The following is a 48,798-nucleotide window of genomic DNA, read 5'->3' as shown; positions in this document are numbered from 1 at the left end:
GACCCGGCGTTCAACCCTGAAGTGCGGGCAACCGCCCGGCGGGGCAACTCTGGCTTGAATGTGGCAGGGTAACGATGATTTTCCTGCAAGTTTCCTTTATTCGGGCGAAAGCTCTCCGCATTGTTGGTGTGACTGGCAAGGGATAGTGGAGGAGTGCGCGTGCAGACTTTCATTCAGAGCGGTCACCAGGTCTTCTCGTCCCACACCCTTGGCGTCCGGGTCATGCTCCTGACCGACCAGGCCGAAAGCCCGACCGCCCGGAGGCTTGCCGGTTACGGCAGCCAGGTCGACATGGTGGACGACCTCGACGATGCCGTGGCGGCGATCCTCAACGACCGCTTCGGCTATGATCTCTTCGTGATGGATTGCGACGGGTTCGGCGGCATTGCCGGGGCCGAACAGGCGATCTCGGCGCTGATCGCCGGGGATGCGAAGATGCGGGTGATGCTGGTCAGCCAGGAGTTCGACGTGCCCGTCTATCCCCTCGGGCGCCGCACGGCGGTCTGCCTGCCCGGCGATGTCACGGATGCCAGCTTCCGGATCGGCTTCGATCACGTCCTGCGCGACCGCGCCGCGGTGACCATGAACTGACGGATGCCGGGGGCGGCGCGCCGCCCCCGGCCGGCCGGCTTACGCCAGCGCGAGGTTCGTTGCGGATTCGCGTCCGTCACGGCCGGCTTCGATGTCGAAGGTGACCGGCTGGCCATCCTTCAGGCTGCGCAGCCCCGCGCGCTCCAGCGCGGTGATGTGCACGAACACGTCCTTCTTGCCGCCTTCCGGGGCGATGAAGCCGTAACCCTTGGTTTCATTGAACCATTTCACGGTGCCCTTGGCCATCGTGAAGTCTCCTGTCTAGTCTGCCCGCCCGCGGGATGCGGCGGCTTGGCCCCGTCAGCTTGAAGTCGATTGCTGTGGCCGATGGTCGGAGACAGTGGTCGAAAAGATAACGTCGCAGGCCGAAGATAGGCGAAACGGCCTTCGATTCCAAGCGGTAAACTTCGGAAAACCTTGCCGAACGCCCGATGTCGCACAATGATATCAACGGCTTGAAAACCGTCGCGCCTGTCTTGCCGCGCGCTGCATGCGAAAGCTCTTTTCGGCTTGCCCTTTTCGAAATACTCCCGCCGGAGGCATCCGCCGTCGGACGGGGGCGCAGGGACGGGAAATATGATCTTCACGGTGGCAATCGATGGGCCGGCAGCTGCCGGCAAGGGCACCATCAGCCGTGCCATTGCGGATCGCTTCGGGTTCCGGCACCTTGACACGGGCCTCCTCTACCGCGCGGTGGGCGCCCTGGGCGGCGATCCGGTTGCCGCCGCGCGCGCCCTGCGCCCCGAGGACCTTGCCCGCGACGACCTGCGCACGCTTCAGGCCGGGCAGGCCGCGAGCCGGGTCGCCGCGATCCCCGAGGTGCGCGCCGCGCTCCTCGACTTCCAGCGCCGCTTTGCGCGGGGTGAGGGCGGCGCGGTCCTCGACGGGCGCGACATCGGCACGGTGATCTGCCCCGAGGCCGAGGTGAAGCTTTACGTCACCGCCAGCCCCGAGGTGCGCGCGCATCGCCGCTGGCTCGAGGTCGGGGGCGACGAAGCCCGCGTGCTCGCCGAAGTGCGAGAGCGCGATGCCCGCGACATGGGCCGGGCGGATGCTCCATTGAAACCCGCGCCGGATGCCGTCCTGATCGACACCAGCGCGATGGGGATCGACGAGGCGGTGGCCGCGGCCTGCGCCGTCGTGGCGGACCGGCTGCCGCAGCGCTGAAGCCGCCGCGCCTTGCAGCCGCGGGGGCGATGCGGCAGTCTGGCGCCGAAGGGCACAGGCAGGAGGATCGTTGCGTGGCGTTTGCCGGGCTCAAGGCCATGCTGGCGGGGGCCCTGCGCGACCGCGTGGCGGCCGTCCTGGCCTGGGTGGTGGCCAGCATCCTGCTCGCGACGGCCTGGGTGCTGACCGTCATCGCCGCGGTCACCTGGCTGGCGCCGCGCCTCGGCCCGATCGGCGCCCTGCTGGCGGTTGCGGGCGGTCTGGCCGTTCTGGCCCTCCTGGTCGTCTGGCTCGCCGGGGCGCAGAACCGTCGCTCGGCCGACCTGCGGGCGACGACCCGGGCGCTCTGGGCGGCGACGGCAGTCAGTGCGGCCAGCGCGATCCTGCGCGGCGAGCCTCAGGCGAAGGGCGACCCGCACGCGAACGGCCAGGACCCGGGCGGCAGGCATCGCTCGGCCCTGCTGATCGCCGGGGGGCTGGCGCTCTTGCTCCTCGCGTTTCTCTTCCCGTCCGGGCGGAGCGGCGGCGACGATCCGCCGGCCCCCGGGCCGGATGACGCCGCCTGAGGCGCCGGGGCAGGCTTTCCCTTGCCCCGGCGCGGATTTCCAACTATAGCGCGCGCATCCCGAATGGACGTCCCGCCGCCGGTTTGCCGGACGGCAGGGTTTTTTCGTTCGGGGCCAAGACCGGCGGAGCCAACCGCATGGCCAGTGAAACACGAGAAAAGGAAACTGAACACATATGTGCGCTAAAGCATCCATGGAAGACTTCGAAGCCCTCTTGAAGGAAAGCTTCGAGATCGACACCCCCGAAGAGGGCACTGTCGTCAAGGGCAAGGTCATCGCCATCGAGGCGGGCCAGGCCATCATCGATGTCGGCTACAAGATGGAAGGCCGCATCGACCTGAAGGAATTCGCAAATCCCGGCGAGGCCCCGAACATCAACGTGGGCGACACCGTGGAAGTCTATCTGGACCGCGTGGAAAATGCCCGCGGCGAAGCCCAGATCAGCCGTGAAAAGGCCCGCCGCGAGGAAGCCTGGGACCGTCTTGAAAAGGCCTATGCCGCCGAGCAGCGCGTCGATGGCGCGATCTTCGGTCGCGTCAAGGGCGGCTTCACGGTCGACCTCGGTGGCGCCGTGGCGTTCCTGCCCGGTTCGCAGGTTGACGTCCGTCCGGTGCGCGATGCCGGCCCGCTGATGGGCATGAAGCAGCCGTTCCAGATCCTGAAGATGGACCGTCGCCGCGGCAACATCGTCGTCTCGCGCCGCGCGATCCTGGAAGAGTCTCGCGCCGAACAGCGCGCCGAAGTCATCGGCAACCTGACCGAAGGTCAAGTGGTCGACGGCGTGGTCAAGAACATCACCGAATACGGTGCCTTCGTTGACCTTGGCGGTGTGGACGGCCTGCTGCACGTCACCGACATGGCCTGGCGCCGCGTCAACCACCCGTCGGAAATCCTGTCGATCGGCGAGACCGTCAAGGTTCAGGTCATCAAGATCAACAAGGAAACCCACCGCATTTCGCTGGGCATGAAGCAACTCCAGTCCGACCCGTGGGATACCGTCGAGAAGATGTATCCCATCGGTTCGGTCCACAAGGGCCGCGTCACCAACATCACCGACTACGGCGCCTTCGTGGAGCTGGAAGCGGGGGTCGAGGGGCTGGTCCACGTCAGCGAGATGTCCTGGACCAAGAAGAACGTGCACCCCGGCAAGATCGTCTCGACCTCGCAAGAGGTTGACGTCATGGTTCTGGAAATCGACAGCGCCAAGCGTCGTGTTTCGCTTGGTCTGAAGCAGACCCAGCGTAACCCGTGGGAAGTCTTTGCCGAGAACCACCCGATCGGGTCGGCCATCGAGGGCGAAGTCAAGAACATCACCGAATTCGGTCTGTTCGTCGGGCTCGAGAACGACATCGACGGGATGGTGCACCTGTCCGACCTCAGCTGGGACCAGCGTGGCGAGGAAGCGATCCAGAACTACCGCAAGGGCGACGTGGTCAAGGCCGCGGTCACCGAGGTGGATGTCGAGAAGGAGCGCATCTCGCTCTCGATCAAGGCGCTGGGCGACGACACCTTCAGCGATGCGGTTGACGGCGTGAAGCGTGGTGCGGTCATCACCGTGACCGTTTCGGCCATCGAGGATGGCGGGATCGAGGTCGAATACAACGGCCAGAAGTCCTTCATCCGCCGGTCCGACCTGGCGCGCGACCGCGCCGACCAGCGCCCCGAGCGCTTCCAGGTGGGCGACCACGTCGACGTCCGTGTGACCAACATCGACCCGAAGACCCGCAAGCTGGGCCTGTCGATCAAGGCGCGCGAGATCGCCGAGGAGAAAGAGGCCGTCGAGCAGTACGGATCGTCCGATTCGGGCGCCTCGCTGGGCGACATCCTGGGCGCGGCCCTGAAGGACCGCACCTGACATCGTCGGCTGAACCTGCGATTGAATGCAAAGGCCCCGTCACAAGCGGGGCCTTTTCCTTTGCGCCAAGTCCCCGTTTTCATTTGCCCGGAGGCAAATCCTGCCGCTATAGTCCCGCGAGAACAACAGCGTGGCGGCCGACTGCCATCGGCCAGACCACAGGGGGGACTACGGATGATCCGTTCGGAACTGATCCAGAAGATCGCGGATGAGAACCCGCATTTGACCCAGCGGCATGTCGAGCGGATCGTGAACACGGTCTTCGAAGAGATCATCGAGGCGCTGGCCAAGGGCGACCGGGTGGAACTGCGCGGCTTCGGCGCCTTCTCGGTCAAGGCCCGCGACGCGCGGGTCGGTCGCAACCCCCGCACGGGCGAGGCGGTGAAGGTCGAGGACAAGAAGGTCCCCTTCTTCAAGACCGGCAAGCTGCTGCGCGACCGGCTTAACGGCAAGTAGCCGGCCCCGTGCCTTGCGCCCGGGGCGGTTAGGGCCGATAGTGACAGCGGAACCCCTGGGACGCGCTTCGCATGATCCGCTATCTTCGACTGATCTTCCTGGGCCTTCTGGGTCTTGGCCTTCTGACCGTCGCGCTGGCGAACCGGACAGCGGTGCCGGTGCGCCTGCTGCCGCCTGATCTGGCGGCGCTGACCGGGTTGACCTGGGGGATGGAACTGCCGTTGTTCCTGGTCATCTTTGCGGCGATCATCGCGGGGGTGCTGATCGGCTTCGTCTGGGAATGGTTCCGCGAACACGGCCACCGCGCAACCGCCAGCCAGAAGGCGCGCGAGGTGGCACGGTTGGAGCGGGAACTGGCCGTCCTGAAGGATGCTACCTCGGTCCCGCCGAAGGACGAGGTGCTGGCGCTCTTGGAAAAGCGCTAATGCGGGATGTCCGCGTCAAGATCTGCGGGTTGAAGTCGCCCGCCGATGTCGCTGCGACGGCCGCGGCCGGTGCGGCCTATGCGGGCTTCAACTTCTTCCCCAGGTCGCCGCGTCATGTCACGCCCGAACAGGCCCGGGCTCTGGCCTTGGTCGCGCCGGACGGGCTGTGCAAGGTTGCGCTGGTGGTCGATGCCGACGACGCGACGCTGGATGCGATCGTGGCCGAGGTCCCGCTCGACATGCTGCAACTCCACGGTCACGAGACGCCCGCGCGGGTGGCCGAGGTGAAGGCCCGCTACGGCCTGCCGGTGATGAAGGTGATCGGTGTGGCCGAGGAAGCCGACTTCGCGGGGCTTCTGGACTTCCAGCTGGTCGCCGATCAGATCCTGGTGGATGCCAAGGCGCCCAAGGGGGCAGTCCTGCCGGGGGGCAACGGGCTGACCTTCGACTGGCGGCTTCTGGTCGGACGCACGTGGTTGAAGCCCTGGATGCTGGCGGGCGGTTTGACGCCGGAAAACGTCGGGCAGGCCATCCAGCGCACGGGAGCGCGACAGGTCGATGTGGCCTCGGGCGTGGAAAGCGCGCCGGGGGTGAAGGATGCCGCGCGGATCGCCGCATTCGTCGAGGCAGCCCAGGGCGTGAAGGGCGGCGTGCCGATCCTGCGCTGAAATCGCACCGGAGTTTTCGAAAACTCCGGCTTTTCCCGATCATGCATTGGCGCTACATCCCTCAGGGAACAACGGGGGTGCAGCATGGCCGAGGACGGGTTGAACAGCTTCATGACGGGACCGGACGAGGCGGGCCGCTTCGGCCTCTTCGGAGGGCGCTTCGTCAGCGAGACGCTGATGCCGCTGATCCTGGAACTGGAAGAGCGTTACAACCACGCAAAGACGGACCCGAGTTTCTGGGCCGAGATGGACGACCTCTGGAAGCATTATGTCGGCCGGCCCTCACCCCTGTATTTCGCGCCCCGGCTGACCGAACATCTGGGCGGCGCCAAGGTCTACATGAAGCGCGACGAGCTGAACCATACCGGCGCGCACAAGATCAATAACGTGCTGGGCCAGATCATCCTGGCCCGCCGCATGGGCAAGACCCGGATCATCGCCGAGACAGGCGCGGGCCAGCATGGTGTGGCCACCGCCACGGTCTGCGCAAAGTTCGGGCTGAAATGCGTAGTCTACATGGGCGCGCATGACGTGGAACGCCAGGCGCCGAACGTGTTCCGCATGAAGCTCCTCGGCGCCGAGGTGATCCCGGTGACCTCGGGGCGCGGCACGCTGAAGGACGCGATGAACGATGCCTTGCGCGACTGGGTGACCAATGTCCGCGATACCTTCTACTGCATCGGCACCGTGGCTGGCCCGCATCCCTATCCGGCGATGGTGCGCGACTTCCAGTCGATCATCGGCAAGGAAGTCCGCTGGCAACTGGCCGAGCAGGAGGGCGAGGGGCGGCTTCCGGATGTGGTGGTCGCGGCCATCGGCGGCGGGTCGAACGCGATGGGCCTGTTCTACCCGTTCCTCGACGACCCCTCGGTCCGCATCGTGGGGGTCGAGGCCGGCGGCAAGGGCGTGGACGACCGGATGGAGCATTGCGCCTCGCTGACCGGCGGGCGGCCCGGCGTGCTGCACGGCAACCGGACCTACCTGTTGCAGGATGCGGATGGGCAGATCCTCGAAGGCTTCTCGATCAGCGCAGGTCTCGACTACCCGGGAATCGGGCCGGAACATGCTTGGCTACACGATGTGGGTCGCGCCGAATACGTCAGCATCACCGATGCCGAGGCGCTGGAGGCGTTCCAGCTGTGCTGCAAGCTTGAGGGAATCATCCCGGCGCTGGAGCCGTCGCACGCTCTCGCTCAGGTCATGAAGCTGGCGCCGGCGCTGCCGAAGGACAAGATCATCGTGATGAACATGTGCGGGCGCGGCGACAAGGACATCTTCACCGTGGCCAAGCACCTGGGCGTACAAATGAAGGTCTGAGTGCCGCCGATCTGCGTTCAGGAGGGGCGGCCGACTGTCTTGCCGTCCTTTTCCGTTCTTCTGAGGGAAATCCGGACCCTCTGCCGGTCTGCATCTACCCTCGAAGCGTCCCTGGCTGCTTCCTAAACTATAGTTTAGGCCCGCAAACCTGCGGCATAGATGTCCAGCACTAAACTGCCGTTCAATGGCCATCACCCCAGTCCCGGGGGCATTCCGTTCTCATGCACTTGTCGACGGCAAACGCCTCGTCCGGTGCGAGTCCTGAGAACGAGGGAGATCATTTATGAAACTGAGAACCACACTTTCCTGCTACGCCGCTGCGGTTGTCCTGTCGGCCGGTGCCGCCTTCGCCGCCGTCGATGGCAATGCCCTGGCAGACCGCCTGCTGGCGGAAGGGTACGATTTCGTCGGGGTCAAGGTTGGCCCGACCCAGACCAAGGTCGAGGCGATCAAAGGGACCGAAAAGGTCGAGATCGTCTACGACAACGAGGCGTTGCAGGAGATCAAGCGCGAGGTGGAAACGGCGGATGCGGACGAGATCGGCCGCACGGGCAGAGAGGTCCGGACGGTCAAGCGTGACTTCGAGCGCTTCGGGGACGACGACAAAAACCGCCGCCACGGCAAGGGCGCTGACGACGACGACGAAGATCACGACCGCAAAGGGCGTGGCAGCGACGATGATCACGATGACGACCATGGGCGCGGCGGGGATGATCATGGCGGCGGCGACAATGACGGCGATCGCGGTGGCGACGACGACTGAGCCCCACAAGCCCGAGAAAGCGGAGAGCCCCGGCCTTGCCGGGGCTTTCGGCGTGGCACATAATTCAAGCGAGCGGACCCGGGTGGCGAAATGAGACGGCGCGTGTTCATGGCGGGACTTGCCGTCGGGCTTCTCGGCGGGGCTCCGGCATTCGCAGAGGATGTGGTTGCAAGTGTCAAGCGGCAGCTCAGGTCGCTTGGGTTTCGCTCGATCGTCGAGGAACGGACCCTTCTTGGGCGCGTCCGAATCACTGCAACCCGCAAGGACGGCGTTCGCGAGATCATCGTGAACCCGAAAACAGGTGAGATCCTGCGGGACTTGTGGTTGGCAAAGGGCAGCGGCAGCGGAATGCCGATCATCGATGACCGCGAGGGAAGCAGTGGCGTCAGCGCGAGCGGAGGGGGCCGTAGCGATGACAAAGATGATGATGACGACCGCGACGATGACGATCGTGACGATGACGATCGTGACGATGACGATGATTGATCGGCCCGTCCGTCGAGGGTTGTCCGCGTGAGACGAGCAGCGCCGTTCATCGCCATTTTTGTCATCCAGGCGCTTTGCGCCTTCTTTTTCGTATCCGACATCCTGTCCTCGGTCGTGGGGTTCCGCAGTTCGCCGATCAGCTGGGAAATGCGCGAGGCGCTCGAGATCGGTGCAGCCGTCGGGCTGGTGCTGGGCGTGGTGGTCGGTGGGCTCATGTTGCGGCAGGCCCTGCGCGACCGGCACCGGGCCGAGGAGCAGCTTCGGCGTGCCTCAGGGGCCTTTGCCGACCTTCTGCAAGAGCGTTTCGAGGAATGGGGACTGACGCCTTCGGAAAAGGACGTCGCACTGTTCGCGATCAAGGGGATGTCGACGGCCGAGATCGCGCAGTTGCGGTCGACCAGCGAGGGCACGGTGAAGGCGCAGACCAATGCGATCTATCGCAAGGCCGGCGTGACCGGGCGGCCGCAGCTTCTGTCGCTGTTCATCGAGGATCTCATGCGGGACGACGGGGCGATCCGCCCGATGCCGGAGGCCACGCCGGACGCCGCCGTGCCGGTCAAGTAGGCTGGCTGGTCAATCGCTGGCGTGCTGCTGCAGGATCTCGATCGGGACCACGGCCAGCGTTGCCTGATGCGTGGCCGCAAGCCTGACTTGCGGGGCCGCGCCTTCCTCGTGTGCTTGCAGGAAACGGCTGGCGCAAAGGCACCATTGGTCGCCAGGTTTCAGCCCCGCGAAGCCGTATTCCGGCCGAGGGGTGGACAGGTCGTTGCCCAAATACTTCGAGAGCGCCAAGAACTCGGCCGTCATCAGCGCGCAGACGGTGTGCAGGCCGCGGTCCATCGGGCCGGTGTTGCAGCAGCCGTCGCGGAAGAAGCCGGTCACCGGGTCGGTGGAGCAGGGCTCGAGCGGCTGGCCAAGGACATTGAGCGAGGGAAGCTTCATCGGCAAAGAATGGCAGGCCGGGCGGCCGCTGTCCAGTGGCGTTCCCGGTGGGCAGCCTCTCCCACCCGAATGAAATCAATGGCTTGTCTGCGGGAAATCAGGAAGGCTCAACCGATGGCTAGCGACAGTCCACTCCGTAGTCCGCGACGACCGGAAAGCTGCCGTCCTCGCCGAATTCGCCCATGGTGGTGACACCGAGGCTGCCTGCCGGGCCGGCATAGGCATAGCCGCAAAAGCCGAAGCCGGTGCCGGAACAGTCATCGACCTCTGGCACGCCGCGCGCGGCGATCTCGGCGTCGAGGCCCATGCTGCCGCTCCGGTCGCCGACATGGGGCTGCGGTTGCCAGCCGGCCCCGGCCAGCCTTTCCCGTGCGATGTCGATGGGAAGGCCGTAGATCAGCGGCACCTCGGTGGCCCCGTTGCAGACCGGCTCGGATGCGGCGAGCGGCACGACGGCGATGCCATCCGTCCCCTGGGGCCGGATGTCGGCAAGCGGCATCGGCAGAAAATCGCCCGACCAGAGCCGGAGCCCGGTGTCGGCAAAGGGTGCGACAAAGCCGATCGGCAGCTGCTCCGCGTCGGTGGCGTAGATCAGTGCGGTCAGGCGGTCGCCACGGAAGAACCCGACGTTGCCATCCTGGCGCAGGCAGGTGCCCGAAGTGCCTTGCACGAAGCTGCCGACAAAGCTGACGGCGGTCAGGTCGCCGAACGGGATCTCGGCCGTGACCGTCCAGCCAAGGGCCTGTGCGGCGCGTCCGGCCGCGGTTCCGGGCGTGATGGCCAGATGATCGCAGAAGGCGACATCCCCCGGTGTCGTCGGCGCGGTGGGCAGGCGATCCAGTGCCACGATGTCGAGGCCAGGGATCTGCGAGGAAAGGGGGGCTTCGGCCAGGGCGGGTGCGGCGAGGGCGAGGCTTGCGGCAACGGCAGGGCGGAACGACACGGGCAAGGCTCCATCGGGCGGATGCCGGAACCTGAGCCCGTGTGGGCCGGGATGTCGAGTGGGGATCTCCGCACCCCCGCAAGAGGGCAACCGGACACGCCTACAGGCGGTACGGGGGATCAGGTCGCCCGAGACGAGCGCCGTCAGCACGCGGGGCAAGGGCCAGAGCCGGGAAAGCGGCGCAAGCAGGTGGTCGCGCAGGACCGGCAGCAGCCGGCTGTGCGACTGGTACTGCGGGGTGAAGGCGGCCGAGAGGGCCTGGTAGAGGCCAAGATGCCAGCGGCGCGCCCGATGGTAGGCTGGCAGCGCCTGATCCAGCGGCAGTCGCAGGGCCCGGGCAAGCGCCTGGGCATCGAGCAGCGCCATGTTGGCGCCCTGGCCAAGCTGGGGGCTGGCCCGGTGGGCGGCATCGCCGATGTGGATGAGGCGCCGGCTGTAGGGTCGGCGGAGCGTCCCGTGACTGTAGCGGGCCGGGGAAAGCTGGGTCTTGTCGGCGATCAGGTCTAGAAACGGGATCATCGCGGGCCAGAAAGCTGCGACCTCGGCCTGCCAGCGGTGCAGGGGTTTCGCAGGCCATTCGTCAAGCTCGGCCGCCGACAGCGACCAGAAGACGGCGGCCCGGGGCGTCGGATCATCGGGCAGGCAGCCGATCGGCAGGATACCGGCCATGCGCGAGGCGCGGTGGTAGCGCTGGCGCAGCTCGGTCAGGGGAAGGTCGGTCGCGGGCCAGGGGACATGGGCCCAGACCGCGCCGAACGGCAGCGCCCGGGCGGTGAGGGGGGCAAGGCGGGAGCCCGCGCCGGAGGCGTCGACGATCAGGTCGAAGGGGCCAAGCTCGCCCCGGTCGGTGACCAGATGGATCGCGTCCGGCGTTGCGCGGGTGCCGGTGGCGGCGTGGCCGGTGACAGGGCGGACCCCGGCACGGGTGGCGGCCTGCCACAGGATGTTGAACAGCGCCGCGCGGTGCATGGCAAGGCCGGGTGCCTGCGGTCGGTAGGCGACATCCAGCGCGACCTTTCGCCCGGAGTGGCCAAGCATCCGGGTGAGCGGGGCGCCGAGGCGGCGCGCCTCGTCCCCGGCGCCGATGGCATCCAGCGCGGCAAGGCCGACGGGCTGGACGACCAGGCCGGCGCCGAGCGGTCTCGGCGTCTCGAACCGTTCGAAGACTGTGACGCTGTGGCCCTCCCGGGCGAGAAGGGTTGCGGCGGCGAGGCCGCCGATCCCGGCCCCGGCGATGGCGATGCAGTAGGTCATGGAGCATCGATGGCAGCGGAGTGTCGTTGCGGCAAGGGCTGCGGTGTCGCGGGGCGGCTTTCGAACGGAGCGCCTGGCGGCGCGAGCCTCCTGTCTCGTCGTCCGGCTGCGCCTCCTCCTCGGGTGATGAGGGCGCTGCCCCCAAACCCCCGGGATATTTGCAGACAGGCGAATGGGTATCGGGGCGGGCTGGACCCTTCGGCGGCCTTTGTCTATAAGGCCGCCATGCTTATGGGACGGGTTCTTCGCGCGCGAATTACTTGCCCGGCGGGCTGAGGCCCGGCCGGGTTCGTCGTTTTGCCGCTGGCCCGTGACGGGCCGACCTGCCCCTGAATTCCTGAGGTTTCCCTCCCATGTGCGCCGATACCGCCGCTGTTGACTACCGCGACACCGTCTTCCTGCCCGAGACCGCCTTCCCGATGCGCGCGGGGCTTCCCCAGCGCGAGCCCGACTGGCTGGCCCGGTGGGAGCGGATCGGGGTCTATGACCGCTTGCGGGAGCGCGCGGCGGGCCGCGCACCCTTCGTGCTGCACGATGGCCCGCCTTACGCCAACGGCCACCTGCACATCGGCCATGCGCTGAACAAGGTCCTGAAGGACATGGTGGTGCGGTCCCAGCAGATGATGGGCCGCGACGCGCGCTATGTGCCGGGCTGGGACTGCCACGGCCTGCCGATCGAATGGAAGATCGAGGAGCAGTATCGGGCGAAGGGCCTAAACAAGGACGATGTGGACACCGTCGCCTTCCGCCAAGAGTGCCGCCGCTTTGCCGAGGGCTGGATCGACATCCAGCGCGAGGAGTTCAAGCGGCTGGGCGTCACCGGCAAGTGGGACAGGCCCTACCTGACCATGGACTACCACGCCGAGGCGGTGATCGCCGACGAGTTCATGAAGTTCCTGATGAACGGCACGCTCTACCAGGGGTCGAAGCCGGTGATGTGGTCTCCGGTCGAGAAGACCGCGCTGGCCGAGGCGGAGGTGGAGTATCACGACCATACCTCGCATCAGGTCTGGGTGCGGTTCCGGGTTATCCATGGCGAAGCGCTGTTCACCCGGACGCCGACCGATGTGCTGATCTGGACCACGACGCCATGGACCATCCCGCAGAACCGGGCCGTCGCCTTTGGACCAGACATCGCCTACGGGCTTTACGAGATCATCGGGCGGCCGGAAGACAGTTCGGCGATCATCGGGCATCGGGTGATTGTGGCGGACAAACTGGCCGAGGCTGTCTTCGGTCAGGCCAGGCTGGTCGGGCCGGAGATGGTGCGGCGGCTGGGTGACGTCTCGGCGGCGGACCTGAAGGGCATGGTCATGGCGCATCCCTTCCGGGGCGTCGAAGGCGGCAATGGCGAATGGGACTATGACGTCCCGATGCTGCCGGGCGAGCATGTCACCGACGACGCCGGCACCGGCTTTGTCCATACCGCGCCCAGCCATGGCGACGACGACTATCAGCTGGGCGTCAGGTTCGGCCTGCCGATGACCTACAATGTCGAGGCTGACGGCTCCTACCGCGCCGACCTGCCGCTGTTCGGCGGGCAGCACATCATCACTCCGGACGGCAAGGAAGGGCCGGCGAACGTGTCGGTCATCAAGCAGCTGGCCTACACGGGCGCGCTTTTCGCCAAGGGCAAGTTCAAGCACCAGTATCCGCATTCCTGGCGGTCCAAGGCCCCGGTGATCTACCGCAACACGCCGCAGTGGTTCGTCGCCATTGACAAGGCGCTCGATGACGGCATGTCCACCTATGGCGACACGATCCGGAAACGGGCGCTGAACTCGATCAATCAGCTTGTCGAATGGACCCCCGCCACGGGTCGCAACCGGCTGCATTCGATGATCGAGGCCCGGCCCGACTGGGTGCTGTCGCGCCAGCGCGCCTGGGGCGTGCCGCTGACCTGCTTCGTCAAGAAGGGGGCGCGGCCGGATGCGCCGGACTTCCTGCTCAAGAAGGCCGAGGTGAACGCCCGGATCAGGGCGGCCTTCGAGGCGGAAGGCGCCGATGTCTGGTATGTGCAAGGATTCAAGGAAAAGGTCCTGTCCGGCATCGTCGATCCGTCCGATTATGAACAGGTCTATGACGTGCTGGACGTCTGGTTCGACTCCGGCTCCACCCATGCCTTCGTCCTGCGCGACCGCGAGGACGGCAGCCCGGACGGCATCGCCGACCTTTACCTCGAAGGCACCGACCAGCATCGCGGCTGGTTCCATTCCTCGATGCTGCAAGCCTGCGGCACCAAGGGCCGCGCGCCCTATCGGGGGGTGCTGACCCACGGCTTCACGCTCGACGAGAAGGGCATGAAGATGTCCAAGTCGCTGGGCAACACCGTCGCCCCGCAGGAGGTGATCCAGGATTACGGCGCCGACATCCTGCGGCTCTGGGTGGCGCAGTCCGACTATACCGTGGACCTGCGCATCGGGAAGGAGATCCTGAAGGGCGTGGCCGACAGCTACCGGCGGCTGCGCAATACCATGCGCTACATGCTGGGCGCGCTGTCGGGCTTCACCGAGGCCGAGCGGGTCGATCCCGCCGAGATGCCGGAGCTGGAACGCTGGGTGCTGCATCGGCTCGCCGAACTCGACGCCGAGGTGCGCAAGGGCTATGCCGCCTACGACTTCCAGGGCGTGTTCCAAAAGCTGTTCACCTTCTGCACCACGGACCTGTCGTCGATCTACTTCGACATCCGCAAGGACGCGCTCTACTGCGACGCGCCCGGCGCGCTGCGCCGCCGCGCCTGCCGGACGGTGATGGACCTGCTCTTCCACCGCCTGACCACCTGGCTCGCGCCGATCCTCGTCTTCACCATGGAAGAGGTCTGGCTGGAACGCTTCCCCGGCGAGGACAGCTCGGTCCACCTGGTCGATTTCCCCGAGACCCCGGCAAGCTGGCGCGACGAGGCGCTGGCCGGGAAGTGGGAAACCATCCGCGACGCGCGTCGGGTGGTTACCGGGGCGCTCGAGGTGCAGCGGACCGCGAAGGTGATCGGCGCCAGCCTCGAGGCCGCGCCCGAGGTCTTCGTTTCGCCCGCCATGGCCGCGATCCTCGGCAGCGTCGATTTCGCCGAGACCTGCATCACCTCGGACCTCACCCTGCGCACGGGCGAGCCGACGGAAGGCGCCTTCCGGCTGGCCGATGTGCAGGGAGTCGCGGTCCAGTTCCACCCCGCGACCGGGCAGAAATGCGAACGCTGCTGGAAGGTGCTGCCCGACGTGGGCACGCACAGGCACCCCGGCACCTGCCGGCGCTGCAACGACGCGCTGGACTGACGCGGCGCGACGACCGGGCGCAGGCTGACGGGCACGGGACGAAACTTTCGCCAGCGAAACGTGGTATCCTTACCCGATCAAGGGAGGACGCCATGATCCATCGCAGCCCCTACCCGCCGGTCGCCCTTACCGGCGAAAGCATCACCCAGCGCGTGCTGCGCGGCCTTGGCCCGGACCCGGACCGGGTGGTGCTGATCGACGGTCCCTCGGGGCGCGAGATGACCGCCGGCGCGCTCGAGACGGGGATCCGGCGCCTCGCCGGCGGGCTGAGGGCGCGCGGGCTCGGCAAGGGCGACGTGGTGGCGATCCTCGCGCCGAACCTGCCGGACTATGCCGTGGTCTTTCACGGCGTGGCCTTTGCGGGCGCGACGGTGACGACCATCAACCCGACCTACACCGCGCCCGAGGTCGCGCATCAGCTGGAGGATTCCGGCGCGCGGCTTCTGGTCACCCTGCCGCCCTTCCTCGACACCGCCCAGGCCGCCGCCGGCGATGTCGAGATCGTGGTGATCGGCGCCGCCCAGGGCGCGACGCCCCTTGCCGCGCTGATGGGCGATCCGCTCGCCGAGCAGGTCCCGGTCGATGCCGCGCGCGACGTGGCGGTGCTGCCCTATTCCTCGGGCACCACCGGCCTGCCCAAGGGCGTGCGGCTCAGCCACAGGAACCTCGTGGCCAATGTCGATCAGTCGCTCGCCGTGATCGGCTGCGATCCCGGCCAATGGTCGGTGGGCTTCCTGCCCTTCTTCCACATCTACGGCCAGACCGTGCTGATGAACATGCACCTGGCGGCCGGGGCCGGGATCATCACCATGCCGCGCTTCGACCTCGAGATGTTCCTGACGCTCGTCGCACGCCACCGGACGCCCACGCTCTTCTGCGCCCCGCCGGTGGCCGTCGCGCTGGCCAAGCATCCGATGGTGGCGGGGTTCGACCTGTCCTGCGTGGAACGCTTCTTCTCCGGCGCGGCACCCCTTGGCGGCGAGATCGGCGACGCCGTGGCCGCGCGGCTCGGCTGCCAGTCGGTACAGGGCTACGGCATGACCGAGATGAGCCCGGTCAGCCATGCGACCCCGCGCGGGCAGGCGCGCCAGGGTTCGGTCGGGGTCACGCTTCCGTCCACCGAATGCCGCATCGTGGTCGATGGCCGCGACGCGGAGCCGGGCGAGGCGGGCGAACTCTGGGTGCGCGGGCCGCAGGTGATGCTCGGCTATCACAACCGCCCCGCGGCCACGGCCGAGACGCTGACACCGGACGGCTGGCTGAAGACCGGCGATCTGGCCGAGATCGACGCCGAGGGCTGGGTCTTCATCCGCGACCGGCTGAAGGAACTGATAAAGGTCAAGGGCTTCCAGGTGGCCCCCGCCGAGGTGGAGGCCGCGCTGCTGACCAGTTCGATGGTGAAGGACGCGGCCGTCAAGGGTGTGCCGGACGACGAGGCGGGCGAATTGCCCGTGGCCTATGTCGTCCCCGCCGAGGGCGCCGAAGAGGCCGCGATCCGCGCCCATCTCGCCGGGCAGCTCGCGCATTACAAGCTGCCGCAGCGCATCGTCTTCGTCGAGGCGATCCCGAAATCCGCCTCGGGCAAGATCCTGCGCCGGATGCTGCCGGGGTAGCTGTGGCTCGTCGAAGCCCTTCGGGCACTCCTCGCGCTGCGGCCGACGAGCGCCCGCAGGGCGACGAGGAGGTTCAGGGTTTCGCTACGGGAAAAGTCTTCGCCGGGGACCCCAGATCCCCCGGCGAAGAGTCAGGCCGATGCGCCCACGGGGAGACCGCGTGGCACCGGCGTCGATTGCAGGCGGGCCGACTTGACCAGCGCATCGGCGAGATCCTGGCCACGGCGCAGCGCGATCAGGTCGTCGCGGGTCAGGCCGATGTCGTCCAGCAGATGATCGTCGTTCCGCTCCAGCAGGAACGCGGTCGAGCGGCGCAGCTGCAAAAGGGCGATGAGACGGGCGAACATGACGGGACTCCTTGACTTGAGACCCAGAGATAGGGCCGGGTTTGACATTTCACAAGCGAATAGCTTTCATGGCTGACATGAACTTGATTCATGGGTAACCGATGCAGCCGCTCGACAGCGACCTGATGCGCAGCTTTCTGGCGGTGGCCGACTGCGGGTCGGTCACGGCGGCGGCGGATCGGCTGTTCCGCACCCAGTCGGCGGTCAGCCTCCAGATCAAGCGGCTGGAGGACAGCCTGGGCCAGCCGCTCTTCCATCGCCAGGCGCGCGGGGTGGCGCTGACGCCGAGGGGAGAGCAGCTTCTGCCCTATGCGCGGCGGGTGGTGGCGCTTCTGGACGAGGCGGCGATCGCGCTGCGGGAAAAGCCGCTTGTCGGTCCGGTGCGAGTCGGGATCTCGGACGAATATTCGGGCACCGTGCTGCCCCGCGCGCTGGCCGCCTTCGACGAACGGCACGAGGGCGTGCAGGTCTCGGTCCGGGTGGACCATTCCACCGCGCAGATCGCGGCGCTCGAGGCCGATGAGATCGACCTCGGCGTGATCTACGACTGGGCCTATGTGCAGGAGGGCGAGGTCCTGTGCATCGACCCGACGGTCTGGGTCACCTCGCTGACCCATGCCCAGCACCTGCGCCGCCCGGTGCCGGTCGCGGTCTATTTCCGCAGCCAGTGGAGCCGCGATTACGCCGAGATGTCGCTCGACCGGCACGGCATCGACTGGCGCGCGGCCTGGTCCTGCGACATGGCGGCGGGGTTCCGGGTGGCGGTGACGAACGGCATGGCCATCGCGCCCCTGTCGCGCAGCACGATCCCGCCGGGCTGCCGGGAACTGACAGCCGAGGACGGCTTTCCCATCGTGGACAGTGCGCGGGTGGTGCTGCGGCGCAACCCGCGCGGCACCTCTCCGGCGATCGAGGGCATGGCCGAAGTGCTGCGCGCGGCCTTCGCGCCCTTGGGAGGGGGGAAACCCGGATGATCCGCGCCGGGATGGTGGGGCCGTTCGGGCCGGTGGCGCTGGTCGAACGCGACGGGCTTCTGGTGGGCCTCGACTGGACGCTGCCCGACACACCGGGGCAAAGCGCGCTGCTGGCCGAGGGTCTGGCGCAGCTTGCCGCCTATTTCGCCGGGAGCCTGCGCCGCTTCGACCTGCCGCTCTACTGGGGGACGGGGTTGCATGCCGCCGTGCGGCGGGCGATGGCCGACATCCCGATGGGCGAGACGCGGACCTATGGCCAGATCGCGCGCATCGTCGGGGCTCCGCCGCAGGCGGTCGGGCAGGCCTGCGGCGCCAATCCGCTGCCGATCCTCATCCCCTGCCACCGGGTCACCGGCACGCGCCGGTTCGGCGGCTTCTCCGCCCCCGGCGGGGTTGAAACCAAGGCGGCGCTCCTCCGCCACGAGGGGGCGCTGCTCCTGTGACGCAGGACCTGCGCGCCGCGATCCTCGAAATGGCGCTCCGGCGAGGCAGGGGGCGCAGCTTCTGCCCCTCCGAGGTTGCAAGGGCCCTGGCCAGCGACTGGCGGCCGCTGATGCCCGCCCTGCGCGCCGTCGCGACCGAGATGCCCGAGATCCGCGCCACCCAGCGCGGGGTCGAGGTCGATCCCCGCACCGCGCGCGGCCCGATCCGGCTGCACTTGCGCTGAGCCTATCGAAACCCCCGCTCTGGACCTAAGGCGCGGCTTGTGTCGGCCCGCGCCGGGGTCTAGCCAGTCGTGTAACAGATTCATGACGGGTGCGACGTGACCCTTGGCGTGTTCCTGGCCGTCCTCGGCGCGGCCTTCCTCCATGCGCTGTGGAATGCGCTGATCAAGCTGGGCACTTCCAAGGTCGGCGGGATGGTGATCCTGTCCATCGTTGAGGTGCCGATCGGCCTAGCCGTCGTGATGCTGAGCCCCGCCATCGACCCCGCGGCGATCCCCTGGGTGCTCGCGGCGGGCTGCACGCATTTCGCCTACAAGTTCTTCCTGACCTATGCCTACGACCGGGGCGATCTCAGCCGGGTCTATCCCATCGCCCGCGGCGCCGCGCCGATGATCGTGGCGCTGGTGGGCGCGGTCTTCCTCGCCGATGCGGTCACCGGGCAGGAATACCTGGCCATCGCCGTGCTGGCCGCCGGGATCCTGCTGATGGCGCGCGGCGTCTTTTCCAGCGGCGAGGACCGCAGGCTTCTGCCCTTCGCCATCGGCTCTGCCTGCGCCACCGCGACCTACACGCTGATCGACGGGATGGGGGCGCGGGTCTCGGGCTCGGCCGCGGCCTATGTGGCCTGGGTCTTCGTCGCGGACGGGACCTTCTTTACCCTCGGCATGCTGGCCCTGCGCGGCTGGGACGTGATCCCGCGGAACTGGCACGCCTGGCGCATGGGGGCCTTCGCCTCGGCGGCCAGCTACGGCGCCTATGCGGTGTCGATCTGGGCCATGACGCTCGCGCCCATCGCGGTGGTCGCGGCCCTGCGCGAGACCTCGATCCTGTTTGCCGTGCTGATCGGCTGGCTGGCCTTCGGCGAGAAGATGAGCGGGGAAAAGGCGGTGGCGGCCCTGGTGATCGTCGCCGGCGTGATGCTGACGCGGCTGTAGCCGGGACCAAATTTCTTAAGCAAGAAATTTGCCAGAATCCTTGCTCAAGGATTCTGCCCCTATCGCACCCGACGGATCCCTTCCGGCACGACCTGCTGCACGATCCCGGCCAGCAACAGATACATCGAGGTCAGCACCAGCAGCCATTTCGCCACCGGCCCCTCGTTGAAGTCCCACCACGCCGCCCAGGCCGCAAGCGCGATCCAGGCGACGCAGACCGCCAGCGAGATCTCGTACCAGCGGCTGGTGCGGACCGGGTGGATGAATTTCAGGTTGGTGAACATGGTCACCGTCAACAGGATGACGACCACGAGGATGATCGCCTCGCCCGGCTTGGTGGCGAACAGGACCAGCACCACCATGTTCCAGCAGGCGGGAAAGCCGGCAAAGCTCTTGTCCTTGGTCTTCATCCGCGTGTCGGCGAAATAGACGACCGAGCCGTAGCAGATCACGATGATCGCCAGCCACCCCGTCCAGCCCGGCAAAAGGCCCGACTGGAACAGCGCGAAGGCCGGGATGAAGACATAGGTCAGGTAATCCACGATCAGGTCCATCAGGACCCCGTCATAGGTCGGCCAGTTCTTCCGCACGTCGTATTTCCGCGCCAGCGGCCCGTCGATCCCGTCCACGATCAGCGCCACCACCAGCCAGAGGAACATCAGGCTCCAGTCCTCCTTCACCGCGGCCAGCATGGCGAACATCGCCAGCACCGCGCCGGTGGCGGTCAGCAGGTGGACGGACAGGGCTTTCAGACGTGGGCTCATGGGGACTTGATGGCCGATTACGGGGCAGGGCGCAACAGGGGGGCGCGCGGCTCAGGCGCGGGGGTGGGCTTTTTCATAGACCTCCATCAGCCGCGCGGCATCGACGGCGGTGTAGGCCTGGGTGGTGGACAGGGAGGCATGGCCCAGCAGCTCCTGGATCGCGCGCAGGTCGCCCCCGGCCGACAAGAGATGCGTGGCAAAGCTGTGGCGCAGCGCATGCGGCGTGGCGGTCGCGGGCAGGCCGAGGCGCAGGCGCGCGCGCTCCATCGCCGCCTGGATCAGGCGCGGGTTCACCGCGCCCCCCCGCGCGCCGCGGAACAGGGGGGCGTTGGGCGCAAGCTCGAAGGGGCAGCGGGCCACATAGTCCGCCACCGCCTGCGCCGCCGCCGGTATGACCGGGACGATCCGCGTCTTGCCGCCCTTGCCGGTGATCCGCAGCACGCCGGGCAGCGGATGGTCGGCGCCGGTCAGCGCCAGCGCCTCGGAAATCCGCAGGCCAAGGCCGTAAAGCAGCGTGGCTATCGCGGTGTCGCGCGCGGCGATCCAGTCCTCGCGCGCATCGGCGCCGATCTCGGTGAGGATCGCCCCGGCGCCCTCCTCGCTCAGCGGGCGGGGCAGCTTGCGGCGGAACTTCGGGGCGCGGGCCGACAGGACCGTGGCCGCATCCGTCCCGCTGCGGTCGGCCGCCCAGGCGGTGAAGCCCTTGACCGCCGACAGCGCGCGGGCCAGCGACCGGGCCGACAGGCCGCGCCCGCGCTCCTCGGCCATCCAGGCGCGCAGGTCGGACTGGCTCGCGCGCGCGACCGAGGCGATGCCCTCGGCCCCGCCGCGATGGGCCACCAGGAACTTGAGATAGCGCGCCACGTCGCGGCGATAGGCCTCGATGGTGTTCGCCGCCGCCCCTTCCAGGGCGGCCAGCTGCGACAGCCATTGCGCCAGCGCCGCCCCCAGCGCGGGGGGCAGGAAGGGGTCGCTCAGCCCAGCCACCGGCGCATCGTCCGCTCGAAGACCCCGGCGAAGAAGGCCAGCAGGTCGGTGCCATGGGTGGCCTTGAACTGGTTCGGGTCTTCCGAGGCGAAGACCAGCATCCCCGGCAGCCGCCCCGGCCCGAGGTCCAGCTTCATCAGCGCCTCCGACCGGATCTCGTCGGCCAGCGGGCCATAGAAGGCAGCGGCGAGCCCCGTGACGGCGCGCAGCACCACCGGCCGCCCCGGCCCGTTGCGGCCGTTCGTCAGGTAATGGCCGACGAAGCCCTGCGGGACCACCTGCAACACCTCGCCCAGCCGGCGCAGCACCGGGTCGGACTCGCCATCCTCCTGCAAGGTCTCCAGCACCAGCCGCACATGATCCACCCGCAGGATCTGCGCCACCTCGCCGGTCAGGCTGGCGATGAAGGCCTCGAAATCCGTGGGCTCCAGCATCTGCAGCACCGCGCGGTGCACCTGGTTGGTGCCCGCGAGGTTCTCGTAGGCCGCGGCGATGACGGACCGGTGGGTGTCCTCTAGCCGGTCGAGCCGCGCCTCCAGCCGCTGCATGGCGATGCCGCGCAGATCGACGACATTCTCGCCGAGCGCGCGTTCGTTGGCGGCAACGAGGGCGTTCATCACGTCGCGGTCGTCCAGAAGACGTTCCGGCTCGGCAAGGATGCGCGCGCGCAGGTCGGGTTCGATCATCGGCGAGTCTCGGGCGGTTCTTGCATCTGTGTCCGGGACTATAGGCCGAAGCCGCAGGTTCTGGCGACAGGCAACACGGCGGCGCGCGGGGGGCTGTGCGATCCCTGCAACAGCCGGGTCACAGGAAACTCTGCGGATCGATGTCCACCGCCAGCCGCAGATCCTTCGGCACCCTGACCTGCGCCAGCCATTCCGCCAGCGCCGCCTGCAACGGCGCCCCCTTCTCGGCTTTCACCAGAAGCCGCACCCGGTGCCGACCCCGCACCCTTGCGATCGGCGCCGGAGCCGGACCCCAGACCTCGGCCCCGATCCGCCTCAGGGGCTCCGACCGACGCGCCAGCTCGGCCCCGAAGTCGAAGACCTGCGCCACATCGGGCGATGACAGGATGATCCCCGCCATCCGTCCATAGGGCGGCACGCCCGAGGCGCGGCGCTCGGCCGCCTCGGCCCGCCAGAAGGCCTCCTCGTCGCCCCCGAGGATCGCGCGGATCACCGGATGCTCGGGCTGATGCGTCTGGAGCCAGGCCTCGCCCCGCCGTTCCGCCGTCCGCCCCGCCCGCCCCGCGACCTGGCGCATCAGCTGGAAGGTCCGCTCTGCCGCCCGCAGGTCCGACCCTTGCAAACCCAGATCAGCGTCGATCACCCCCACCAGCGTAAGGAGCGGAAAGTTGTGCCCCTTGGCCACGATCTGCGTGCCGATGATGATATCCGCCCGGCCGGCCGAAATCTCGGCTATTTTCTCCTTCAGCGCCCGCGCCGACCCGAACAGGTCCGAGGACAGCACCGCCACCCGAGCCTCGGGGAACCGCGCCGCCACCTCCTCGGCCAGCCGCTCCACCCCCGGACCCACGGCGGCCATCCGGCCCTCGACCCCGCAGGAAGGACAGGCCACCGGCACCGGCTTCGTCGCCCCGCACTGGTGGCAGACCAGCCGCTTCTGGAACCGGTGTTCGACCATCCGGGCATCGCACTGGTCGCAACCCACCTGATGCCCGCAGGCCCGGCAGAGCGTAACGGGCGCGAACCCCCGCCGGTTCAGGAACAGAAGCGCCTGCTCTCCCCGCGCCACCACGGCGCCGACCTTCCCGGCCAGCGTCTCGGAAATCCAGCGGTCCCCCGGCAGCTTCTCGGCCCGCATGTCGATCGCCCGCATCTCGGGCATCTCCGCCGCGCCGAAGCGCGCGCCCAGATCCAGCCGCCGATACTTCCCCGCCTCGACGTTGGCCCAGGTCTCGAGGCTGGGCGTGGCGCTGGCCAGCACCACCGGACACCCGCAGATCGCCGCCCGCAAGACCGCCATGTCCCGCGCGTTGTAAAGAACCCCGTCCTCCTGCTTGTAGGAGGTGTCGTGCTCCTCATCCACGACGATCAGCCCGAGGTCCCGGAAGGGCAGGAACAGGGCGGACCGGGCGCCGACGACCAGCCCCGCCTCGCCTTCGGCCGCCATGCGCCAGAGCCGGCGGCGTTCCGTCATGGTGACGCCGGAATGCCACTCGGCCGGCCGCGCGCCGAAGCGGGCCTCGACGCGGGTCAGGAACTCGGCGGTCAGGGCGATTTCAGGCAGAAGGACCAGCGCCTGCCGCCCCTGGCGCAGACATTCGGCCACCGCCTCCAGATAAACCTCGGTCTTGCCCGACCCGGTGACGCCTTTCAGCAGCGTCGCCGCATAGTCCCCGCGCGCGACATCGGCGACCAAGGCATCCCCCGCCGCCACCTGATCGCCCTGAAGCCGCATCCCGACATCGGCGCGCAAGCGCGGATAGGGCGTGTCGCGGGGGGCGTCCTCCTCGGCCACGACGCCCAGCTTCACCAGCCCCTTGATGACGCTTGCCCCGCAGCCCGCCGCCTCGGCCAGCTCGCCCAGCGTGACCGGCGCGCCGCCATAGTCGCGCAGGGCCTCGATCACCCGGTGCCGCGCCTCGGTCAGCTGGTTCGGAACCGGGCCCGCCAGCCGATAGACCCGACGGGTGGAGGGCGGATCGCCCAGTCCTGGCGCGCGGGTGGCAAGCCGCAGCATGGCGGGCAGGGGGGTCAGCGTATAGTCGGCCGCGCGGGCCAGGAAGGCGCGCAGTTCCGCCCGCATCGGCCGCGCGTCCAGCACCCGCGTAACAGGGCGGATCTTCGCGGGGTCGAACCCGCCTTCGCCCGGCCCCCAGACCACGCCCAGCACCCGGCGGGGCCCCAGCGGCACCTCGACGAAGTCCCCGTCGCCACAGCCGCCCTCGGGCGCGCGGTAATCGAGCAGCCGCCCCCCCAGCGCGCCGCCCAGGGCTTCCGCAAGCAGCACCCCCACCAGGTCGCCCGCACGATAGACCCGTTCGCCCAAGCTGCAACCTTTCGTTTACCGGAGGTTTCGGGTAAACCGCCCACCGAGAGCATTCAACCCCGCCGTTGCGCCCCCCGCAACCGCACCAGGGAGGACCCCATGAAATTCTTCATCGACACCGCCGACGTTGACGCGATCCGCGAGCTGCACGACCTCGGCATGGTGGACGGCGTGACCACCAACCCCTCGCTGATCCTGAAATCGGGCCGCGACATCCTCGAGGTAACGAAGGAGATCTGCTCCTTCGTGACCGGCCCGGTCTCGGCCGAGGTGGTGGCGGTCAAGGCCGACGAGATGATCGCCGAGGGCCGCAAGCTGGCCGCCGTCGCCCCGAACATCGCGGTGAAGGTGCCGCTGACCTGGGACGGGCTCAAGACCTGCAAGGTGCTGACCTCGGAAGGCTTCATGGTCAACGTCACGCTCTGCTTCAGTGCGAACCAGGCGCTGCTGGCGGCCAAGGCGGGGGCCACCTTCATCTCGCCCTTCATCGGGCGGCTCGACGACATCAACCTGGATGGGCTGGACCTGATCGGCGACATCCGCACGATCTACGACAACTACGACTTCAAGACCCAGATCCTGGCCGCCTCGATCCGCTCGGCGAACCATGTGAAGGACTGCGCGATGATCGGCGCGGACGTGGTCACGGCGCCGCCGGCGGTCATCAAGGCGCTGGCGAGCCATGTCCTGACCGACAAGGGTCTCGACCAGTTCCTGAAGGACTGGGCCAAGACCGGGCAGAAGATCCTCTGACCCCCGGAACGCTCCTCGGCGACTTCGTCCCTCGTCGCAGGTCCCGCGAGGAGAAGACGAAGTCGCACGACGAGCCCGTTCTCAGTCGTCCGACATGTCCACCGGCGGGGGCGAGACGAAGACATGGTCCCGCCCCGTGGCGTCGGTGATCACCACCTCGGCCATCGGTGCGACCGTGCCGTCGGCGCCCAACGCCGAGGACGGGCCAGTGAACAATTGGCGCAGGATGTTGGGGGTCTCGACCGCCCGCACCGCATGGCCGCAGCCCGGTCCGCAACTCTCCAAACGGCCCGAGCCTCCCGCCTCGGCCCCGCAGGCGAGGCAGGAGCTGCCGTCCGACAGCGCAAGCGTCAGCACATCCGCCGACAGCCGCGCCGCCTGCCGCTAACCCGCCGTGACGCAGCCCGCCAGCAGTCCCGTGATCAGAAACCGGCGCATCCGCGCTCTACCTTCTACAAGGGCCAGATCAGCGGGATCAGCGCGCAGACGACCAGCATCAGGATGATGTTCAGCGGCACGCCCACCCGCGCGAAGTCCGAGAACCTGTAGCCCCCCGGGCCATAGACCATCATGTTGGTCTGATAGCCCACCGGCGTCGCAAAGGCGAGCGTGGCCGAGAACATCACCGCCACCACGAAGGGCCGCGGGTCGTGGCCCAGGTTCTCGGCCAGCCGAATCGCGACCGGCGTGTAGATCACGGCCACCGCGTTGTTCGACAGGAACTCGGTCAGCACCAGGCCGATGAAATAGACCATCAGGATCAGGACGAAGGGGCCGAGGTTCTCCATCCAGGGTGAAACCGCGCCGACCAGAAGCTCGACCGCACCGGAATTATCCAGCCCCTCGCCGACTGCCAGCATGGCGAAGATCATCGCCAGAAGCCGGCCGTCCACGAAGGAGAACGCCTCGTCGCTGTCCACGCAGCGGGTGACCAGGATGCCCGCCACGGCGATCACGGTCAGCGGCAGGATCGGCGCCACCTCCAGCCCCGACAGCGTGACGATCAGCGCGATCGCCGCCAGCGCGATCGGCGCCTTGGACCGGCGGAAGGCCATCACCCGAGGGCGGTTGATGTCCAGAAGGTTCATGTCCGCCGCCAGCCGCTGGATGTCCTCGATCGTGCCTTCCAGCAAGAGCGTGTCGCCCACTCGAACGATCAGGTCGTCCAGCTGCCGGCCGATGTTCTGGTTGTGCCGGTGCACCGCCAGCACATAGACCCCATAGCGCCGCCGCAGCCGCAGGTCGCCCAGCCGGTGCCCCTCCATCCGGCAACCCGGTCCGATCAGCACCTCGACCGTCTCGGTCTTGACCGACGAGAGCTTGTCCACCAGATGCACGTCCTTGCGCGCATGAAGGCCCATCAGTTCCGTCATCTCGGTGCGCAGGACCACCCGGTCGCCCGCCTCCAGCGTCACCGCCGCCAGATCGCGCCGCAGGCTGGCGTCGCCGCGCAGGACGTCGATCACCCGCACCCCGTCGCGCTTGAAGATGTCGATGTCCAGCACCGGCTGGCCGATGAGCGTGCTGTCCTCGGGCACCGCGACCTCGGTGAAGAACTTCATCTTGCGCTTTTCGCTGAGAAGCACGCCCATCGACTGCCGCACGGGCAGCAGCCGGTCGGCGAACAGGGCCAGGAACGCGCCCCCGACCAGCGTGACCGCGATCCCCAGGGGCGCGATCTCGAACAGGCCGAAATGCGCCAGCCCCTTGTCGGCCGCTACCCCGTCGACCAGGAGGTTGGTCGAAGTGCCGATCAGCGTGATCATCCCCCCCATCACCGTCATGTAGCTGAGCGGGATCAGCAGTTTCGACGGCGCGGTGCCGATCTTGATCGCCAGCTGGATCACCACCGGGATCATCACCGCGACGAGCGGCGTGTTGTTCATGAAGGCCGAGGCCAGCGCGATGGCCCCGATCAGCACTGCGACCGTCAGCCTGGGGCGATTCCCCGCATGGCGGGTAACCTCGGTAACGACGGCCTCGACCGCGCCGGTCCGCACCAGGCCGCCCATCACCAGGAACAGCATCGCGATGGTCCAGGGCGCCGGGTTGGCCAGCACTGCGGTCGCCTCCCTCACCGGCAGGATGCCAAGGATCAGCATCAGCGCGGCCCCGGCGATCGCCGTCACTTCGACCGGGATGCGTTCCAGCACGAACAGAACGAACATCACCACCAGGATGGTCAGCGCGACCCAGGGCTCGGTGGTGGCGGGCAGGTCGATTCCGAACATCACAGCCCCGTCTTCCGCGCCGTGCGCTGGCGCGACTGCACCAGCGTGACGCCGCCCAGCATCACGGCCAGCGCCAGCCAGACCGTTGCTGCCGGGCGCTCTCCCAGAAGCACCATCGCCCAGATCATCCCTGCCGCCGTCACCAGATAGCTCGACTGCGCCGCAAAGACCGGTCCGGCCCGCGCCGCCAGCCAGACATAGGTGGCGTACAGAAGGCCATGCAGGGTCGAGGACAGGGCCAGCGCGGCCTCTTCGCGCCCGACCGGCCAGGGCACATAGGCCTGGCCGGTCCCCAGCATCAGCGGAAATGTCAGGATCGCCGCCGTCAGGCTGACCCCGAACATCGCCTGAACCGGGTCCATCCCCGCCATGCCGAACCGCGCCACGAAGGTCGCCTCGACCGCGTAGAGCAGCGGCCCGCACAAGGCGACCGGCAGGAAGGCGATCATCCCGCGGTCCGGCAGGCTGGTCGAGGGCAGCGCGATCAGCACCACCGCGACAAGCCCGAGGATCAGCCCGAGGAACCGCATACCGTCGAACCGCTCCATGCCAAGGACAAGAGCAAGCGGGAAAGCCATCATCGGGATCGTCGAGATGATGATCGACATGATCCCGGACGGCAGCCGCTCGGCCGAGGTGTAGAAGGTCAAACCGGGCAGGACCGTGCCGAGGACCGCCACGATCCCGTAGAAGGTCAGCGCCTGGCGGGTAAGGACCAGCCCCCGCCCGCGTGCCAGCGAGATCATCCCCAGAACCACAGTGCAGATCACCGCCTGCCAGAAGGTCAGCCCAAGCGCGCCGGCGCCGCCTTGTGTCGCGATCTTGCCGAGCGGCTGCGTGGACCCCCAGCCGATCCCCAGCCACAACAGGATGCCAAGGAACAGCCAGCGACCGGGTTGCCCGTCGCGCCCGGTGCCCTGCGGCAGGGCAGCCGCCGGCGCCGCGGCATCCGGTCCGCTCACGGCGTCGCCTCCTGCAGGCGTCCGCCGACCCGGATCATCCGCACCCGCGTCGCCAGTCCGGTGCGGTCGTCGGTCTCGACATAGACCCCCGACAGGGTCGCCTCGCCCCCGGCAGGCTCGAACCGGCCCTTCGCCATGCCGGTGACAAAGCGGCGCAGGGGTTCGAGCTTTTCCATCCCGATCACGCTGTCGTAATCGCCGCACATTCCCGCATCCGACTGGTAGGCGGTCCCCTTGGGCAGGATCATGGCGTCGCCGGTGGGAACATGGGTATGCGTGCCCACGACCAGCGAGGCCATGCCGTCGCACCAGTGCCCCATGCCCATCTTCTCGGACGTGGCCTCGGCATGGATGTCGACGATTGCCGCCTGCACCACGCCGCCCAGCGTGTGCGCCTTCAGCACGTTTTCCAGCGCCGAGAACGGGTCATCGAATGGCCGCTTCATGAACACCTGCCCCAGCGCCTGCGTCACCAGCACCTTGCGGCCCTGAGTCGCCTCGAACACCCGGGCGCCCCGGCCCGGCGCGACCTTGGAGAAGTTCAAGGGCCGCACGATCCGCGGTTCCTGTTCGATGAAGGTCAGCATGTCCTTCTGATCGAAGGCATGATCGCCCAGCGTCAGGCAATCCGCACCCGACGCCAGAAGTTCCTTGGCATGTTCGCCGGTGATCCCCGCCCCCTGGCTCGCGTTCTCGCCGTTGACCACTACGAAATCCAGGCCCCAGGCCTTCCGCAGACCGGGCAGCCGACCAGTTACCGCAGCACGGCCGGACCGGCCCACGACATCACCAAGGAATAGCAGTCTCATGTCGCTTGGATTAGGCGGGGGGGCGTCCGCCGGCAAGTGAATTGGCAGGCTTCAGAGCAGAAAACACACCGAAAAGCCCATGCTCCTCGCTTGACTCGCGGCATCGGGAAAACCGCCCGAAAAGAAGAATTGTCGCCGAAAATTCTTCGCCCCCGCCGCACGATTCGCCGCTCAGGGTTAACGCCGCGCCCCCCCTTTCGGTCCGCCCGACGGATGCCAGACAGGAGGCAGACGGAAAGCAGGCCGGAATTCTTCAGCCAGATCATCAGGTTACCACGGCGCACACCCGACCCCTTTCCCCAATCCGTGCCGCCGCATTATCTCTTCGTTCATGACGAAGCTTGCCCCAGCCCTCTCCGCCTGGTTCGCCGCCAAGGGCTGGACCCTCCACCCCCATCAGCACCAGATGCTGGACCGCGCGCAGGATCCCGCGACCCTGCTCATCGCGCCCACCGGGGGCGGCAAGACCCTTGCGGGATTCCTGCCCAGCCTGGCCGAACTGGGCGAGGCGCCAGCCCCCGGCCTTCACACCCTCTACGTCTCGCCGCTGAAGGCTCTGACCGCCGACATTCGCCGAAATCTCGGGTTGCCGATCGAAGGCGCGGGCCTGAGGATCCGCGTCGAGGACCGCACCGGCGACACCTCCTGGACCCAGCGCCGCCGCCAGCGCGCCGATCCGCCGCATATCCTGCTGACCACACCGGAAAGCCTTGCGCTGCTGCTCAGCTACGAGGATGCCCCCCGGATCTTTCAAGGATTACAAAGGGTTATCGTCGACGAGATTCACGCCCTGGCCGAATCGAAGCGCGGCGACCAGCTTGTCCTGCAACTCGCCCGCCTCCGGTTGCTCAACCCCGCGCTCCGCCTGGTGGGCCTGTCCGCCACGGTCGAGAACCCCCCGGCGCTCGCCCGTTTCCTCGCCCCCCGGACCACGATCCTTGAGGCCGATCCCGGACCCGACCCGGACATCTCCATGCTGGATACCGAGGCCCCGCCCCCGTGGAGCGGCGGCGGCGGCCGCTATGCCATCCCGGCGATCCTGAACGAGATCACCCGCCACAAGACCACCCTCATCTTCCACAACACCCGCGCCCAGGCCGAGCTCTTCTTCCACGACCTCTGGCTGGCCAACACCGAGGACCTGCCCATCGGCATCCACCATGGCTCGCTCTCGCGCGAAAGCCGCGAAAGGGTGGAAAAAGCCATGTCCGACGGGCAGTTACGCGCGGTGGTCTGCACCGGCTCGCTCGATCTCGGCATCGACTGGGGCGACGTTGACCTTGTGATCCAGGTCGGCGCGCCGAAGAACGTCAAGCGCCTCGTCCAGCGCATCGGCCGCGCCAACCACCGCTACAACGCGCCCTCGAAGGCACTCCTCGTGCCCGCCAACCGTTTCGAAGTGGTCGAGTGCCAGGCCGCCCTCGACGCCGTCCGCGCCCACAACCTCGACGGCGAACCCCGCGGCGCCGGACCCCGCGATGTCCTCTGCCAGCACATCCTCGCCACCGCCTGCGCCGGCCCCTTCGATGCGGACGAGCTTTACGCCGAGGTCATCACCGCCGGCCCCTATGCTCTTCTGACTAAAGAGGAATTCGACGCCTGCCTCGATTTCGTGGCCACCGGAGGCTACGCGCTGCGGGCCTATGACCGCTGGCAGCGCCTGAAGCAGACGAACGGCAAATGGCACCTGCGCGACCCTCGCGCCGCGGCGCTGATCCGGCAGAACCTGGGCACCATCATCGACATCGAGACGCTCAAGGTCCGCCTCCGCGGCCAGGGTGCGCCGCTTGGCGAGGTCGAGGAAAGCTTCGCCGCCACCCTCACCCCCGGCGACACTTTCCTGATCGGCGGCCAGATCGTCCGCTACGAATCCTTGCGCGAAATGACCGTCGAGGTCTCGCGCAGTTCCGGGCGCGACCCGAAGGTTGCCGTCTTCAACGGCACCAAGTTCGCGACCTCCACCCTCCTCACCGACCGGATTCTCCAGATCTTCCAGCAGGAAAGCTGGCCCGATCTCCCCGCGCACACCGCCTGGTGGCTTGCGAGACAGCGCGAGGTCTCGCGCCTGCCCGACCCGCGGTCCCTGCTCCTGGAGTCTTTCCCTCACGACGGCCGCGAACACCTGGTGATCTATGGCTTCGCGGGACGCAATGCCCAGCAGACCCTCGGCCTTCTCGTCACCAAACAGATGGAATCGCAAGGGCTTGCACCGTTGGGCTTCGTTGCCACCGACTACGCAACCTTGATCTGGGGCCTCGACCCCGTCACCGATCCCGCCCCGCTGTTCGACCTGGCCACGCTGCGCGACGGCCTGGACACCTGGCTTGCCGGCAACGCGGTGATGAAGCGCACCTTCCGCGCCACCGCCATCATCGCCGGGCTGATCGAACGCGCCCACCAGGGCCGCCACAAGACCGGTCGGCAGGCGACCTTCTCGTCCGACATCCTCTACGACACGCTGCGCCGCTACGACCCCGACCACCTCCTTCTCCAGATCACCCGGGAAGAGGCGTTGCGCGGCCTGATCGACTTTTCCCGAATCGAGACCATGCTCGCCCGCATCCAGGGTCGCATCGACCTGATCCGCCTCCCCCGTGTCACCCCCCTCGCTGCGCCTCTGTTCTTCGAGCCCGGCCGCATCCCCGTCCATGGCGAGGGCCGCGACCGCCTGGCAACCGCCCAGGCGCAAGCCCTGATGGAAGCCGCCGGCCTTGCCTAAGCTCTTGCTCTTTTGCAAATACTCCCGCCGGAGGCGCGACCCTTGCCAGAAGCGCCGCCCTCGGGCAGGTAGGCGCCCATGCACCACGCGCTTTCCTTCCACGGCGAAACGCTGCACCTCCTGCCCTCCGGCGCGCTCTACTGGCCCGCACGGGCGACGCTTGCCGTCTCGGACCTGCATCTCGGCAAATCGGAACGCCTCGCCCGGCGCGGTGGTACGCTCCTGCCGCCCTACGAAACCCAGGCCACGCTGGAGAAGCTGGACCATGACCTGGAGCAGACAGGGGCCGAGAGGGTCATCTGCCTCGGCGACAGTTTCGACGACCTTGCGGCGCTGGACGGGATCGAGGAAGCCTCACGCCTCTGGCTGGTCCGGTTGATGGCCGGGCGCGACTGGACCTGGATCACCGGCAACCACGATCCGGGGCCGATCGAGATCGGGGGGACCCACCGGTCTGAACTGCCGATGGCCCCCTTCACCTTCCGCCACATCGCCGACCCGGCACAACGGGCCGAGATCTCGGGGCATTACCACCCCAAGGCGCGCCTTGCCGGCCAGTCGCGGCCCTGTTTCCTCGCCGATGCCGACCGGCTGATCCTGCCCGCCTATGGTGCCTATACCGGGGGGCTGAGCTGCACCGACCCGGCTCTTGCCGCGCTCATGGCAAAGGACGCGCTGGCCATCCTGACCGGCCCGCGCGTCCTCGCCATTCCCATGCCACGCTGAACCCAGGAATTTTCGGCGAAAATTCTTGGGTTGCCGTCAGGCCGTCAGCCCCTCGGGCTCGGCCAGGCCATGCGCCCGGCAGCAGGCGGTCAGCGTATTGGCCAACAGGCAGGCAATCGTCATCGGACCGACCCCACCCGGAACCGGCGTGATCGCCCCCGCGACCGGCGCCGCGCTTTCAAAGTGGACATCCCCCACGAGCTTGCCCTTGCCGTCACGCTCGATCCGGTTGATGCCCACGTCGATCACCGTGGCGCCGGGCTTCACCATGTCGCCGGTAATCATCTCGGGCCGACCGACCGCCGCCACCAGGATATCCGCGCGGCGGCAGACCGCTGCCAGGTCCCGTGTCCGGCTGTGGGCGATCGTCACGGTGCAGCTGTCACCGAGGAGTAGCTGCGCCATCGGCTTGCCGACGATGTTCGACCGGCCGACGACCACCGCCTCCAGACCGGCAAGCTTGCCATGGTGATCGCGCAGCATCATCAGGCAGCCGAGCGGCGTGCAGGGCACCATCGACTTCTGCCCGGTGCCCAGAAGCCCGACGTTCGAAATGTGGAATCCGTCCACGTCCTTGGCAGGGTTGATCCGGTTGATGACCAGTTCCGAATTCAGATGCCCCGGCAGCGGCAGTTGCACCAGAATTCCATGCACCTTCGGGTCCGCGTTGAGCCGATCGATCAGGGCCAGAAGGTCGGCCTCCGAGGTCTCGGCCGGCAGGCGATGTTCGAAGGATGCCATTCCGACCTCGATCGTCGAGGCATGCTTGTTCTTCACATAGACCTTGGAGGCCGGGTCTTCGCCGACCAGCACCACCGCAAGGCCCGGCTGGAGTCCGTGCTCCTCCTTCAGCCGCGCCACATGCTCGGCAACCTGCGCCCGCACTCCCGCCGCGAAAGCCTTGCCGTCGATCACCTTGGCCGTCATGTCCTATCCCTTCCGAAGACTGTCCGGTCCAAGCTTGCTTTCCTCGCGCGCGATGGACCAGTCGATCAGCCGCCGCCACAGCTTTTCCACCAAGTCGGGCGGCAGCCCGTAGGTGTCGGCGTGGCGGCGGACGTTTCGTACCACTTCCTCTACGCGGGCCTCGATACGGGCGGGCAGGTCAACCTCTGCCTTGATCTCGGCCGCGCGGTCGATAAAGGCCGCCCGTTCCGCAAACAGCCGGACGAGATCTTCGTCCAGCCGGTCGATCTCGGCCCGGATATGGGCCATGGTCGTGCAGTCGGCGGGCTTTCGCATCGTCTTCTCCTTCGGCGAGGCCCCCCCGAGATAAGGGGAAGCCCCGCCAGAGGCAATGCGACCGCTTAGAACAGGCCCTCGACCTGGCCTGCGTCATTCAGGCGGATCACCTCGGCGCTCGGCACCTTGGGCAGGCCGGGCATGGTCATGATCTCGCCGCAGATCACCACGATGAAGCCGGCGCCGGCGGACAGCCGCACCTCGCGCACCGGGACCGAATGGCCGGTCGGCGCGCCGCGGACGTTCGGGTCGGTGGTGAAGCTGTACTGGGTCTTGGCCATGCAGATCGGCAGGTGGCCATAGCCCGCGGCTTCCCAGGCCTTTAGCTGGTCGCGGATCGACTTGTCGGCGATCACCTCGTCGGCATGGTAGATGCGCTTGGCGATGGTCTCGACCTTCTGGAACAGCGGCATTTCGTCGGGGTAGAGCGGCGCGAAGTTGGACGCCCCGCTTTCCGCCAGCTTGACCACGGCCTTCGCCAGATCCTCGATACCCGCCGACCCTTGCGCCCAGTGCTTGCAGAGGACAGCCTCGGCGCCCTGTTCGGCGACATAGGCCTTCACGGCGGCAATCTCGGCGTCGGTGTCGCTGTAGAAGTGGTTGATCGCCACGACGACCGGCACGCCGAAGCTCTTCACGTTCGCGATGTGGCGGCCGAGGTTCGGGCAGCCCTTCTTCACGGCCTCCACGTTCTCGGCCCCAAGGTCGGCCTTGGCGACGCCGCCGTTCATCTTCATCGCGCGCACCGTGGCCACGATCACCGCCGCCGCCGGCTTCAGCCCCGCCTTGCGGCACTTGATGTCGAAGAACTTCTCGGCCCCGAGGTCGGCCCCGAACCCGGCTTCGGTCACCACATACTCGCCCAGCTTCAGCGCGGTCTTGGTGGCGATGACCGAGTTGCAGCCATGGGCGATGTTGGCGAAGGGGCCGCCGTGCACGAAGGCCGGGTTGTTCTCCAGCGTCTGCACCAGGTTCGGCTGCATCGCATCCTTCAGGAGAACGGTCATCGCGCCGTCGGCCTTGATGTCGCGGCAGTAGATCGGCTTCTTGTCGCGGGTATAGGCCACGACGATGTCGCCCAGCCGCTTCTGCAGGTCTTCCAGGTCATTGGACAGACAGAGGATCGCCATGACTTCCGAGGCGACGGTGATGTCGAACCCGGTCTGGCGCGGGAAGCCGTTCGACACCCCGCCGAGGCTGACCACGATGTCGCGCAGCGCGCGGTCGTTCATGTCCATCACCCGGCGCCAGACGACCCGACGCTCGTCGATGCCCAGGTCGTTGCCCCAGTAGATGTGGTTGTCGATCATCGCCGACAGCAGGTTGTGGGCCGAGGTGATGGCGTGGAAGTCGCCGGTGAAGTGAAGGTTCATCTCCTCCATCGGCACGACCTGGGCCATGCCGCCGCCCGCCGCGCCGCCCTTCATCCCGAAGTTCGGGCCAAGGGACGCCTCGCGGATGCAGATCACCGCCTTCTTGCCGATCCGGTTCAGCCCGTCGCCCAGGCCTACGGTGGTCGTGGTCTTGCCCTCGCCCGCCGGAGTCGGGTTGATCGCGGTGACGAGGACCAGCTTGCCGTCGGGTTTGCCGGCGAGGCTCTTGATGAACTCCTGGCTTACCTTGGCCTTGTCGTGGCCATAGGGCAAGAGATGCTCCGAGGGGATGCCCAGCTTGGCTCCGATCTCCATGATCGGCTTCTTCTTCGCTTCGCGCGCAATCTCGATGTCGGTCTTGAAGGCCATGTGTGTCTCCCCAATGGGCTTTTCTGCGGGCTTGTCTGCGGCAAATGTGCCGTTTGCGACGTGATACCGGGCCGAAGGCACTTGCCGAAGGCGTTTTGCGACCTAAAGGCCGCGAAAATCGCCTTGCCGCGTTTCCGATAAGAAACCCGCCGCGCGTAGGGCGAAATTTCCCCCTGTTTAACTAATTTTCCGCTGCGTCTGCTCTGGCTGCCAGGCCCGCTGCGCCGGGACGTGCAACCGCATCTCGTCTCCCAGCCGCAGCACGCCCTCGCGTTCCACCCAGGCGGTGACGCCCCGCTTGCCCTCGGCCGCCCGCTTGAAGCCCTTGCCCTGTCCCGGCAGCGCCTTCTCGATGGTGACCGCGGGCTCCTGGCAAGGCAGGTTTTCCATGTCCACCACCAGCGTCACCCCGTCCGGCCCCTGCAACCTGCTGGAGGGGGGCAGGTGGGTGAGGTCGGGGATGCCCTCCAGCACCAGAGAGGCGCCGACCCAGGCGTAATCCATCTCCGCAAGACCCATGTCGCGGGCGACCTCGGCCATCTCCTCGGCGCTGACCACGCAAAGCTGGCGCACGTTGCGGATCTCGGTGTCCCTCGGGTGCTGCTTCAGCACCCGGCTGCACGAGGGGCGCGTCAGCCCGGCATGGACCTCGCCCGCGTAGCCGGAGAAGGTCAGCGGCATTTCGGCCAGCGGGGCGGCGGTGATGACCAGCTTCTCAACCGGCACGGGCTGGTAGCCCAGCCAGACGACGCGGGCGGTGAAATCGGTCAGGATCAGGGCGGGCATCGCTTGTCCTTTGTCAGAGCCAGTTCTTCCAGCGGAAGATCAGCCAGGGCACAACGGCCGAGACGACCATCAGCCCCAGTGCCATGGGATAGCCCCACGTCCAGGACAGTTCCGGCATGTGTTCGAAGTTCATCCCGTAGATGCTGGCGATCAAGGTCGGTGGCAGGAAGACGAAGGCCACGACCGAGAAGATCTTGATCACGTCCGACTGGCGGATGTTGATGACGCCCAGCGTCGCGTCGAGGAGAAAGCGGACCTTGTCCGCCTGGGTGGACGCGACCTCGCGCAGGCTGCGGATGTCCTGGAGCAGGGTCTTGGCCTGGGTCCGCGTGGCCTGTGCCATGCGCAGCGGCGAATGGCTTTCCTTGTCGGCGGTCAGATACCCCAAGAGCCGCACAAGCGTGCCCAGGCTTTCATTGACCTTGGCGTTCACATCCTCGGCCTGGCCGATCCGGCGCAGCACGTCGGACAGGCCATCTGCCTCTTCCTGGACGCGTTCGGCGCCGAACAGCGACTTCGACAGCACGTCCAGTCGTCGCGCTTCGCCCTCCAGGATGTCGGCCAGGCGGTCCACCACCGCCTCCAGGAGGCCCAGCAGCGCATCGACCCCGCAGCGGATCGGCGTGTCGTGGCGCGCGGCCCAGTCCGCGAAATGGGCGAACGAGCCGGGATGGTGATAATGCACGGTGACCAGCCGGTCGGGCAACACCACAAAGGTCACCGGGCCGATGCTGATCTTTTGCTCTGCATCGGTCGCCACCACCTGGGCGGTCAGGAACAGCGCGCCGTCCTCGCGGTATATCCGGGAGGAGACCTCGATCTCCTGCATGTCTTCGCGTGTCGGAATGTCGATCCCGAGCGCGGCCTCGACCGCATCCTCTTCTGCCACGGTCGGCGCCTCGAGATCGATCCAGACCGCTTCGCCGAGGTGCTGGTGCTGGTCGGACAGCTTGGCCAGCCGGTTGCCCTGGGAAATGTACACCGTGATCACGCTGCCGCTCCTGTCGTTCGGCAGGAAGACTAGCGGGGGCTGGTCACAAGAAAAAGGCCCCGAGATTGCGGGGCCGTTCGTCGGTCACAATGGCGCCGGTTCGGGCTCGGGTCCCGGCTTCTTTGCACGCGACTTGGTCTTGGGAATCGCCGCGACCGAGGCGGTGCCGCCACCCGAAGGGGGCATATCGGCCTTGTCGTCACCCCCGAGAGGTTCGCCCGCGATGACCTTGCGGATCTCGTCCCCGGTCAGGGTCTCGTATTCCAGAAGGCCCTTGGCCAGCCGCTCCCATTCATCGCGCTTTTCCAGCAGGATGCGGCGCGCGGTCTCGTAGCCCTCGTCGATGAAGCGCTTCACTTCCTGTTCGATCAGCTTCTTCGTTTCGGCGCTGACCGAGAAGCCCCCGGCATTGCCCTGATATCCTTCATGCGCCTCGGCATAGTCGATATTGCCGACGACTTCCGACATCCCCCAGCGCAGGACCATTGCCCGTGCCAGAGCGCTGGCCTGCTGGATGTCGCCCGAGGGCCCATTCGACACCGCGTCCTCGCCGTACTTGATGATCTCGGCGGCCTTGCCGGCCATGGTCATGGCGATGCGCTGCTCGCACTGATCCTTGTGCCAGTTCAGCCGGTCCATTTCCGGCAGGCTCATCACCATGCCGAGCGCCCCGCCGCGCGGGATGATCGTCGCCTTGTACACCGGGTCGCATTTCGGCAGGGCCATTCCGACGATCGCGTGGCCGGCCTCGTGATAGGCGGTCATCTCCTTCTGTTCGGGGGTCAGCACCATGCTGCGGCGTTCGGCCCCCATCATGACCTTGTCCTTGGCGTTTTCGAAATCGACCATGGTCACGAACCGCCGCCCCGCGCGCGCGGCCATCAGCGCGGCCTCGTTCACCAGGTTCATCAGGTCGGCGCCGGAAAAGCCGGGCGAGCCGCGCGCGATGGTGCGCAGATCGACATCCGGCCCCAGCGGAACCTTGCGGGCGTGGACCGACAGGATCTTCTCGCGCCCCTTGATGTCGGGGTTCGGCACATGGATTTGGCGGTCGAACCGGCCCGGACGCAGGAGTGCAGGGTCCAGCACGTCCTTGCGGTTGGTGGCGGCGATGATGATAACGCCCTCGTTCGCCTCGAACCCGTCCATTTCCACCAGCAGCTGGTTCAGGGTCTGCTCGCGTTCGTCGTTGCCGCCACCGATGCCCACGCCGCGCGCGCGGCCCACGGCGTCGATCTCGTCGATGAAGACGATGCAGGGCGCGTTCTTCTTGGCCTGCTCGAACATGTCGCGGACGCGGGAGGCACCCACGCCGACGAACATTTCCACGAAATCCGAGCCCGAGATGGTGAAGAAAGGCACCCCCGCCTCACCCGCGATGGCGCGGGCGAGAAGGGTCTTGCCGGTGCCGGGCGGGCCAACCAGCAGCGCGCCCTTCGGGATCTTGCCGCCCAGGCGGCTGAACTTCTGCGGATTGCGCAGGAATTCGACGATTTCCTCAAGCTCTTCCTTGGCCTCGTCGATGCCCGCCACGTCGTCGAAGGTTACGCGCCCCTGCTTCTCGGTCAGAAGCTTTGCCCGGCTCTTGCCGAAGCCCATGGCCCCGCCGCGCCCGCCGCCCTGCATCCGGTTCATGAAGTAGATCCAGACCCCGATCAGCAAGAGGAAGGGCAGGAAGGACAGAAGGACCGAGACGAAGCCCGACTGCGCCTGCGGCTCGGCCTGGACCTCGACACCCTTGGCGATCAGCTCGCGCGACAGGTTGTCGGTCACGATGTCGCCCGGTGGCTTGATGGTGACATAGGAATTGCCGTCCTTGCCGATCACCACGACCCGCTCGCCGTCGAGGACGACCTTCGACACCTGCCCGGCCTCGACCCGCTCGATGAAGTCGGAATAGGTGAGCGACCGGGACGACATCGTGGTCTGGTTGCCCGAAAACAGCTGGAACAGCGCCATGACCAGAATCAGAAGCACGACCCAGAAGGCGATATTGCGCGCGTTGCCCAAGGTTAGGGATCTCCCGAATGCGCCGTCGGCCCCCCATGGGACCACGGCGACTTTGGGGCTAAGATAAACCTTTGTGGCCCGGGTTCAATCACTCAGTCCGAAAAGGTGAAACGGTCGGTCCAGTTTCGCCTGCCACCCTTCGCCGCACCCTGCGACCGGCGCGGCAAGCAGCCGGTCGCCCTGCCAGACCCCGGGTGTCACATGCAGCACCTCGCGAGGCAGGCCCGTTGTCCGCCAGTCCCGCAGCTGCCGCAGCCCCTCGGCCGCCAGCGCGCGCACCTCGCCCTCCGGCCCATCGACCCGCCAGCGCCCGTCCCAGAGCCCGCCGACCGGAACCGGCCCGCCCACCGCGCGCGGCTCGCGCATCAGCCAGCCGGACCGGGCCCGGCATCCGGCCAGCGTCGCATGCCCACCCTCGATCAGCACCCGGCCGATGCGCGCAATTTCGGCGGCGCGCGGGGCGTAATCCGACGGCGACAGCCACATCAGCCCGGCAATCACCACCTGCCGCTGCACCTCGGCGGGCTCCGACCAGAGCTGGGCATCGAAGCGCAGCGCCCCGGCGCGCTCTGCCACATGTTGCGAAGCCGCCGCCGCAACCTGCGCTGCCAGCGCCTCCTGCACCCGGGCGAGATGCCCCGCCACCTCGGCCAGCCGCGACGCGGTGATGCCCAGAGGCGCCAGAGCCGCCAATGCCTTCCGCGCGCGGGTCCGGGCAAAGCGGTCGTTCTCGTTCGTTGGATCGTCGATCCAGCCGATGCCCTCTGCGCGCAGCCAGTCGCGCAGCTCTGCCCGTCCGGCTGCCAAGAGCGGGCGGCGGAACTCGACCCCGGCCTCCTGCCAGAGCGGGCGCATCCCGGACAGACCGGCAAGCCCCGCCGCGCGGGCAAGACCCATCAGCACCGTTTCGGCCTGATCGTCGCGGGTATGCCCAAGCGCCACGGTGCGGATGCCCCGCGCCGCGGCCCAGCCGGCGATCAGCGCCCGCCGCGCCCGCCGCGCCGCATCCATCAGGTTGCCCGCAACCTCGCCATGCTCCCAGACCCGGACCTCGTGCCGGACGCCAAGCGCCGCGCAGGCAGCGGCGACCGCTCTCGCCTCGGCGGCGCTTTCGGGGCGCAGCCGGTGATCCACCGTCACCGCCTCGACCGACAGGCCCGCCCGCAGCGCCAGATGCAGAAGGGCGGTGGAATCCCCACCGCCCGACAAGGCAATTCCGACCGTCTCATCCTGCGGCAGGCCCTTGCGGATCAGGTCGACAAGGCGATCCTGCCCTACTGGCACCCGTAGCCCTGCATCGCCACAGTGGACTGTGTCGCGGCCATGCTGCCCGGGAAGCGCGCGCCGACCTCGGCCAGGGTCACGCAGGCCTCCTGCACCTGACCCAGCGCGCCCAGCCCCTCGCCCAGCTTCAACAGCGCGTCGGGGGCAAACGGCCCCTCGGGTGCGGCCGAAAAGGCGTCGAGGTAGGCGCGGGCCGCATTGCCAGTATCACCCAGTTTCGAGAGAGCCTCGCCGCGCAGGTAGTGCGCCTCGGGGATCAGCGGCCCGCCAGGATAGGATTGGGCATAGGTCGCAAAGAGCGCTGCAGCCCCTTGAAAGTCACCTTGACCGAGCACCTCCTTGGCCCGGTCGAAGTCTGCCTGTTCGGCTACTGCAAGTTCCGCCCCGCCCGTGCCCGTCGTGCCCGTGCCTGTTCCGCCCGAGGCCACCGGCGGCGCGACCGCCGGAGCCGCCGCCCCGCCCGAGGCGCCGCCCAGCACCGAGGTCGCCCCCAGGTTGGCCGGATCGCAGCCCTCGGTCACCTCGCACAGGCGGTATTCGATGTCGCCGATCCGGTTCGTCCCGTCATTGACAACCCGGTTCAGCCGCAGCTCAACCTCTTCGGTGCGCGCGGTCAGTCGGGCCAATGACGCCTCGATCGTGTCCATCCGGGTCAGCGCATCGCCCCCCGCTGCCCCGCTGTTGATCGCGCCGGTCGAGATCAGCTCGGATTTCAGCGCGTTGAACTCGGCGGCCAGCGCGGCCAGTTCGGACCGGATGTCGGCCAGCGTCTGCTGCCGGTCCTGGGCATGTCCCAGGACCGGCAGCAGACAGAGGGCTACGCTCAGAGCGAGGCGCCGCATGCGGTCAGACCCCGGCGCCCGCCGACAGCACGGTGACGGCGCGGCGGTTCTTCTGATAGCAGGCTTCAGAGGAGCAGACCTCGATCGGGCGTTCCTTGCCGTAGCTGATGGTGCGCATCCGGTTTGCGGCGACACCCTGGCTGATCAGGAAGTTCTGCACAGCGGCCGCGCGGCGGGCGCCGAGGGCGAGGTTGTATTCCCGCGTGCCCTGTTCGTCGGCGTGGCCCTCGATGATCGCGGCATAACCGGGGTTCTGGTTCAGCCATTGCGCCTGGGCGGTAAGGATCTGGCGCGCCTCGGGCGAGAGGGTGGACTGGTCCACCGCGAACAGCACCCGGTCGCCGACGCGCTGGTTGAAATAGGCGATCGACGTCGGGTTGTTCGGATCGCCAAGCCCGGTGGTGTCGATGCCGGCTCCGCCCATGCCACCGGCACCTCCGGCTCCGCCCGCGCCGCCGGCGCCGTAACGGTCAGGGTTGTTGCAGGCCGCAAGGGCAAGCGCGGCGACCAGAAGCAGCGATTTCGCGGCAAGGCTCATTGGGGGCATCCTTCTTGTTGGCTTGTTGGCTCGATTGCGGGCCAGATTAACAGCTTTGCGCCGCCGAGGGAATCGGCGGCGCGTCACATTTCACGGCAAAAGCGGCGACCAGGCGGGGTCGCTGGCCGGGCCATCGGTCGGGATCTGCTTGAGGTTCCGTCCGGTGATGTCCACCGACCAGAGCGAGGTTTGCCCGCCGGCACCCGCCGTCTCGCGGGTGAACATCAGGACGCGCCCGTTCGGCGCCCAGGTCGGGCCCTCGTCCAGGAAGCTGGCGGTCAGCAGGCGTTCTTCCGACCCGTCGGTGCGCATCACGCCGATGTGGAAGCGCCCGGCGTTCTGCTTAGTGAAGGCGATGTAGTCGCCGCGCGGGGACCAGACCGGGGTGCCGTAGCGGCCCTCGCCGCCCGAGATCCGCGTCCCTTCGCCACCGCCAGCCGGCATGATGTAGATCTGCGGCGTGCCGGTCCGGTCGCTTTCGAACACGATCTGGCTGCCGTCCGGGCTGAAGCTGGGCGCGGTCTCGATCGAGGGCGAATTGGTCAGCTGCCGCAGCCCGCCTCCGCCCAGCGACAGGGCGTAGATGTCGGTGTTGCCGCCGCGTTCCAGGCTGAAGACCACGGTCTGCCCGTCGGGCGAGAAACGCGGGGCGAAGGTCATCGTTCCGGGCTGTTCCTCCAGCGTCTGGCGACGCAGCGAGCCCACGTCCATCAGCGTGATCCGGGGGAAGCCGGTCTCGTAGCTGGTGTAGAGGATCCGGTCGCCGGTGGGCGAAAAGCGCGGCGCCAGGACGATCGCGCTCGAATCGGTGAGGTACTGCACGTTCGCGCCGTCGTAGTCCATCACCGCCAGCCGCTTGGCGCGGGCGTTCTTCGGGCCGCTCTCGCTGACGAAGACCACGCGGCTGTCGAAATAGCCGCCCTCGCCGGTGATCTTGGAATAGACCACGTCGGCCACCTTGTGCGCCATGCGCCGCCATCCCTGGGTCGTGCCCGCGAACTGCAACGCCGCGCCGTCCAGCACCTGGCCGTTGAACACGTCATAGGCACGGAACTTCACCGTGATCCGGTCGCCGGCCACGCTGACCGCGCCGGTGACCAGCACCTGCGCGTTGATCGCCTTCCAGTCCTCGAAGGCGATGCCGCCGTCGAAGCTGGTGATCCGGCTGATATGCGCATCCTCGCCGATGGTGCGGAAGAAGCCGGTGCCCTCCAGGTCCGAGATCACCACCCGGGTGATCTGCCGCGCATAGTCCCCCGCGCCGCCCTCGTCCACGAAGGTCGGCACCGCGATCGGCATCGGCTCGATCACCCCCGGCCCGATGACGATCCGGGGCGGGCCGGACTGCGCCAGGACCGGGGCGGCCGCGAGCGACAGGATCCCCAGGACGACTGCCAGCAGGGTGCGGAAGGGTGTTCTCATGGGTCTGGTCATCGGCCTCATGCTCCGTTCTCTTGATTGGGATTGCCCGCCTGCCCGGCAGGGAAAAAGGGGAAAAGCGCGTCTTCGGTTCCCGGTCATCGCGCCCTCATCCCATTGGCATCGAAGACCAGGTCCAACACGCGCCAGGTGTCGTACTTGTCGGCGGGCAGCGGAAGTCCGCCGTCCGCATGCGCCCGGTTCACCGCGCGGCGCGCGGTTTCATACAGCGTGCTGATCCCGCCCTGGCTCGGCCCGCTCGACTCGATCAGCTCGAACCCTGTCGGCGTGCCGTCCGCGGCAAAGCTGACGCGCACCACGACCAGCGAACTGAGCGCATCGGTCGAGGAGGCGCCGAGGTTCCACTTGCGCGAGATCGCCGAGGCGATGTTGCCCATCTCACCCCCGGTCAGCGGCGGCCCCTGCGGCAGATCCTGCCCGCCCGAGGTCGCGGGCTGTTCTGCCGGGGTCTCGACCGGGGTCTCCACCGCCTCGCCCAGAAGGGCGGCGATGGCATCCTCGGTCGCCTGGTCGTCCACGGGCTGCACGTTCAGCTCGGCCGAGGCCGTGGGGGCAGGGTCCGGCTCGGGCGCAGGCGCCGGGCGCGAGGGCTTGGCGCGCGGGCGCAGCGAGGTGGCCATGCCGGTTTCGGCGGTCTGGTTCTGGTTCGCCTCGGTGCGCGTCACGTCGCCAGTGTCGCGCGGCGCCGTGGCTTCGGTCGGCTCTTGCTGGATCACCTGGTCGGCGGCCACGTCCTCGCGGACCGCCGGCTGCGGCGTGTCCGAAACCGGAACCTCGGTTTCGGGCTGTACCGGGTCGGGGGCGATGATGTCCTCGGCCTCGGGCAGCGGCTGGATCTCGGTGGACTCGGTCTCGATCAGCTGCTCGGTCTGGGCCTGGGCGAGGTCGCTGGCCTGCGGCTGGGGCGTCGGGTCGGGCTCCGGGACGGGGTCCGGCTCCGGGGCAGGGGCCGGTTCGGGCTGCGGCGTCGGCTCGGGCGCAGGTGCCGGCTCGGGCGTGGGCTCGGGTCGCGCCGCCGGTCGCGTCGCCGGCACTTCGGCGGCGGGCTCTTCTGCCGGATTGGGGGTCGAAGCCGCCTGGAGCGCGTCGAACTCGGCGCTGGTCAGGGTCGAGACGGTCATCACCAGCGGTTCGGGAGGGGCGGAGGCCGGAAACAGCCAGTCGCCGACCAGCACCCAGAGGATGACCCCCAGGTGCCCGGCCGCCGATACCACCGTTCCCGTCTCGAAGCGCTTCTCCATCCGCCTCAGCCGCCACCGTTACCCGTATTGGACGCGGGCCCCGACCCGAACCTTGGCCCCTCGCCGTCGGTGACGAGGCCGATCTCGTTGAAGCCGCCTGCGTTCAGCGCGCCCATGACCTGGGCCACGCGCTCGTAGGGGATCGCCCCGTCGGCGCGCAGGAAGATCTTCTTCGATTTCCGCTCGGCCGCGATCGCGGTCAGCTTCGGGAGCAGTTCGGCATCGGCGATCTCGGTGGTCTGGATCGCCAGCCGCCCGTCGGCGGTGATGGTGACGGTCAGCGGCTCTTCCTGTTCGGTCGGAAGCGCGGCTGCGGCGGTCTTGGGCAATTCCACCGGAACGCCGACCGTCAGCATGGGCGCCGCCACCATGAAGATGATGAGCAGCACCAGCATCACGTCCACCATCGGCGTGATGTTGATCTCGTGCATCGCGGCCGCCCGTCCACCGCGCCGCCGACGCCGCCCGCCGCCCGCCTGTCCCGATACGCCCATCCCCATGGTCTAGGAATCCAGCTGGCGCGACAGGATGGTCGCGAATTCGTCGGCAAAGGCCTCGTAGCCGCCGACCACCCGGTCGATGTCGGCCGACAGCTTGTTGTAGAACACCGCCGCCGGGATGGCCGCGACCAGCCCCACGCCTGTCGCCAGCAGGGCCTCGGCGATGCCGGGGGCCACGACGGCAAGGCTGGTGTTCTGGCTGATCGCGATCTGCTCAAAGCTGTGCTTGATCCCCCAGACCGTGCCGAACAGCCCGATGAAGGTGGCGGTCGAGCCCGTGGTGGCCAGGAAGCTCAGCCCCCGGTTCATCACCTCGCTTTCGCGGGCGATGGCCACGTTCATCGCCCGGTCGATGCGCGACTGCGCCCCGGCGATCAGCCCGCCGTCCTGCTTGTGACTGCGCCGCCATTCCAGCATGCCCGCCGCGAAGATCTTTTCCGACGATCCCTGCGGGTCGGGGCCGATCCGCTCGAACAGCTCGTCCAGGGGCTCGCCCGACCAGAAGGCGCGGTCGAAGATCGAGGCCTCGCCCTGCGCGCGCCGCAGCATGATGTGTTTCTGGATGATGATCGCCCAGGACCAGAAGGACATGACGAAAAGCATGATCATGACCAGCTTGACCGTCAGGGTCGCGCGGGCAAACAGCGCGAACATGGAGAAATCGATCTCCTGCGCCATCGCAAGGGTGTTGGGTTCCATACGCCTGCTCTTGTTGATCGGGCCATTTGACGGCTCCGTTACTGGCTTTTGTATCAAGATTGGAGCGGGATTGCCAACACAACTCTGTGGCCGGCGACGATTCGCGCGTCGCGCGCAGGCCCCGGGCCGGGGCAGGGGGTCAGTGCAGGGGACCGGACAGCCGGGCGCGCAGGTCCGCCGGCAACCGGGCGGCATGGCCGTCCTCGGCCAGGCAGACCAGCGTGACGATGGCCGCGAAGAGCCTTTCGCCGCCGCGCAGCACGATCTGATCCAGAACGATGCGCGCCCCGCCCAGGCTGTGCAGCACGGTTTCCACCACCAGGTCGTCGCCGAACCGGGCCGGGCGCAGGAAATCCGCCTCGACCCGGCGCACGGCGAAGACGATGCCCTCGCGTGCCTTCAGCGCCATCTGGTCCACCCCGAGGCTCGCCACCCATTCGGTGCGCGCGCGCTCGATGAACTTCAGGTAGTTGGCGTAATAGACGATGCCCGCAAGGTCGGTGTCCTCGTAGTAGACGCGGGTGGTGAATCGGTGAGGGGGCATGCCGGGATCCTTGCGCAACCCGGCAAGGCTAGGCAGTCGCGGATCGGCTCGCAAGCCTTAACGGATGCTGAACGCCCACGGGCAAGCCATTGGAATCATATACTGCGGCCGGGCTGTCCCGCGTGGACAGATCAGTGGCGGCCCACCCGCGCCGCCAGTCGCAGCGCGTGGCTCGGGTCCCGCGCCGCCCGTGGCATCACCGGATCATAGGCCGCCCGGATCACCGCGCCGATCTCGGGCCGCAGGATGACCCGCCCGCCGACCCGCGCCAGCGGCGAGGTCCCGTCGAAGGCCCGGTCCGACCACAGCAGGACCGTCTGCACCGCCTGGGCCAGGGCCAGCGTCTCGGCCTCCATCGCCGCCAGCGCGGCATCCATCCGCAGGAAGACGAAGGCCGCCCGGATCGCGCCGTCGGGCTCGAAGCGGAAGATCCGGTACTGGTTCGCCCCCGCCGCCTGCAACCGCGCGACCAGAGGCGCGAGATCCGGCACCAGGCGGTTCAGGTCCTTCACCGCCAGAAGCTCGGCCCAGTCCCTGAACGCGAACACCATCAGGTTTGCCCCAAGCTCGGGATCGGTTTCCGCCATCCGGTGCCCGGCAAGCGTCACCACCGCCTCGAAGGCGCCCTTGAACACGGCAAGGCTCGCATCATCCACGCCGAAGACCACCGGCACGATCGGCCGACCCCAGCGCGCGAAGAGGTACGAGCCGTCGCTGCGGGTGAACAGGGTCTCGATCTGGTGCGGCTCCATGGGCCTCTCCGCAGGCAAGCCCGCCCCGGCTATCACCGCCGCCCGCTGCTGGACAACCCCCGCCGTGGCCCTTGCCCTTTTCCAAATACTCCCCGGGGGCCCGGGGGCGGGACGCCCCCGGCGCCGAGGAGGAGGGCCCCGGCCCGACGACGAGACAAGGGACTTGCGCGGCACGCGCTCCGGTTACTTCCCGCCGAACAGGTCCGCCTGACCCGCGGCCTTCGGAGCTTCCAGCCCCAGGTGCCGCCAGGCTTTCGCCCCCAGCATCCGCCCGCGCGGGGTGCGCAGGATGAGGCCCTGCTGCAAGAGGTAAGGCTCGATCACCTCCTCGATCGCATCCCTCGGCTCGCTGAGCGCCGCCGCGATCGTCTCCACCCCCACCGGCCCGCCGCCGTAATTCTCGGCCAGCAAGGTCAGGTAGCGCCGGTCGGCGCCATCCAGACCCAGGTTGTCCACCTGCAACCGCGTCAGCGCCCGGTCGGCCAGTTCCCGGCTGATCCGGCCTCCGGCCTCGACCAGCGCAAAGTCCGCCACGCGCCGCAGAAGTCGCCCCGCGATCCGCGGCGTTCCACGGGCGCGACGGGCGATCTCGCGGCAGCCTTCGGGCTCGGCCTGCAACCCCATCAGCCGCGCACCCCGGGCAACGATCTCGTAAAGCTCGGCCTCCGAATAGAATTCCAGCCGCGTCGGGATGCCAAAGCGGTCCCGCAAGGGCGTGGTCAGCAAGCCCAGCCGCGTCGTCGCGCCGACCAGCGTGAAGGGTTGCAGGTCGATCCGCACCGTCCGCGCTGCCGGTCCCTCGCCAATCACCAGGTCCAGCGCGAAATCCTCCAGCGCGGGATAAAGCACTTCCTCCACCACCGGGGACAGGCGGTGGATCTCGTCGATGAACAACACATCGCGCGGCTCCAGATTGGTCAGGATCGCCGCAAGATCCCCCGGCTTGGCCAGCACCGGGCCAGAGGTCATGCGGAACCCCACCCCAAGTTCCCGTGCCATGATCTGCGCCAGCGTCGTCTTGCCGAGGCCGGGAGGCCCGTGGAACAGCGTGTGGTCCATCGCCTCGCCGCGCATCCGGGCGCTTTCGATGAACACCGCCAGATTGGCCCGAGCCTCGGCCTGGCCGATGAATTCGGCCAGCATCTGCGGCCGCAAGGCCTTGTCGGTGTCCTCGGGCAGCCGCTCGGGCCGCAGGGTGGGATCGGAGCTCATTTCGGCGCCATGAGTTTCAGCGCGGCACGGATCAGCGCGGCCGCGTCAGCCTCGGGCAGATTGCCCGCCACGGTGGCCACCGCCTGCGCCGCTTCGCCCTGGCCATAACCCAGGTTCACCAGCGCCGACAGCGCATCGGCCGAGGCCACCGCGCGCCGCGCGCCCCCCTCATCGGCTCTCGCGGGCTGCTTCGATCGGGGCGCATCCTCGACCAACACCGGCTCTGCGGACGCGGTCCCGGCGGACAGCCCGGCACCCGAAGCCATGATGCCCGGCGCCTTGGCCTTCAGCTCCAGGATGATCCGCTGGGCAAGCTTGGGCCCCACCCCCGGCGCGGCCTGGACGCTGCGCGCATCGCCCAGGGTGATCGCCCTGCCCACGCCTTCGGCCCCCAGCGTGCCGAGGATCGCCATCGAGGCCTTCGCCCCGACACCCTGCACCGTCATCAGAAGCCGGTGCCATTCCTTCTCCAGCAGCGTCGGAAAACCGAAGAGCTGCAAAAGGTCCTCGCGCACCAGCAGGTCGGTGTAGAGGCTGACCGCCTCGCCCACACCCGGCAGGGCGGCCAGCGTGCGCTCGCTGACATGCACGATGTAGCCCACGCCGCGCACGTCGATGAGCACATGGTCCGGCCCCCGCCAGTCCAGTCGCCCCGAGATGCGCCCGATCATTCCGCCGCCCTCAACGCGGCGGCCAGTCGGCCCGAGGACTGGACATGATGCGCATGGCAGATCGCAACCGCCAGCGCATCCGCCGCATCCGGCCCCGCGACCTTC

General features: G+C 68.0%; 50 protein-coding genes (1 of these 50 only partly in view). 20 read left to right on the top strand and 30 right to left on the bottom strand.

Annotated elements, in window-relative coordinates; translation table 11 throughout:
- The first annotated feature begins 159 nt into the window (after nt 1-159).
- Nucleotides 160-591, top strand: a complete 432-nt coding sequence (locus ACK4IU_RS06845; RefSeq protein WP_409732967.1) for a hypothetical protein — start codon at nt 160-162, stop codon at nt 589-591.
- A gap of 39 nt (nt 592-630) precedes the next feature.
- Here ACK4IU_RS06845 and ACK4IU_RS06840 read toward each other — a convergent pair whose 3' ends face one another.
- A complete protein-coding gene (locus tag ACK4IU_RS06840) occupies nt 631-837 on the bottom strand; it encodes a cold-shock protein (protein ID WP_103258321.1) in 207 nt (68 codons plus the stop codon).
- A gap of 330 nt (nt 838-1,167) precedes the next feature.
- Between ACK4IU_RS06840 and ACK4IU_RS06835 the strand changes: the two genes are divergently transcribed.
- The 10 genes from ACK4IU_RS06835 to ACK4IU_RS06790 all read left to right on the top strand — a co-directional run bounded on the left by ACK4IU_RS06835 (nt 1,168) and on the right by ACK4IU_RS06790 (nt 8,858).
- Entirely contained in the window at nt 1,168-1,758 is a 591-nt protein-coding gene (locus ACK4IU_RS06835; protein ID WP_409732965.1) for a (d)CMP kinase, read from the top strand.
- 74 nt (nt 1,759-1,832) lie between these two features.
- The gene (locus tag ACK4IU_RS06830; RefSeq protein ID WP_409732963.1) at nt 1,833-2,324 is read left to right on the top strand and encodes a hypothetical protein; all 492 of its coding nucleotides are present in this window, start codon (nt 1,833-1,835) and stop codon (nt 2,322-2,324) included.
- 175 nt (nt 2,325-2,499) lie between these two features.
- The gene (gene rpsA, locus ACK4IU_RS06825; protein WP_409732960.1) at nt 2,500-4,179 is read left to right on the top strand and encodes a 30S ribosomal protein S1; all 1,680 of its coding nucleotides are present in this window, start codon (nt 2,500-2,502) and stop codon (nt 4,177-4,179) included.
- Between the two features lie 174 nt (nt 4,180-4,353).
- A complete protein-coding gene (gene ihfB, locus ACK4IU_RS06820; protein WP_149588931.1) occupies nt 4,354-4,635 on the top strand; it encodes an integration host factor subunit beta in 282 nt (93 codons plus the stop codon).
- A 71-nt stretch (nt 4,636-4,706) separates the two neighbouring features.
- On the top strand, nt 4,707-5,060 hold the full coding sequence (locus ACK4IU_RS06815; RefSeq protein ID WP_149588930.1) for a LapA family protein: 354 nt from the start codon (nt 4,707-4,709) through the stop codon (nt 5,058-5,060).
- Nucleotides 5,060-5,728 carry a phosphoribosylanthranilate isomerase gene (locus ACK4IU_RS06810; protein ID WP_409732957.1) on the top strand — a complete coding sequence of 223 codons (669 nt, stop codon included), beginning with the start codon at nt 5,060-5,062 and terminating at the stop codon, nt 5,726-5,728. Before ACK4IU_RS06815 ends, ACK4IU_RS06810 begins: the two co-directional genes overlap by 1 nt.
- Nucleotides 5,729-5,812: 84 nt before the next feature.
- On the top strand, nt 5,813-7,045 hold the full coding sequence (gene trpB / locus ACK4IU_RS06805) for a tryptophan synthase subunit beta (protein WP_409732955.1): 1,233 nt from the start codon (nt 5,813-5,815) through the stop codon (nt 7,043-7,045).
- A 283-nt stretch (nt 7,046-7,328) separates the two neighbouring features.
- A complete protein-coding gene (locus ACK4IU_RS06800; RefSeq protein WP_409732953.1) occupies nt 7,329-7,808 on the top strand; it encodes a hypothetical protein in 480 nt (159 codons plus the stop codon).
- A 108-nt stretch (nt 7,809-7,916) separates the two neighbouring features.
- A complete protein-coding gene (locus ACK4IU_RS06795) occupies nt 7,917-8,294 on the top strand; it encodes a hypothetical protein (protein WP_409732951.1) in 378 nt (125 codons plus the stop codon).
- Between the two features lie 27 nt (nt 8,295-8,321).
- A complete protein-coding gene (locus tag ACK4IU_RS06790) occupies nt 8,322-8,858 on the top strand; it encodes a helix-turn-helix transcriptional regulator (protein WP_409732949.1) in 537 nt (178 codons plus the stop codon).
- 9 nt (nt 8,859-8,867) lie between these two features.
- Here the strand turns inward: ACK4IU_RS06790 and ACK4IU_RS06785 are convergent, their stop codons facing one another.
- Both ACK4IU_RS06785 and ACK4IU_RS06780 read right to left on the bottom strand, forming a co-directional pair.
- A complete protein-coding gene (locus tag ACK4IU_RS06785) occupies nt 8,868-9,236 on the bottom strand; it encodes a DUF2237 family protein (RefSeq protein WP_409732947.1) in 369 nt (122 codons plus the stop codon).
- Between the two features lie 118 nt (nt 9,237-9,354).
- Complete coding sequence (locus ACK4IU_RS06780) at nt 9,355-11,433, bottom strand: FAD-dependent oxidoreductase (RefSeq protein ID WP_409732945.1); 2,079 nt, start codon at nt 11,431-11,433, stop codon at nt 9,355-9,357.
- A gap of 353 nt (nt 11,434-11,786) precedes the next feature.
- Here ACK4IU_RS06780 and ileS point away from each other — a divergent pair, with 353 nt between their 5' ends.
- Nucleotides 11,787-14,702 carry an isoleucine--tRNA ligase gene (gene ileS / locus ACK4IU_RS06775; protein ID WP_409732942.1) on the top strand — a complete coding sequence of 972 codons (2,916 nt, stop codon included), beginning with the start codon at nt 11,787-11,789 and terminating at the stop codon, nt 14,700-14,702.
- Nucleotides 14,703-14,794: 92 nt separating this feature from the next.
- On the top strand, nt 14,795-16,315 hold the full coding sequence (locus tag ACK4IU_RS06770; RefSeq protein ID WP_409732939.1) for an AMP-binding protein: 1,521 nt from the start codon (nt 14,795-14,797) through the stop codon (nt 16,313-16,315).
- A gap of 131 nt (nt 16,316-16,446) precedes the next feature.
- Here the strand turns inward: ACK4IU_RS06770 and ACK4IU_RS06765 are convergent, their stop codons facing one another.
- On the bottom strand, nt 16,447-16,662 hold the full coding sequence (locus ACK4IU_RS06765) for a hypothetical protein (protein ID WP_409732937.1): 216 nt from the start codon (nt 16,660-16,662) through the stop codon (nt 16,447-16,449).
- Nucleotides 16,663-16,763: 101 nt separating this feature from the next.
- Between ACK4IU_RS06765 and ACK4IU_RS06760 the strand changes: the two genes are divergently transcribed.
- The 4 genes from ACK4IU_RS06760 to ACK4IU_RS06745 all read left to right on the top strand — a co-directional run bounded on the left by ACK4IU_RS06760 (nt 16,764) and on the right by ACK4IU_RS06745 (nt 19,236).
- The gene (locus ACK4IU_RS06760; RefSeq protein ID WP_409732935.1) at nt 16,764-17,636 is read left to right on the top strand and encodes a LysR family transcriptional regulator; all 873 of its coding nucleotides are present in this window, start codon (nt 16,764-16,766) and stop codon (nt 17,634-17,636) included.
- Nucleotides 17,633-18,079, top strand: coding sequence for a methylated-DNA--[protein]-cysteine S-methyltransferase (locus ACK4IU_RS06755; protein ID WP_409732933.1), 447 nt, complete (start codon nt 17,633-17,635; stop codon nt 18,077-18,079). The genes ACK4IU_RS06760 and ACK4IU_RS06755 overlap by 4 nt, the downstream gene beginning before the upstream one ends.
- Nucleotides 18,076-18,303, top strand: a complete 228-nt coding sequence (locus ACK4IU_RS06750) for a DUF3253 domain-containing protein (protein ID WP_409732931.1) — start codon at nt 18,076-18,078, stop codon at nt 18,301-18,303. The genes ACK4IU_RS06755 and ACK4IU_RS06750 overlap by 4 nt, the downstream gene beginning before the upstream one ends.
- A gap of 96 nt (nt 18,304-18,399) precedes the next feature.
- Complete coding sequence (locus tag ACK4IU_RS06745; protein WP_409732928.1) at nt 18,400-19,236, top strand: EamA family transporter; 837 nt, start codon at nt 18,400-18,402, stop codon at nt 19,234-19,236.
- A 59-nt stretch (nt 19,237-19,295) separates the two neighbouring features.
- Here ACK4IU_RS06745 and ACK4IU_RS06740 read toward each other — a convergent pair whose 3' ends face one another.
- The 4 genes from ACK4IU_RS06740 to ACK4IU_RS06725 all read right to left on the bottom strand — a co-directional run bounded on the left by ACK4IU_RS06740 (nt 19,296) and on the right by ACK4IU_RS06725 (nt 23,966).
- On the bottom strand, nt 19,296-20,000 hold the full coding sequence (locus ACK4IU_RS06740; protein WP_409732926.1) for a CDP-alcohol phosphatidyltransferase family protein: 705 nt from the start codon (nt 19,998-20,000) through the stop codon (nt 19,296-19,298).
- Nucleotides 20,001-20,051: 51 nt separating this feature from the next.
- Nucleotides 20,052-20,987 carry a tyrosine recombinase XerC gene (locus ACK4IU_RS06735; RefSeq protein WP_409732924.1) on the bottom strand — a complete coding sequence of 312 codons (936 nt, stop codon included), beginning with the start codon at nt 20,985-20,987 and terminating at the stop codon, nt 20,052-20,054.
- The gene (locus ACK4IU_RS06730) at nt 20,975-21,673 is read right to left on the bottom strand and encodes a DUF484 family protein (protein ID WP_409732923.1); all 699 of its coding nucleotides are present in this window, start codon (nt 21,671-21,673) and stop codon (nt 20,975-20,977) included. The genes ACK4IU_RS06735 and ACK4IU_RS06730 overlap by 13 nt, the downstream gene beginning before the upstream one ends.
- Before the next feature lie 118 nt (nt 21,674-21,791).
- The gene (locus tag ACK4IU_RS06725; RefSeq protein WP_409732980.1) at nt 21,792-23,966 is read right to left on the bottom strand and encodes a primosomal protein N'; all 2,175 of its coding nucleotides are present in this window, start codon (nt 23,964-23,966) and stop codon (nt 21,792-21,794) included.
- 132 nt (nt 23,967-24,098) lie between these two features.
- Here ACK4IU_RS06725 and fsa point away from each other — a divergent pair, with 132 nt between their 5' ends.
- On the top strand, nt 24,099-24,752 hold the full coding sequence (fsa, locus tag ACK4IU_RS06720) for a fructose-6-phosphate aldolase (protein WP_409732921.1): 654 nt from the start codon (nt 24,099-24,101) through the stop codon (nt 24,750-24,752).
- Between the two features lie 81 nt (nt 24,753-24,833).
- Here fsa and ACK4IU_RS06715 read toward each other — a convergent pair whose 3' ends face one another.
- The 4 genes from ACK4IU_RS06715 to ACK4IU_RS06700 all read right to left on the bottom strand — a co-directional run bounded on the left by ACK4IU_RS06715 (nt 24,834) and on the right by ACK4IU_RS06700 (nt 28,754).
- Complete coding sequence (locus ACK4IU_RS06715; RefSeq protein ID WP_409732919.1) at nt 24,834-25,109, bottom strand: hypothetical protein; 276 nt, start codon at nt 25,107-25,109, stop codon at nt 24,834-24,836.
- 95 nt (nt 25,110-25,204) lie between these two features.
- The gene (locus ACK4IU_RS06710; RefSeq protein WP_409732917.1) at nt 25,205-26,983 is read right to left on the bottom strand and encodes an SLC13 family permease; all 1,779 of its coding nucleotides are present in this window, start codon (nt 26,981-26,983) and stop codon (nt 25,205-25,207) included.
- Entirely contained in the window at nt 26,983-27,945 is a 963-nt protein-coding gene (locus tag ACK4IU_RS06705; protein ID WP_409732915.1) for a DMT family transporter, read from the bottom strand. The genes ACK4IU_RS06710 and ACK4IU_RS06705 overlap by 1 nt, the downstream gene beginning before the upstream one ends.
- Nucleotides 27,942-28,754, bottom strand: coding sequence for a YmdB family metallophosphoesterase (locus ACK4IU_RS06700; protein WP_409732913.1), 813 nt, complete (start codon nt 28,752-28,754; stop codon nt 27,942-27,944). Before ACK4IU_RS06700 ends, ACK4IU_RS06705 begins: the two co-directional genes overlap by 4 nt.
- Nucleotides 28,755-29,085: 331 nt before the next feature.
- On the opposite strand from ACK4IU_RS06700, the gene ACK4IU_RS06695 reads away from it, so the two are divergent.
- Together ACK4IU_RS06695 and pdeM are read left to right on the top strand one after the other, a co-directional pair.
- Nucleotides 29,086-31,473: a ligase-associated DNA damage response DEXH box helicase gene (locus ACK4IU_RS06695; protein WP_409732911.1), complete on the top strand. Its 2,388-nt coding sequence runs from the start codon at nt 29,086-29,088 to the stop codon at nt 31,471-31,473.
- Nucleotides 31,474-31,551: 78 nt separating this feature from the next.
- Nucleotides 31,552-32,199, top strand: coding sequence for a ligase-associated DNA damage response endonuclease PdeM (pdeM, locus tag ACK4IU_RS06690; RefSeq protein WP_409732909.1), 648 nt, complete (start codon nt 31,552-31,554; stop codon nt 32,197-32,199).
- A gap of 36 nt (nt 32,200-32,235) precedes the next feature.
- Here the strand turns inward: pdeM and folD are convergent, their stop codons facing one another.
- The 18 genes from folD to ruvC form a co-directional block, all read right to left on the bottom strand.
- Nucleotides 32,236-33,126 carry a bifunctional methylenetetrahydrofolate dehydrogenase/methenyltetrahydrofolate cyclohydrolase FolD gene (folD, locus tag ACK4IU_RS06685; RefSeq protein ID WP_409732907.1) on the bottom strand — a complete coding sequence of 297 codons (891 nt, stop codon included), beginning with the start codon at nt 33,124-33,126 and terminating at the stop codon, nt 32,236-32,238.
- 3 nt (nt 33,127-33,129) lie between these two features.
- Entirely contained in the window at nt 33,130-33,441 is a 312-nt protein-coding gene (locus tag ACK4IU_RS06680; protein ID WP_409732905.1) for a chorismate mutase, read from the bottom strand.
- A gap of 65 nt (nt 33,442-33,506) precedes the next feature.
- Nucleotides 33,507-35,183 (bottom strand): formate--tetrahydrofolate ligase, encoded by a 1,677-nt coding sequence (locus ACK4IU_RS06675; RefSeq protein WP_409732902.1) that lies wholly within the window; start codon nt 35,181-35,183, stop codon nt 33,507-33,509.
- Nucleotides 35,184-35,360: 177 nt separating this feature from the next.
- The gene (locus tag ACK4IU_RS06670) at nt 35,361-35,969 is read right to left on the bottom strand and encodes an MOSC domain-containing protein (protein WP_409732898.1); all 609 of its coding nucleotides are present in this window, start codon (nt 35,967-35,969) and stop codon (nt 35,361-35,363) included.
- A gap of 13 nt (nt 35,970-35,982) precedes the next feature.
- Nucleotides 35,983-36,960 (bottom strand): magnesium transporter CorA family protein, encoded by a 978-nt coding sequence (locus ACK4IU_RS06665; protein ID WP_409732895.1) that lies wholly within the window; start codon nt 36,958-36,960, stop codon nt 35,983-35,985.
- A gap of 84 nt (nt 36,961-37,044) precedes the next feature.
- Entirely contained in the window at nt 37,045-38,970 is a 1,926-nt protein-coding gene (gene ftsH / locus ACK4IU_RS06660; protein WP_409732893.1) for an ATP-dependent zinc metalloprotease FtsH, read from the bottom strand.
- Nucleotides 38,971-39,054: 84 nt separating this feature from the next.
- Nucleotides 39,055-40,254 (bottom strand): tRNA lysidine(34) synthetase TilS, encoded by a 1,200-nt coding sequence (gene tilS, locus ACK4IU_RS06655; protein WP_409732890.1) that lies wholly within the window; start codon nt 40,252-40,254, stop codon nt 39,055-39,057.
- Nucleotides 40,245-41,096: a tol-pal system protein YbgF gene (gene ybgF / locus ACK4IU_RS06650; RefSeq protein WP_409732888.1), complete on the bottom strand. Its 852-nt coding sequence runs from the start codon at nt 41,094-41,096 to the stop codon at nt 40,245-40,247. Before ybgF ends, tilS begins: the two co-directional genes overlap by 10 nt.
- Nucleotides 41,097-41,100: 4 nt before the next feature.
- Complete coding sequence (pal, locus tag ACK4IU_RS06645) at nt 41,101-41,634, bottom strand: peptidoglycan-associated lipoprotein Pal (protein ID WP_409732885.1); 534 nt, start codon at nt 41,632-41,634, stop codon at nt 41,101-41,103.
- 90 nt (nt 41,635-41,724) lie between these two features.
- A complete protein-coding gene (gene tolB / locus ACK4IU_RS06640; protein ID WP_409732978.1) occupies nt 41,725-43,056 on the bottom strand; it encodes a Tol-Pal system beta propeller repeat protein TolB in 1,332 nt (443 codons plus the stop codon).
- Nucleotides 43,057-43,151: 95 nt separating this feature from the next.
- Nucleotides 43,152-44,315, bottom strand: coding sequence for a cell envelope biogenesis protein TolA (locus ACK4IU_RS06635; protein ID WP_409732883.1), 1,164 nt, complete (start codon nt 44,313-44,315; stop codon nt 43,152-43,154).
- Nucleotides 44,316-44,320: 5 nt separating this feature from the next.
- Nucleotides 44,321-44,815, bottom strand: a complete 495-nt coding sequence (tolR, locus tag ACK4IU_RS06630) for a protein TolR (RefSeq protein WP_409732881.1) — start codon at nt 44,813-44,815, stop codon at nt 44,321-44,323.
- A 3-nt stretch (nt 44,816-44,818) separates the two neighbouring features.
- Nucleotides 44,819-45,514, bottom strand: a complete 696-nt coding sequence (gene tolQ, locus ACK4IU_RS06625) for a protein TolQ (RefSeq protein ID WP_409732879.1) — start codon at nt 45,512-45,514, stop codon at nt 44,819-44,821.
- Between the two features lie 139 nt (nt 45,515-45,653).
- Nucleotides 45,654-46,058: a tol-pal system-associated acyl-CoA thioesterase gene (gene ybgC / locus ACK4IU_RS06620; RefSeq protein WP_409732877.1), complete on the bottom strand. Its 405-nt coding sequence runs from the start codon at nt 46,056-46,058 to the stop codon at nt 45,654-45,656.
- Between the two features lie 131 nt (nt 46,059-46,189).
- Nucleotides 46,190-46,810 carry a hypothetical protein gene (locus tag ACK4IU_RS06615; RefSeq protein ID WP_409732875.1) on the bottom strand — a complete coding sequence of 207 codons (621 nt, stop codon included), beginning with the start codon at nt 46,808-46,810 and terminating at the stop codon, nt 46,190-46,192.
- A gap of 183 nt (nt 46,811-46,993) precedes the next feature.
- Complete coding sequence (gene ruvB / locus ACK4IU_RS06610) at nt 46,994-48,022, bottom strand: Holliday junction branch migration DNA helicase RuvB (protein ID WP_409732873.1); 1,029 nt, start codon at nt 48,020-48,022, stop codon at nt 46,994-46,996.
- A complete protein-coding gene (gene ruvA / locus ACK4IU_RS06605) occupies nt 48,019-48,693 on the bottom strand; it encodes a Holliday junction branch migration protein RuvA (protein ID WP_409732871.1) in 675 nt (224 codons plus the stop codon). Before ruvA ends, ruvB begins: the two co-directional genes overlap by 4 nt.
- On the bottom strand, nt 48,690-48,798 hold the 3' end of the coding sequence (gene ruvC, locus ACK4IU_RS06600) for a crossover junction endodeoxyribonuclease RuvC (protein WP_409732869.1). It continues 401 nt past the right edge of the window; 109 of the gene's 510 nt are visible here — the last part of the coding sequence; its start codon lies beyond the right edge, outside the window; its stop codon occupies nt 48,690-48,692. Before ruvC ends, ruvA begins: the two co-directional genes overlap by 4 nt.

The organism is Tabrizicola flagellatus (assembly GCF_046295235.1).
GTDB classification, from domain to species: Bacteria; Pseudomonadota; Alphaproteobacteria; order Rhodobacterales; family Rhodobacteraceae; genus Tabrizicola; species Tabrizicola flagellata_A.
Note: the sequence above shows the minus strand (reverse complement) of the source record. Positions and strands in the feature narration are given on the sequence as shown.

Coding starts and splice junctions, on each gene's coding strand:
- ACK4IU_RS06840 (WP_103258321.1), bottom strand. CDS start 837: ATGGCCAAGGGCACCGTGAAATGGTTCAATGAAACCAAGGGTTACGGC.
- ACK4IU_RS06835 (WP_409732965.1), top strand. CDS start 1,168: ATGATCTTCACGGTGGCAATCGATGGGCCGGCAGCTGCCGGCAAGGGC.
- rpsA (WP_409732960.1), top strand. CDS start 2,500: ATGTGCGCTAAAGCATCCATGGAAGACTTCGAAGCCCTCTTGAAGGAA.
- ihfB (WP_149588931.1), top strand. CDS start 4,354: ATGATCCGTTCGGAACTGATCCAGAAGATCGCGGATGAGAACCCGCAT.
- ACK4IU_RS06815 (WP_149588930.1), top strand. CDS start 4,707: ATGATCCGCTATCTTCGACTGATCTTCCTGGGCCTTCTGGGTCTTGGC.
- ACK4IU_RS06810 (WP_409732957.1), top strand. CDS start 5,060: ATGCGGGATGTCCGCGTCAAGATCTGCGGGTTGAAGTCGCCCGCCGAT.
- trpB (WP_409732955.1), top strand. CDS start 5,813: ATGGCCGAGGACGGGTTGAACAGCTTCATGACGGGACCGGACGAGGCG.
- ACK4IU_RS06800 (WP_409732953.1), top strand. CDS start 7,329: ATGAAACTGAGAACCACACTTTCCTGCTACGCCGCTGCGGTTGTCCTG.
- ACK4IU_RS06795 (WP_409732951.1), top strand. CDS start 7,917: ATGGCGGGACTTGCCGTCGGGCTTCTCGGCGGGGCTCCGGCATTCGCA.
- ACK4IU_RS06785 (WP_409732947.1), bottom strand. CDS start 9,236: ATGAAGCTTCCCTCGCTCAATGTCCTTGGCCAGCCGCTCGAGCCCTGC.
- ACK4IU_RS06780 (WP_409732945.1), bottom strand. CDS start 11,433: ATGACCTACTGCATCGCCATCGCCGGGGCCGGGATCGGCGGCCTCGCC.
- ileS (WP_409732942.1), top strand. CDS start 11,787: ATGTGCGCCGATACCGCCGCTGTTGACTACCGCGACACCGTCTTCCTG.
- ACK4IU_RS06770 (WP_409732939.1), top strand. CDS start 14,795: ATGATCCATCGCAGCCCCTACCCGCCGGTCGCCCTTACCGGCGAAAGC.
- ACK4IU_RS06765 (WP_409732937.1), bottom strand. CDS start 16,662: ATGTTCGCCCGTCTCATCGCCCTTTTGCAGCTGCGCCGCTCGACCGCG.
- ACK4IU_RS06760 (WP_409732935.1), top strand. CDS start 16,764: ATGCAGCCGCTCGACAGCGACCTGATGCGCAGCTTTCTGGCGGTGGCC.
- ACK4IU_RS06755 (WP_409732933.1), top strand. CDS start 17,633: ATGATCCGCGCCGGGATGGTGGGGCCGTTCGGGCCGGTGGCGCTGGTC.
- ACK4IU_RS06740 (WP_409732926.1), bottom strand. CDS start 20,000: ATGAGCCCACGTCTGAAAGCCCTGTCCGTCCACCTGCTGACCGCCACC.
- ACK4IU_RS06730 (WP_409732923.1), bottom strand. CDS start 21,673: ATGATCGAACCCGACCTGCGCGCGCGCATCCTTGCCGAGCCGGAACGT.
- fsa (WP_409732921.1), top strand. CDS start 24,099: ATGAAATTCTTCATCGACACCGCCGACGTTGACGCGATCCGCGAGCTG.
- ACK4IU_RS06710 (WP_409732917.1), bottom strand. CDS start 26,983: ATGTTCGGAATCGACCTGCCCGCCACCACCGAGCCCTGGGTCGCGCTG.
- ACK4IU_RS06700 (WP_409732913.1), bottom strand. CDS start 28,754: ATGAGACTGCTATTCCTTGGTGATGTCGTGGGCCGGTCCGGCCGTGCT.
- ACK4IU_RS06695 (WP_409732911.1), top strand. CDS start 29,086: ATGACGAAGCTTGCCCCAGCCCTCTCCGCCTGGTTCGCCGCCAAGGGC.
- pdeM (WP_409732909.1), top strand. CDS start 31,552: ATGCACCACGCGCTTTCCTTCCACGGCGAAACGCTGCACCTCCTGCCC.
- folD (WP_409732907.1), bottom strand. CDS start 33,126: ATGACGGCCAAGGTGATCGACGGCAAGGCTTTCGCGGCGGGAGTGCGG.
- ACK4IU_RS06680 (WP_409732905.1), bottom strand. CDS start 33,441: ATGCGAAAGCCCGCCGACTGCACGACCATGGCCCATATCCGGGCCGAG.
- ACK4IU_RS06675 (WP_409732902.1), bottom strand. CDS start 35,183: ATGGCCTTCAAGACCGACATCGAGATTGCGCGCGAAGCGAAGAAGAAG.
- ACK4IU_RS06670 (WP_409732898.1), bottom strand. CDS start 35,969: ATGCCCGCCCTGATCCTGACCGATTTCACCGCCCGCGTCGTCTGGCTG.
- ybgF (WP_409732888.1), bottom strand. CDS start 41,096: ATGCGGCGCCTCGCTCTGAGCGTAGCCCTCTGTCTGCTGCCGGTCCTG.
- pal (WP_409732885.1), bottom strand. CDS start 41,634: ATGAGCCTTGCCGCGAAATCGCTGCTTCTGGTCGCCGCGCTTGCCCTT.
- tolB (WP_409732978.1), bottom strand. CDS start 43,056: ATGAGAACACCCTTCCGCACCCTGCTGGCAGTCGTCCTGGGGATCCTG.
- ACK4IU_RS06635 (WP_409732883.1), bottom strand. CDS start 44,315: ATGGAGAAGCGCTTCGAGACGGGAACGGTGGTATCGGCGGCCGGGCAC.
- tolR (WP_409732881.1), bottom strand. CDS start 44,815: ATGGGGATGGGCGTATCGGGACAGGCGGGCGGCGGGCGGCGTCGGCGG.
- tolQ (WP_409732879.1), bottom strand. CDS start 45,514: ATGGAACCCAACACCCTTGCGATGGCGCAGGAGATCGATTTCTCCATG.
- ybgC (WP_409732877.1), bottom strand. CDS start 46,058: ATGCCCCCTCACCGATTCACCACCCGCGTCTACTACGAGGACACCGAC.
- ACK4IU_RS06615 (WP_409732875.1), bottom strand. CDS start 46,810: ATGGAGCCGCACCAGATCGAGACCCTGTTCACCCGCAGCGACGGCTCG.
- ruvB (WP_409732873.1), bottom strand. CDS start 48,022: ATGAGCTCCGATCCCACCCTGCGGCCCGAGCGGCTGCCCGAGGACACC.
- ruvA (WP_409732871.1), bottom strand. CDS start 48,693: ATGATCGGGCGCATCTCGGGGCGACTGGACTGGCGGGGGCCGGACCAT.